The sequence below is a fragment of the Croceicoccus sp. Ery15 genome (assembly GCF_020985305.1).
GTDB lineage: Bacteria > Pseudomonadota > Alphaproteobacteria > Sphingomonadales > Sphingomonadaceae > Croceicoccus.
In genome coordinates, this window is sequence record NZ_CP087588.1 from 1,662,501 (window position 1) to 1,717,382 (window position 54,882).

The window sequence follows — 54,882 nt, forward strand, 5'->3', positions numbered from 1 at the left end:
CGATTTCACCCGGCGCGAGGTGGCGTTCGATCTGGCGGAGTAGCGCTTTAGCTGGCGATTCGCGCGCCGCTCCCTAGATAGGGGCCGATGCCGCCCGATACTGCCCGACCCGACCAGCTGGCCCGCCAGGCCGATTGGCGCACGCTCAAGCGTTTTCTACCCTATCTTTGGCCAAGGGATCACCGCGCCCTTCGCGTGCGGATCGTTGCTGCCATGGCCATGGTGCTGGCGGCCAAGGCGACGACGCTGTTGCTACCCTTTGCCTATAAACGCGCCATCGACCAGATGACGACGCCCGCGAACGAAGCGGCGATGATCGCCCTTGCTTTCGTGCTGGCCTATGCGTTGGGTCGGTTCGCGTCGGTTGCCTTCAACAATATCCGCAATATCGCGTTCGAACGTGTTGGTCAGGACGCAACCCGGACCCTGGCGCAGGACGTGTTCGCGCAGTTGCACCGCCTGTCGCTGCGCTTTCACCTGTCTCGCCGCACGGGCGAGGTTACCAAGACCATCGAACGCGGGACCAAGAGCATCGATACCATGCTCTATTTCCTGCTGTTCAACATTGCCCCCACGGTGATCGAACTGATCGCGGTCGGCGTGATATTCTATGTCAATTTCGGCTGGACGCTGGTGATCGCCACGGGCCTTGCCGTCATTGCCTATATATTGGCGACGCGCTGGATCACCGAATGGCGCACCAAGCTGCGCATGCAGATGAACGCCCTCGACGGGCAAGCGCTCAGCCGCGCTGTCGATTCGCTGCTCAATTATGAAACCGTCAAATATTTCGGCGCCGAACAGCGCGAGGAAGAGCGCTATGGCCGCTCGGCCCGCGCCTATGCCGATGCTGCGGTGAAGAGCGAAAATTCGCTGGGCCTGCTGAATATCGTGCAGGGCTTCATCACCAATGCGCTGATGGCAGGCGCGATGGGCTATACTGTCTGGGGCTGGAGCAAGGGGCAGCTGACCACGGGCGATCTGGTGCTGGTCAACACCTATCTGACCCAGCTTTTCCGGCCGCTCGATATGCTGGGCATGGTCTATCGAACGGTGCGTCAGGGCCTGATCGACATGGCCGAGATGTTCGCGCTGGTCGATACGCCGGTCGAGGTGGCCGATGCTCCGAACGCCCCTGCCCTGATCATGCGCCAGCCGACCGTGCGGTTCGATCAGGTCCGTTTCGGCTATGAGCCCGACCGGGAAATCCTGAAAAGCCTGTCCTTTCGGATAGAAGCCGGTGAGCGGGTCGCCATCGTCGGCCCGTCAGGCGCTGGCAAGTCGACCATCGGGCGATTGCTATTCCGCTTTTACGACCCGACGGGGGGCCGCGTGCTGATATCCGGCAAGGATCTGACCACGGTGACACAGGATTCGCTGCGCGCGCAGATCGGTATCGTTCCGCAGGACAGCGTGCTGTTCAACGACACGATCGGATACAATATCGCCTATGGCAAGGAAGGCGCGACCCGCAGCGAGATCGAGGCCGCCGCGCGCGGGGCCGCCATTGCCGATTTCATCGAAAGCCTGCCCGACGGTTACGAGACCGAAGTGGGAGAGCGCGGACTGAAACTGTCGGGCGGCGAGAAGCAGCGCGTGGCGATCGCGCGCACCTTGCTGAAAAACCCGCCGATCATACTGTTCGACGAAGCGACCAGCGCGCTCGACACGCGGACCGAGCAGGACATCATGCAAACGATCCGCGCCGTTGCCGCCGATCGCACGACGCTGACCATTGCGCATCGCCTGTCGACCGTGGTCGATGCCGATCGCATATTGGTGCTCGATCACGGCAGGCTGGTCGAAAGCGACAGCCATGGCGAATTGCTCGCGCATGGCGGGCTCTATGCCGAAATGTGGCAAAGGCAGGCCAGCGAAACCGGCGATCAGCCCGAAACCGTCTAGTCACCCGCCCGGATAGCGGTCGAAACGCGGCAGTTCATGCGCCGTCACCTCCCATGGCAGTGCTTCGGCCATCTGTATATGCGCCGAGGGCGGGTGATCGCCTGCATCGTCCAGCGTGGCCGACTGGATATCGACCAGACCGGGCAGCACACCCTCGTTATAATAGAACAGACCTGTGCCGCAGTTGGGGCAAAACTGCCTTTCCACCCCTTCGGACGAGGCATAGCTCCTCACCTCTCCTTCAAAGCGCAAGCCGTCTGCGGGGAAGCATATCCACGACACGCCCGCCACGCCCGCGCTGCGCCGGCAATCGCTGCAATGGCAGATCGCGTGATGCGCGACCTCTCCCGAAATCTCATAGCGGACAGCCCCGCAACGACAGCCACCTTTCAGCATCGTCGATTCTCCCCGAAATCTACACTGGAACATATAGCGAACGATATGCGTCGGCAAGCCTTGCCTTGTCATTCTGCCGCCTATCCTGCACATGCGGCGCGAACCGGCGGGACGAAACCCGCCCATCGACAAGCATAGATGTCAGGCAGGATCCGACCATGATCGATACAGCCACGCTGCGGCGCGACTGGCTCTCCAACCCGCGCGGCGATATTCTGGCGGGCATCGTCGTCGCACTCGCGCTGATACCCGAGGCGATCGGCTTTTCGATCATCGCGGGCGTCGATCCGCGCGTCGGCCTCTATGCCTCGGTCGCCATCGCCATCGTGATTTCCTTTATCGGCGGACGCCCCGGCATGATCTCGGCCGCGACAGCCGCCGTTGCGGTGGTCGTGGTCCCTCTGGTGCGCGATCACGGGGTCGAATATCTGTTCGCCGCGACGATCCTGATGGGCATATTTCAGGGGATCGCCGCGCTGCTGCGCCTCGACCTGCTGATGCAGTTCGTCTCGCGCTCGGTCATTACCGGTTTCGTCAATGCGCTGGCGATCCTGATCTTCATGGCGCAGCTGCCCGAACTGACCAATGTGACATGGGTCACCTATGCGATGGTCGCAGGCGGTCTGGCGATCATCTATCTGTTCCCGAAAGTCACCACTGCCGTCCCCTCGCCGCTGGTGGCGATCATCGTGCTGAGTGTCCTGTCGATCGCGCTGCACGCGCCGGTCAACACGGTGGCCGACATGGGCGAACTGCCCGAAGGCCTGCCCTATTTCATGCTGCCCGACGTGCCGCTGACATGGGAAACACTGACGATCATCACGCCCTATGCGCTGACAATGGCAGCGGTCGGCCTGCTGGAATCGATGCTGACGGCGCAGATCGTCGACGATATGACCCACACCGATTCCAACAAGCAGCGCGAATGCGCAGGCCAGGGCAGCGCGAATATCGTGGCGGCCCTGCTGGGCGGCATGGGCGGCTGCGCGATGATCGGGCAGTCGGTGATCAATGTCACTTCGGGCGGGCGCGGCAGGCTGTCGACCTTTACCGCGGGCGCGGTGCTCCTTCTTCTGCTGGCGGTGCTGGGCCCGTGGGTCGGGCAAGTGCCGATGCCCGCGCTGGTGGCCGTGATGATCATGGTGTCGATCGGCACGTTCAGCTGGAATTCGATCCCCAACCTGCGCCGCCATCCGTGGCAGTCCAGCGTCGTGATGCTGGCAACCGTCGTCGTCGTCGTAGCCACGCATAATCTGGCACTGGGCGTGCTGGTCGGCGTGGTGCTGTCGGGCATCTTCTTTGCGCAAAAGGTGATGGGCATGTTCGGCGTGGTCCGTACGCGCGATGCCGATACGGCGACCTATACGGTCACGGGCCAGATCTTTTTTGCCAGCGTCGACCGGTTTCAGGCGGCGCTTGGACCCGAAAGCGAACAGGCCGATCCGGCAGGCCATGTGGTGATCGATGTTTCGGCGGCCCATTTCTGGGACATCTCGGCCGTGGGCGCGCTGGACAAGGTGGTGGAACGCATGCGCCGCAATGGCCGGTCAGTTCAGGTCATCGGCCTCAACACGGCCAGCGCCGATCTGGTCGACAAATATGCGCTGACCGACAAGACGGGCGTAGAGATCGGCCTTGCCCCCCACCCCTGACCTTGCAGCCGGCATAAAAAAGGCGCCGTTCCGAACCGGACGGCGCCTTTTTTGTATCAGTCGGAATAGCCCGGCCAGACCACTGCCTGCGCGACGATCACCTGCTCTCCGTTAAAGGTCAGCGCTGGCGATCCGTGCAGCTTCCACCCTTCGTCCAGGGCCTTGGAAACACGCTCGCAAAACGCATGATCGTCGGGGCCGGTCAGGCAGCGATAGGGAAGTCGGCCATCGGGGGGCGAAGTCTCAGCCATGGATCGGGTCCTTACAGGATATATTTCGAAAGATCGCTGTCACCCGCCAGCTCGCCCAGTCGATCCTTTACATAGGCGCGGTCGACGGTGACGGTGGTGCCGGTGCGTTCCTCGGCGTCGAAGCTGACTTCTTCCAGCAGCTTTTCCATCACGGTCTGCAAACGACGCGCGCCGATATTCTCGACACTCTCGTTCACTTGCGCGGCGGTAGAGGCAATTTCGGCGATTGCGTCGGGCGTGAAGTCCAGCGTCACTTCCTCGGTCGCGATCAGGGCGCGATACTGGTCGACCAGATTGGCGCGCGTCTCGGACAGGATGCGGACGAAATCCTCTTCGGTCAGCGCGCGCAATTCGACGCGGATCGGCAGGCGGCCCTGCAATTCAGGCAGCATGTCGCTGGGTTTGGACACATGGAACGCGCCCGATGCGATGAAGAGGATATGGTCGGTCTTCATCGGGCCGTATTTGGTTGCGACGGTCGTCCCTTCGATCAGCGGCAGCAGGTCGCGCTGAACGCCCTCGCGGCTGACGGTGCCCCCGCGCTGGTCGGACACGGCGATCTTGTCGATCTCGTCCAGAAACACGATGCCGTTCGCCTCTGCATTGGCCAGCGCGACGCGGGCGACATCGTCCTGGTCCATGCGCTTTTCCGATTCCTCGTCGACCAGCTTGTCCCATGCCTGCGCCACGGTCAGCTTGCGGCGCTTCATGCGGTTCTGGCCCAGCGCCTTGCCCATCATGTCCGACAGGTTGATCATGCCGATATTGCCGCCCATGCCGGGCAGCTCCATGTTCATGTTCGGCTGGTCCTCGACCTCGATCTCGACTTCCTTGTCGTTCATCGTATCGTCAACGACGCGCAGTCGGAAACTTTCGCGCGTGGCCTCGCTGGCGTTTTCGCCCACCAGCGCATCCAGCAAGCGCTTCATCGCCGCCTCGCTCGCCGCTTCGCGCACGGCTTCGCGGCGGCGGTCCTTTTCAAGGCGGATCGCTTCTTCGGCCAGATCGCGGGCTATCTGTTCGACATCGCGCCCGACATAGCCGACCTCGGTAAACTTGGTCGCCTCGACCTTGACGAAGGGCGCATCGGCCAGCTTTGCCAGACGTCGGCTGATCTCGGTCTTGCCGCAACCCGTGGGGCCGATCATCAGAATGTTCTTGGGCGTCACCTCGTCGCGCAATTCGGGGGCAAGGCGCTGGCGCCGCCAACGGTTGCGAAGCGCCACGGCCACCGCGCGCTTGGCGTCTTTCTGGCCGACGATATGCTCGTCCAGAGCGGCCACAATGGCCTTGGGGGTCAGGTTTTTCATGCAGGTCTTCTTGAATAGGCTTTTGTGACTTTACGATCGGGCTGGACGGCCCTTCGATCCGGGCTCCCCATTTGGCGGCTCTGCGCGCCCGTTCAAGTCCACACCCCCGTTCAAGTCCACCCCGATGCCAATATGCGGCAAATGCCGGTTCAATGCGCGCGTTACCGGTCTTTCCACAAACCGGTAGAACAGCAGGCTGACTCCATAGGTCAGCACCAAGCAGGACAGGACAAAGCCCCACGATCCCAATGGTGCCGCGACGCGGACATAAATCCATATCCAGACCATAGCGACAGGCAGATGGAGCAGATAAAGGGCATAGCTTGCATCGCCGAGCCGGTCGACCGCGCGAAACCCGGCCAAACGCAGCGGCCCGCCCAGCGCGCCCACCGATAGCAACACCGCAGGAATACCCGCCCACCGCACATAGGCAAGACCCAGCCAGTCACCATTGGGTGGTTGCATTAGCGAGGCGGCGACAAATGCAGAAATCATGGCCGACCAGCGCAGCCATGGTGGCAGCGCCATCCCTCGCGAGCGCCAGATGGCCAGTATGACACCGCAAGGAAACAGCAGCAGCACCGGTCTGGTAAGCGAAAACATCAACGCGCCATGGGGTTCAAACAAAGTTCCGATTATCACCAGAACCGCAATCGCACCGCATACGAAAGCGGGCACTGCGCGCCTGCCCGCCACTAGGCACACGCCGAACAATGCATAGAAAACCATTTCGTAAAACAGCGTCCAGCCCGGCCATAGCATGGGTAAAGGCTGCGCATCGTTGGCGCCGTTCCAATAGGGGATCAGCAGCAAGGATCGCCCAAGGTCGATCCATTCGACATCGCGGCCCAGAAACAGCAACCAGCCGACCAGCAGCATTGTGGCCAGCCAATAAGGGGGCATGATGCGGATGATCCGCCGCGCCCAGAAATAGCGCGCCGCGCCGTGCGATCCGAACAGGCCGGATGACGATACGACCATCACATAGCCTGAAATCACAAAGAACACGGCCACCGCAATCTGACCGGCCTGCCCCGCAAAAGCGCGCGGCAGGCCAAGACCCGATCCGATATGATCGGCAAAACCGAAAGCGATGTGAACCAGTGCCACCGTTCCGGCGGCAACGGCGCGCAGAAGCTGAACCGCCTCTACCCTGTCTTTTCGCCCCGCCATTGATTGCCCGTCCCGAACCCGCCAGTCGTTCGGGTGATTGCCCTAGATGCTTTCGACTGTCACCTGATCGTTGGTGAATACGCAGATATCGGCGGCGACCTTCATCGCCTTGCGCGCGATCTTCTCGGCGTCATCCTCGTAATCGGCCAGCGCCTTGGCGGCGGACAGGGCATAGTTGCCGCCCGAACCGATGGCCGCAATCCCGCCTTCGGGTTCCAGCACATCGCCATTGCCGGTGATGACCAGCAGCACATCCTTGTCCGCCACGATCATCAATGCTTCAAGATTGCGCAGATATTTGTCGGTCCGCCAGTCCTTGGCCAGTTCGACTGCGGCGCGCATCAGCTGTCCGCGATATTGCTCCAGCTTGCGCTCAAGCCGTTCGAACAGGGTAAAGGCATCGGCAGTCGCTCCAGCGAAACCGGCGATAACCTTGCCCTTTTCGGGCCCGCCCTCGCCCAGGCGCCGCACCTTGCGCGCATTGGGCTTCATCACGGTATTGCCCATCGAAACCTGGCCGTCGCCAGCGATCACGGTCCGGTCGCCGCGTTTGACGCCGATGATGGTGGTGCCGTGCCACGGGGTCAGCCCGTGGGCGCTGTTATGATGTGAAAATCCGTCCATGCGGGGCGATATGGGGCCGCGCGAAACGGGTTCAATAGAGACGCGTTCGATAGAAGCGGGCGATCAGCTGCCGTTCGGGCCCGGACCCGAAGGCCCGCTGGCACCCGCGCCGCCAACCGTACCGATATTGCCGAACAGATCCTGCAGGAAGCTGCGGTCGCGGCCCATCGTCTCGGTCTCGTCTCCGTCGGGGCTGATCTTGCGCACGTCTTCCATGCCGGTCTGCGACACGCTGGTCACCGTACCGCTGGCATCGAACGCCACCTTCAGCACCTTGTGCTCTTCGGTTTGCGGAACGCCGAACACGCGCTGTTCGGTGGTGGAGGACACATAGTAATAGACCGGATCGCCATACTGGCTGGCAAAGCTGGGGTGGCCCAGCGTTCCCTCTACCGACTGCTTGTTGTCGATGCCGGGCTGGATCGCACCGGTCAGGGCAGGATCGAACAGATAGCCGCGATGATCGCGGATCGAAGTGCATCCGCCGGTCGCCAGCGCCGCTGCCGATACAGCCGCCAGAACGGCCATTTTGGAAAACTGGAACTGGCGCGTGGACTGCATGATCCGCCTTATCTGTCTTGGTCTTGCACGGCAGGCTTCCGCTTCCCGTGCGTTCTTACTATATGCTGCGTGGCAAGCCTTTAGAGCCTGACCCGCAGCCACACAAGTTCGCGCACAGCTTATCACCGCATAGCGCCGCGCGAACAGGGCTGGCAAAGCCGTTGGGGGCCTGCCTTTTGCCGATTTAATCCCCGATGAACGGCGCGCGCGTATTTGGTATCAGCCGCGCGCCCGTATCAGGAGCCTGTCCTTTGAAATCCCTGCTTTCCCGCCTGTTCAAACCCGTAGAGCCCAGCGGCATCCCCGCCTTGTGGCACCAGATCGTCGCCATCGCGCGGGAGCCGGAATGGTATCGGGATGCAGGCGTCGCCGATACGATCGAAGGCCGTTTCGACATGGTCAGCGCCATGACCGCGCTGGCAATGGCGCGGCTGCAGGATTCGGGCAAACCGCAATATGGCGTGCAACTGACCGAATTGTTCATCACCGATATGGATGGCCAGTTGCGCGAGGAAGGCGTGGGCGATCTGATGGTCGGGAAGCATATCGGAAAGCTCGTCTCGGCGCTTGGCGGCCGCATTTCCGCCTACCGCGAGGGGTTGGACAGCGACGATCCGGCCCTGCTGGAACAGGCGGTGGACCGCAATGTCACCCTGCTGGACGGCGCTTCGCCCGCACCCGTGGCCGAACGTATGCGCGCGCTGTGGACCGACCTTCAGGCAACGCCGATGGACGATCTGATCGAAGGGCGGGTCGCACGATGAGCAGAGCCGCTTCCGAACTGACCCGCTGGATCGCGGTGCGCCAGTGCGAGGGGCGCACGGTCGAAGTCATCGCCAGCGATGCCGAACGCGCCGCATTGGCCGAACGTTTCGCGCTGGTCTCTGTCGACCGGCTCGCCGCCACGCTCACCCTGTCGCGCGACGGCGAAAAGGTAAGCGCCGAGGGCACATTGAAGGCCGCCATCGTGCAAAGCTGCGCCGTTTCGGGTGAGGATCTGCCTGCCGAAATCGACGAAAAGCTTGCCTTTCTGTTCGTCCCCGCGAAAGGCGACTTCAATCCGGACGAGGAAGTCGAGCTGGACGAAAGCGATCTCGACGAGATCCCCTATGAAGGCGATCGTTTCGATCTGGGCGAGGCCGTGGCCCAAAGCCTCGCCCTCGCCATCGATCCATTTGCCACCGGCCCCGATGCAGACCGCGTGCGCAGGGAAGTCGGGCTGGACGAACCCGAAAAGGAGAACCCCTTCGCCAAGCTAAAGGGGCTCGACCTTAACTAGAGCCGTTCGAGCGCGACGGCGGTCGCTTCGCCGCCGCCGATGCAAATCGCCGCGATCCCGCGCTTGAGGTCGCGCGTTTCCAGCGCGCCCAGCAGCGTCGTCATGATACGCGCGCCCGAAGCGCCGATCGGATGGCCCAGCGCACAGGCCCCGCCATTCACGTTCAGCTTTTCGCGGTCGATGCCCAGTTCCTTTTCCGCGATCAACGCGACCACGGCGAAGGCCTCGTTCACTTCGAACAGATCGACATCGTCCATGGTCCAGCCGATGCGATCCATCAGATTGCGCGTGGCATAAACAGGGGCGCTGGTGAACTTGCCGGGTTCGTGTGCGAAAGCGGCATGGCCGACCACTTTGGCGACCGGCTTCATGCCCAGCTTTTCCGCCGTGCTGGCGCGGCACATCACAAGCGCGGCCGCACCGTCCGAAATCGACGAGCTGTTGGCCGCCGTAACCGTGCCGTCGGGCACGAAAGCGGGGCGCAAGGTCGGGATCTTTTCGACATTGGCCTTGCCCGGCTGCTCGTCCTGCGCAACCGTTTCCACACCCTTGCGGGTCTTCACCTCGACCGGGGTAATCTCGCGGTCGAACGCGCCGGTTTCCTGCGCCTTTTTGGCGAGCGTCAGCGAACGAATCGCATATTCGTCCTGGGCCTCGCGCGTGAACTGATATTCCTGCGCCGCGCGGTCGGCGAACACACCCATCAGCGTGCCTTGCTCATAGGCGTCCTCCAGCCCGTCGAGGAACATCGAATCCTTGACGACATCATGACCCAAACGCGCACCGCCACGATGCTTTGGCAGCAGATAGGGCGCGCCCGTCATGCTCTCCATCCCGCCCGCGACGACCACATCGGCGCTGCCCCCCGCAATCGCGTCATAGGCCATCATGGCTGCCTGCATGCCCGAACCGCACATCTTGTTGACCGTGGTAGAGGGCACATGCTGTCCCAGCCCCGCGTGGATCGCCGCCTGACGCGCGGGCGCCTGTCCCAGACCTGCCGGAAGCACGCAGCCCATGATCACCTGATCAACATCGCTGCCCTTGATCCCCGCCCGCTCGATCGCGGCCCTGACTGCCGTCGCGCCAAGGTCGGTGGATTTCACATCGGCAAACGCACCCTGCAAACCGCCCATCGGCGTGCGGGCATAGGATGCAATCACGATCGGATCGGTCATGGCATTTTCCTTTTGATTACTCTTGAGAATATAACTTACGTATTGGTATATCTTGTGACGAAGTGATTTTCAGGAGGACGCTTGGCCCAGAACCCCTCGCCTTTCAGGAATGCCGAACAGCGCAGCCGCGACCGGCAGGCCAAGAAACTGGCGCTGATGGAAGCGGCGGTGCGTATGTTCAACACGCGCGGCTTTCACGCGACCTCGCTTGATGATGTGGCCGGATCGCTGGGCGTGACCAAGCCGACCGTCTATCATTATCTTGGAAACAAGGAGAGCGTGCTGGTCGAATGCCTGCGCTTCGGGCTGAAACAATTGCTGGACGCGGCAACCGCCGCCCGCGCCGAAAAGGGCATTGCGGCGGACCGGCTGCGCAGTTTTCTGATCGTCTATGCGCAAGTGAATATGAGCGATTTCGGACGCTGCGTCATCCGCACGCCGGACGAGGCGTTGAGCGGGGAAAGCCGCGAGGTTCTGCGCGGACTGAAGCGCCAGATCCACAATGAAATGTGCAGCCTGATCGCGGAAGGGACCGCCGATGGCTCGATCGCCTGCGATGATCCCAATTTGCTCGCCTTTACCATTGCCGGAGCGCTGAACTGGCCCGCCCGCTGGTATGAGGAAGGCCATGGCCATTCGCCTGAGGACACCGCGCGCCGACTGGTCGACAATCTCGCCGCGGGCTTCCTGCCTCGCCCCTAAGGGCCCAAATGGCGCGCGGGGTTTCACCTCACAACTTGCTCGTAAGCTCGGGCACGGCCTTGTAGAGATCGGCGACGAGGCCGATGTCTGCGACCTGGAAGATGGGGGCATCCTCGTCCTTGTTGATGGCGATGATGGTCTTGGAGTCCTTCATGCCGGCAAGGTGCTGGATGGCGCCGCTGATGCCGATGGCGATATAGACTTCGGGTGCGACGATCTTGCCCGTCTGGCCGACCTGATAGTCGTTGGGGACATAGCCTGCATCCACGGCGGCACGCGATGCGCCCACGCCTGCGCCGAGCTTGTCGGCAAGCGGCATGATCGTCGCCTCGAAGGTCTCGGCGTCCTTCAGCGCGCGGCCGCCCGATACGATGATCTTCGCGCTGGTCAGTTCGGGGCGTTCGCTCTTGGCGAGTTCGGCACTGACAAAGCTCGACTTGCCGGTGTCGCCAGTGGAGGCAACGGCTTCGATCGCAGCGCTGCCGCCGGTGGCTTCCGCCTTGTCGAAGGCGGTGCCGCGTACGGTGATGACCAGCTTGGGATCGCTCGATTCAACCGTGGCGATGGCATTGCCTGCATAGATCGGGCGGGTGAAGCTCTTGTCGCTCTCGACCGACAGGATATCGCTGATCTGCATCACGTCGAGCAGCGCTGCCACGCGCGGGGCGATATTCTTGCCGGTGGTGGTGGCAGGAAACAGCACCGCGTCATGATCGGACATGAGATTGACGATCAGCGGCGCGACATTCTCGGCCAGCTGGTGTTCGTATGCCGCGTCATCCGCGACATGGACCTTGCCCACGCCCGCGATCTTCGCGGTGGCATCGGCCACAGTGCCGCAGCCCGCACCCGCGATCAGCAGGTGCACCTCGCCCAGCTTCGCAGCAGCGGTTACCGTGGCAAGCGTCGCATCGCCCAGATTTGCATTGTCGTGATCGACATAAACAAGCGTCTTCATCAGGCGACTCCCATGCTCTTGAGTTTGGCGACCAGCTCGTCGACATCGGCGACCTTCACGCCAGCCTGACGCACCGGCGGTTCGGACACGTTCAGCGTCTTCAGGCGCGGCGCGATATCGACGCCGTAATCGGCCGGAGTCTTGGTCTCCAAGGGCTTCTTCTTCGCCTTCATGATGTTGGGCAGGCTCGCATAGCGCGGCTCGTTCAAACGCAAATCGGTCGTGACGATCGCGGGAAGGCCCAGCTTCACCGTCTCCAGCCCGCCATCGACTTCGCGCGTCACGTTCACGCTATCGCCGTCGATCTCGACCTTGCTCGCGAACGTGCCTTGCGGCAGGTCCATCAGCGCGGCCAGCATCTGGCCGGTCTGGTTGCTGTCGTCGTCGATCGCCTGCTTGCCCAGAATGATGATGCCCGGCTCGATCTCGGCGGCCACAGCCTTCAGGATCTTGGCCACCGCCAGCGGTTCGACCTCTTGATCGGTCTCGACCAGCACCGCGCTGTCCGCACCCATCGCCAGCGCCGTGCGCAGCGTCTCCTGTGCCTTGGCAGGGCCGATGCTGACCGCGATGATCTCTTCGACCTTGCCCGCTTCCTTCAGACGGATCGCTTCTTCCACCGCGATCTCGTCAAACGGGTTCATGCTCATCTTCACATTCGCAAGATCAACACCCGAACCGTCCGCCTTCACACGCGGCTTCACATTGTAATCAATCACCCGCTTCACGGGCACAAGGGCTTTCATGGGCATGCCTTTCCTCTCTCAATCAGATACATCATTCACGCCATCAAAGCGCTTCTAAAATCGTGACATTCGCCTTGCCTGCGCTTTCGCACATGATCTGCATGCCGTATTTCCCGCCTCGCGAACGCAGGGCATGGATCAGCGTCGTCAACTCCGCGCCGGTGAACCGGGCTGATCGCAGAAAGGCCGTAACGCTGCTGGAAACCATCGACTCGCGCGTCATGCTTTCCGCGCCCACATCCATTTTGCAGGACGCGATCACTTTGGGGCCATCCGGATCGCGCCGTCGAGGCGGATCGTCTCCCCGTTCAACATGGGATTGGCGATGATCGATTCCACCATTTGCGCATATTCAGCGGGCTTCCCCAGCCGGCTGGGGAAAGGAACCTGAGCGCCCAGCGAATCCTGCGCTTCCTGCGGAAGCGATTCGAGTAGCGGGGTCAGGAACAGACCCGGTGCAATAGTCATTACGCGGATCCCGTAGCGCGAAAATTCACGTGCAACGGGAAGCATCATGCCGACCACGCCCCCCTTGGACGCGCCATAAGCCGCCTGTCCGATCTGGCCTTCATAGGCGGCGACGCTGGCAGTGCTGATGATCACGCCGCGCTCCTCTCCCACCGGTTCGGCATCGTAAATGCGCGCGGCGAACTTCGACAGCACGTTGAAGCTGCCGATCAGGTTGATGTTCACGATTCTGGCGAAGTCGCCAAGTGCGATCGGGTTGCCTTCGCGGTCGAGCACCTTTTGCGGCGGACCGATGCCCGCGCAATTGACGAGGATGCGCGCCTTGCCGTTGACTGCCTCGGCTTCCTCGATCGCATTGGTCACGCCAGACTCGTCGGTCACGTCAACCTTGGCAAAGCGTCCACCGATTTTTGCGGCATGCGCCTCGCCCATTTCGGCGTTGAGGTCGAAAATCGTGACCTTTGCACCCAACTTCGCCAGATGCTCTGCCGTTGCGCCGCCCAACCCCGATGCGCCGCCAGTTACGATGGCGGCCAGCCCTTCCACTTTCATCGTCTCGATCCTTTTCTTAAAATATCGTTGTAATACCGTTTTAAGTGCGCACCTAAAGCGCGCGCGCGATCACCATGCGCTGGATGTCTGACGTGCCTTCGTAAATCTGGCACACGCGCACATCGCGATAGATTTTGGCCACGCCATATTCTTCCAGATAGCCATAGCCGCCCAATGTCTGGATCGCGCCAGACACCACAGCCTCGGCCGCTTCGGATGCCACCAGCTTGGCCATCGACGCTTCTTTCAAACAGGGTTCGCCCGCATCTTTCAGCGATGCGGCATGCAGCACCAGATGGCGCGCCGCTTCCAGCCTTGCCGCCAGATCGGCGAGGCGAAAACCCACCGCCTGATGCTGGATGATGCGTTTGCCAAAGCTGCTGCGATCCTTGGCGTAATCGACCGCGATGTCGAGCGCGGCCTGCGCCATGCCGATGCATTGCGCGGCAATGCCGATGCGCCCGACCTCAAGGTTGGAAAGCGCAAGGCCATAGCCCGCCCCTTCCACGCCCAGCCGCAATTCTTCGGGCACGAACAAATCGTCGAAGCGGATCGCACAAGTATCCGACGCACCCTGCCCCAGCTTGTGCTCTACCTTGTCGACCGAATAGCCCTCGCTGTCCGTCGGCACGAGTAATCCGGTGATGCCTTTCTTGCCCGCGTCGGGATCCGTCACCGCATAAACGATGGCCAGCCCCGCGATCCGGCCCGAACTGATGAACTGCTTCGCGCCGTTCAGCATATAGCCGCCGTCCACCCTGGTCGCGCGCGTCCGCATTGCTGCGGCGTCGGAACCCGCGTCGGTTTCGGTGAGCGCAAAAGCGCCGATCATGCGGCCCGCGATCAGATCGGGCAGGAACCGTTCCTGCTGAGCCGGTGTCGCATCCTTGATCAGGCTGGCAACGATCAGGCTGTTCTGGATCGAGAGGATGGTCGAAAGCGCACCATCGGCCGCCGCGATTTCGATCAGCGAAAGGGCATAGGATATGAAATCCGCTTCGGCCCCGCCGAATTTTTCTGGCGCGGTCATGCCCATCAGGCCCAGCCCGGCCAGTTCCTCGAACAATTCGGATGGATAGCCGCCGTCGCCCTCGAACGCGAAGCTGCGCGGTCGGATCTGCTCTTGCGCAAAACTGCGCACGGCATCGCGGATGGCACTTTGCGTCTCGCTGAGAATCATGCCTCAATCCCGTATTGTTTACTCAATAGTAGATAATAGTCTCGTCAGTAGATTGTCAATCGCACCGGCAGATCGGTTTGGCCTCGCAAAATCTCAGCGCCCCGTAAGGCGAGGTAGACGCTTTGTGCATAGCATATTGGGCACGTTGTTCAGCACATGCAGGGTCAGGCTCATCGCACTCAGCGCATCGGACCGGTTTAACGTCAGCACCAGCAGGCGTAGGTCCCGTTATCCTGAACGGCGATCTGAAGAAGTCCACTGGACTGCCGGGATAGCGATTATCGTCTCGGTGGGACGGCAAACCAGGCGATGATGAAGCCTGCGACCATCTTCCGCGCACACATGAATTGCGGGACCGGCATCAATGCCGCCAAATAGCCGGTGGGCGAATTCCTGCAATCGAAAGAAACCGGTCACGAACAGCTGTGGGTGCGGATCAATCCGGTCGACGATCTGGCCGTCGTGATGCCCGGCAGCTTCATGTTGCCGAAATCGCGCGACCGACACGATATGGAATTGCTCGATCATTAATTGACCGCTGTGGAAGCAGCGAATGGCATCGAACAGGGATCGACCAAGGTGATCGCCCTGGTGACCGAGGCTGCCGAAGCCATCTTCACCATCTTCGAATGTGCGGGCGCGGCGCGGCTGATCGGCATGACATGGTGCGCGGAAGATTTGGCCGATGCGCCGGGCGCCATCAACAACCGTGACGCCAGCGGCGATTACGATTATATCTACAAGCTGGCCCGCAGCCTGCGCCTGATCGGAGCGGCGACGGGCAATGTGCTGCCGATCGAGACGATCCACGGCGATTTCCGCGACCTCGACGGGATTCGCGCCCGTGCCGAAAAAGTGCGCGCCGAAGGCTATCGCGGCATGCTGGCGATCCATCCTGCGCAGGCAAATGTGATTAACGAAGCGTTCACGCCAAGCGAAGACGAAATTGCCGACGCGCAGGAAATCGTCGATATTTTCGCCGCCAATCCGGGTGCGTGTGCAATCGAGTACAAGGGCGGGATGCTCGACCGGCCCTATCTGGCCCTCGCCGAAACCGTGCTGCGACTGGCGGGCAGGCTGTGAGCCAAGGCGAGACTGGCATAATCGATCCCGCCAGCCTCGATGTGGCGCAAAATATCCGCCCCCGCGCCTATATCGTGTGGGACAAACCGGCGGCGAGTTGACCACTCTGGTCAAGGAGCTGCCGGATCGAACAGCCCTACCGCTACGACCGGCTGACCCTGTCGAGTATGGGTGCGATCGGCTGCGATACCGCCATGGCACAGGTCAGACCTGTAAATGTGGGTGGCAACCATAGCTGCGGGCTGATTTCCGATCTTGCCCGCAACGCCACAGACGAGGCCCGCGTCGTCATTGCCGCAGCCAGCGACCGGGCCCCTTTCACGTTGGCGAGAGCATCTCCGTCGCCAAGGTCGATGTGGTCATCGTCCTAACGCGCCTACCATTCCAAGTACCGCGCGCATCGATTTCCGACACCAACCGGCTAATCGCGTGCCATGTCGCCGCTTTCACGGCCCCCTTCGTCCAACTCCTGCAGTAGCGAAATGACGTTGCACTTGGCCGCATCGAACTGACCGCTGATGTCGGCCAGGCCGATCCAATCGGCACCGAAGCATCGACACTCTGAAATACGGATCGCGTGCATGACCAGTCGGAACGGACTGTCCGTTCATCAAAATACTACTAGCTGCTGCAGATCCGTTGGCACCGCGCGACTTAGCGGATGGAAAACCCCTCACTATTCATATATTCGGGCGTGGTCAGGCCGAAATTCGCAAGGATTGCAGGCGCGATTGCAGTGGTATTGACCAGTGGCCGCCCGTCATTGTGAACGCGATCCAAAGTAGGGTCGAAAATAATCAGGCTGCCCTCGGGGATATGGTGCGCCGTGCAGGCAACATTGTCTTCGTGTTCGAACCATCCGATCCCGACATCTTCGAACGATACCGGCGTATCGCCCAGCATTCCATTTGTCGGCCCGTCGTAATGGTCGAAATAAATATAAAGCTGAATACTGGAATCGTCCTTGCGATCGTAACTCAGCGGGGGCGTTTCCGTCACGGTTTCGGCGAGGCGGTTATTGCCGAACACCAGGCTGTTCATCCGGTCGCACATGCCATTGATCTTATCCTTGGAAACCATGACCGACCGGCATGGGACCATGGTAAACCGTTCTTCGAAGTCCTCTTCTTCGACCCCCATGGCCGACATGAATTTCGTCAGATCCGTGATCGTATAAAACCCGTCGGTATGCGAACTCGACACCGCAGCCTGACCGATCGATGACGCGAACACCAGAACATATTCGGGATGCTTTTTGGTAAAATCGACAAGGCGTTCGACGATTGTTTCAAGCACGCTCATCGCGTGGCGGATCTCGTCCCCATAAATCTCCTGCCACTGTTCCTCGACGATTGATCCGTTCGGATCGTCCGGGAAGGCCGCCGCCCAATATCTGTGCATATTCGCCGCAACGTGATTGGTGTAAAAAGTGGCGAAATCCGGGCGATTAGACTCAAGCTGATCGATAAAGACATCCAGCCCGAGCAGCGGCTGGATCGAACGCCGACGAATTTTCCTGAGAGGTTCGACACGCTCTTCGACCAGCTGCTGGGCCAGTTTCATCGCCGTCGATGTCTTGATACCGATTTTCGGAGCCGATTTCAGAAAGCCGATGGTTTCCGACTTGGGAAAGCCGCGATCGACATTCCGCGCTGACCGGCGGGTCATCGCCAGATTGAAATCCTGAAACGGTTCAAGAGCCTTTGGGTGGGCAAAGCTTTCGTGCGCGAAGAAATCCGGTACATAGAACGCAAAATCGTTGATGTTCGCTGGCGCAGTGCTGGAATGGAGCGAACCGAAGACACCGCACTTCACGCCGTTTCGGGAAAGAATATCCCAGATCGCCGGGTAATCGCTATTTGCTTTCTCAAGTGACTGGCCGAGGTGCAGGATATTATGCTTGGAATCGACGACGCCGCGGTGCAGCGTCGGCCAGCTTATCCATGGATCAAGCTCAATCTCGTCCGGACAATGGGTCAGATATTGGGCGGAGTTTTTCAGGAACCTGGCAAGGGGGCCGTTCGTCGATTGCGCATAATAATCGATTACCTTGAACGGAACTTCATTGGCCTCGAGCAAGATAATCTTACGAGCATTCGCGTCCATCGCCGCCCCCTTGTCAATTGGCCTCCCGAATTGTGCAAATGCCCTCCTTGAATACATCCTGGGCGTGATGCGGTACGATCGCTTCGGAAAGCCGATTTGTCCTCCGACAAAGGCTATCCCGTGTATTTGTTTTTAGGTTTCGTGGACAAAGGGTATCCAGAGTTTGACTGAGGCGAGCGCGACGAAGCCGAGATAGGATTCCTTGGTTTTGTCGTAGCGGGTCGCAACGCGTCGCCAGTTCTTGAGTTTATTGAACAGTCGCTCGATCAGGTTGCGCCACTTGTATTTCGCGCGATCATGCGCGGCGGGATTACGCCGGCCCGCCTTGGCCGGGATCACCGCCTCGACGCCCGCCGCCTCAATCTCTTCGCGGATCGCATCGGCATCGTATCCCCGATCAGCCAGGAAGGCCTCGATCCGGTCAGTTATCATGCGGAACAGCGGTGCGAAGCCCTGCACATCGTGCGCTTGCCCCGGTGTCAGCACGAAGCCGAGGGGCAAGCCTCTGGCATCGCACCTTGCGTGGAGCTTGGTGGTGAAGCCGCCGCGCGATCGGCCAAGCGCCTCGGTTTGCTGAGTCCCCTTTTTATGCCGACGGCACAATGATGTGCCCGGACCACGGTGCTATCGATCATGTCGGCGGCTGTGTCGCGCCCCGCCAGTTCCGCCAGCGTCTCCAGCATGGCATCGAACACGCCGGTCGTAACCCATCGTCGATAGCGCCGGAAAACGCTGTTCCACTTGCCATACTCATCCGGCAGGTGACGCCACTGCGCTCCGGTCCGCGCGATCCACATCATGCCTTCGAAATAGGGGCGGTTGTCCTGCGCCGGACGGCAGCCACGACCCCGCTCAGGTGGCAGCAGCGGCCCGATCACTTCCCACTCTTCGTCCGTAACGCCAATCCGCTCGCCCAAGGCTGCCTCCAAAAGCCAGCCTTGAATCAAGGTCCGAGTCCACAGTCAAGCTTTGTCCACGAAACCTAGGCAATTACCGCTATTCCAATGGCCTGCTGCGTTATCCTTTTGCGCAGTCACAAATTGACGAGGTCGTGCCTAAAGGAGGCAGCGGCGGAACAAGTCTGTACCACGACAACTCGACAAAAAAGCCACCCTGCCCCGACCGCTCCGGCGGCCAGCAACAGGGTGGCACTATTTCAAGACAATCATTTTAAATCAGCGAAATGATGGCTGACTCACAAGCCATCCTGACACCTGATCAGAACGGAATATCGTCGTCCAGATCGTCATAGCCGCCACCCGACGAGCCGCCAGAGCTGCCGCCCGAACCGCCGCCCTGATTCCAGCCGCCACCCGAACCGCCCGACGATCCGCCGCCCTGGTTCCATCCGCCGCCGGAACCGCCGCCACCCGACGAGCCGCCCCAATCGCCGCCGCCGCCGCGATTGCCGCCGCCCGAACCGCCGCCCTGCGCGCCGTCGAGCATGGTGAGCGTACCGTTCATCCCGCGCAGTACGACTTCGGTGCTATAACGGTCGTTACCCTGCTGGTCCTGCCATTTGCGGGTCTGCAACTGACCCTCGATATACACCTTGCTGCCCTTGCGCAGAAAGCGTTCGACCACGCCGACCAGACCTTCGGAAAAGATCGCCACGGTGTGCCATTCGGTCCGTTCCTGACGCTCGCCGCTATTGCGGTCCTTCCACGTCTCGCTGGTGGCGATGCGCAGGTTCGCGACCTTGCCGCCGTTCTGGAATGACCGGATCTCCGGATCGGCGCCCAGATTGCCGATCAGCATGACCTTGTTGAGTGAACCCGCCATTGTTTCGTCCTTGGAGAATCGCTTTGGAAATACGTCCCCACTGACCTAGGGAGCCGCGCGCCCCATCGCCAGACTGTCGCGGGTCGATTTCCCCACATTCGGGTCCAGCGGTTTGCAGGCGTGCCCCTAAAGCCCCGCGCCCACCGCTATCCAATAGGTTGCGAAGGCCGCCAGATAGGCAAGCGCGAACAGATAGGCGAGCATGAAGGCCGGCCATTTCCAGCCATTCGTCTCGCGCCGCGCGACGGCGATGGTGGACAGGCACTGCGGCGCGAACACGAACCATGCCAGAAAGGACAGCGCCATCGGCAGGGTCCAGTCGTTCGCCAGCCGGTCGCCCAATGCCTGCGCGGTTTCGTCCTCGTCCTCGCTAGACACCGCATAGGTCGTGGCGAGCGAGGACACCGCCACCTCGCGCGCGGCCATGGCGGGAATCAGCGCCAGCGCCATATCGCGGTTGAAGCCGATGGGTTCGACCACCACGGCCAGCCCGTTGGCGATCTTCCCTGCGATCGAGACATCCACCTGATCCTCGCCCGGTCCCGCCTGCGGGAACGACAACAGCAGCCACAGCACCACCGTGACCGAGAAGATGATCGTGCCCGCGCGGCGCAGGAATATCCACGCGCGCTGCCAAAGGCCCAGCAACAGGTCGCCGATGCGCGGCCACTGGTAACGCGGCAGTTCCATGATGAAGCCCGAAGCCCCGCCCTGCGCCACCGAACGGCGCAGCACCCACGCCACCAGCATCGCGCCGACGATTCCCGCGACATAGAGCGCGAACAGGACCAGCCCCTGCAGCCCGATCCCCCAACCCACATTGCGTGCCGGAATGAACGCCGCGATGATCACCGCATAGACAGGAAGCCGTGCCGAACAGGTCATCAGCGGTGCGATCAGGATCGTCGTCAGCCGGTCTTTCGGATCGCTGATCGACCGCGTCGCCATAATGCCCGGAATGGCGCAGGCAAAGCTGGACAGTAGCGGAATGAAGCTGCGTCCCGAAAGGCCGACAAAGGCCATCATCCGGTCCATCAGGAAAGCGGCGCGGGCCATATAGCCCGTCGCCTCCATCAGCAGGATAAAGAAGAACAACACCACGATCTGCGGCAGGAACACGACGACCGAACCGACGCCTGCCAGCAGCCCCTCTGTCACCGCGTCGCGCAGCAGGTTTTCAGGGAAAGTGGCCACCACCCAGTCCGAAATCGCAACAACGGCACCGTCCAGCGCATCGGCAAACGGGGTCGCCCAGGCAAACACCGCCTGAAAGATCACGAACAGCAGGCCCAGCAGGATCACCGGCCCCGCCCACGGGTTCAGCAACACGCGGTCCAGCCCGCGATGCAGGCGGCGCTGGCGCGTTTCGGACAGGATCGCGCCCCTGGCCATCGCGCGCGCCGAAATGCGGCGTTCGGCCATGTCGAGATCGTCGGAAATAATCGCCTCAATCCGGTGGCCGTCCGCAGCTTTGGCCAAAGCCTCGCCCAGTTCGCCAAGGCCTCGGCGGCGCACGGCGACGGTTTCCACCACCGGCACGCCCAGCGCGTTTTCCAGCGCCCTGGGATCGAGCACCAGCCCGTCGCGCTTGGCCAGATCGACCATGTTGAGCGCCACCACCACGGGCATGCCCAAAGCGATGACTTCCTGCGCGAACACAAGATGCTGTTCAAGATTATTGGCATCGAGCACGAGGATCAGCGCATCGGGCTGCCGCTGCCCGTCCTGTGCGCCGGTGATGACCTTGCGCGTGACTTCTTCATCGGGGCTCGACGGGTCGAGCGAATAGGAACCGGGAAGGTCGATCAACTCGGCCGGTTCGCCATTGGGCAGTGTCATGCGGCCCGCCTTGCGTTCCACCGTAACACCGGGATAATTTGCGATTTTCTGGCGCGCGCCGGTCAGCGCATTGAACAATGCGCTCTTGCCCGAATTGGGGTTGCCGACAAGCGCAACGGTCTGGATCGGACGGCTCATGCCGAAGCCCCCGCCTGTGTGCCATCGACGGGATCGGCGGCAGGATGCGGCGCTTCTTGCGGAGCGGGTTCGACCATGACCGCCAGAGCGTGGCTGCGGCGCAGGGCAATGGTCATGCGCCCGATTTCCAGCGCGATCGGATCACGGCCCACGAAAATGCCCCGATGCGCCAGTTTCAGCACGGCACCCGCATCAAGACCCAGTGCGCGCAAACGGCGCCCCTCTGCCGGATCGAGACTGTCCCAATCCACCGCGACGACGCGAACGGTGGTACCAAGGCCGCAATCGGCCAGTGAATCGCCATGCTGAATCATATCGGCTGCGGCGCTCGCACAGTCGGACGAGAATTGCAACTCGTTCGCAATATTGCCTGTCAGCAGTCCGGGTTAGCGGGCGGGGTAACGCAAACGGCCCAGCAAGCGCATGGGCGAAAAACGCTCGGCATCGTCGCGTTTGAAACGCGCGGTGAATTTTCCGAACCCGGCCACGTCCTTCAGCCGCCTGTCGAGGAAGGCGTATGTGTCGGCAAAACCCTCGCTCTCATCCTGCGAGAACACGGCCAGCGTGCTGGCATAGACCGAGGACAGGATGGCGCGCTTGGAATAATGATTGAAATCCGCCGCAGTGTCGCCCGCCATGTGCCACATCAGATCAGCGCTGCGCCAGCCCGTTTTCGCGCTGCGCTTTACATTCTGCGGCATGGCCATGATCGCCATCGCGCGGCGAAACGCCTCGTGCCTTGGGGCCAAAGCCTCCAGCCGGAACACCAGCATCGCGCGGATCCGCTGGCCGACACCCATATTCTCCAGCGCGGTGGCAGGCAGGGCCTGCGCCATGGCGGCATCGATCGATGCGATCCACGCCGCGATCATATCCATCGCCCCGCCCGGAAAGGCCAGCATCGCGACATCGGGATCGACACCCTCCATCTCAGCCGCGGCGCGCACGGCCAGCGGGGTCCAGCCGTCGAACACCGCCGCATCGGCAATCGCGGGGGCCAGCGCGACGGCCAGCTGGTCGAGCGTGAGATCGTCGGCTGCAATACCCATCAGTGCATCACCGGCCCGTATTGGTCCGCCGCATCGGCATCGGCGCTTTCGATCAGGTCGAGCACCGGATTGCGCTCCCCCTGTCTGGCATAGTCGCGCGCCGAACGGCCCGAACGGTCGGCACGGTCGGGATCGGCACCCTTGTCCAGCAGGATGCGCGCCAGCGACACGTTCTGCATCAGGGTCGCGGTGATCAGCGGCGTTTCGCCCGTGGCATTGGTCGCATTGGGATTAGCCCCCCCGTCGAGCAGCGCCTGAACCCCGTCCTGAAAATTGAGCGAAACCGCGATCTGCAGCGGCATCACGCCTTTCTTGTCTGCGATATTCGGATTGGCGCCCTTATTCAAAAGGAACCGCGTCCATGTCGCGTCGCGGCGCGACACGGTAATGTGCAGCGCGGTTTCGCCGCTGGTCAGGTCGCGCGTGTTGACGATGGTGCTGGACGGATCGGACAGCATGTCGATCACATCGTTGCCTTCGGACTTTTTCACCGCTTCCAGAAATTTATAGCCGGTCGAAAACTGCGCCTGCGCGGGCAGCGCCGACAGGGCGCAGGCCATCGCGGCAACCGCCGCCAGAATGCGAATAACAGGGCGCTTGGCCCGCTGCGATGTAAAGTCAGACACGCGAATTCTTTCCGTTCCTATCGACCCGTTCCAACCCCGCCCCGTCGCATATGGGGACGGTCCGGCGCATTTCACGCACGCCGCAGGGTCGTTTCGTCCTTGCCAGCAGGGCCTTAGCACGACATGAACCCGCCTGCCATGACGCGTAAAAAATCCCTTTCCCTTCGCCAAGCCCTGATCGCTCCGCTGCTGGCGGCCACGCTGGCCGTGACCGGCTGCAACAGCGCCCCGTCTGCCCCGTCGGAAGCCGACTGGCCGCTGGCGGGCGCGACCATCGGCGGCGATTTCACGCTGGTGGATAAAGACGGCAAGACAGTCACCTGGCAGGATTTCGCGGGCCAGTGGCGTATCGTCTATTTCGGCTTCACCTTTTGCCCCGATGTCTGCCCGGTCGATGCGGCTGCCATCGGCGGCGGATTGAACCGTTTCGAGGAGATGGACGCGGCGCGCGCTGCCAAGGTTACGCCGATCTTCATCTCGGTCGATCCGAAGCGCGATACGCCCGAAGTGGTCGGTGAATTCGCCGCCGCGTTCCACCCGCGCATGGTCGGGCTGACCGGCACGCAGGAACAGGTCGCCGCCGCCGCAAAGGCGTTCGTCGCGACCTATAGCTATGGCGAGCCGGACGAGACGGGCTATTACCGCGTGGACCACACGGCGATGACGCTGCTGTTCGATCCCGATGGCAAGCCGGTCGCCATTCTGGAAACGCATCAGGGGCCGCAAGTGCTTGCGGACGAGCTGGCCAAATGGGTGCAATAGCGGACGACACCGCCGGCGAGACGCCGTTCTGGGAACGCCCGCTCGACCGGATCAGCGATGCCGAATGGGAAGCCTTGTGCGACGGCTGCGGTCAGTGCTGCATCCACAAGCTGGAAGATGCCGATACGGGGGAAATCTATCCCACCAATGTCGCCTGTCGCCTGCTGGATACGGCCACGGCGCGCTGCATGGATTACCCGAACCGCAAGCGCCACGTGCCCGATTGCCTGCAACTGACGCGCGCAACGGCGGGCACGCTGCCATGGCTGCCCGAAACCTGCGCCTATCGCCTGCGGGCCAGCGACCGGCCCTTGCCCGACTGGCATTATCTGATCAGCGGCGACCGCGATGCCGTCAGGCGCGCAGGCGTATCGGTCGCGGGGTGCGTCATTTCCGAGGACGAGGCAGGCCCGATCGAGGAACATGCGTTGATCGAGGGGTTCACCCTGGTCGAGGCACCTGAAGAGTTCGAAGCACCCGACGGGGATGAGACCGAATGAAGGACCGCGCGCGCCGGGGCCTTGAAAATTTCCTGTCGCGCCGCGCCCGCCCTCCGCGCGAACTGCGCGAAGAACTGCCGCTGGCGGATGGCCCGCTGCCATTGCTGGTGCGCCCCCATGCCACCGCCCGCCGCATGACCCTGCGCCTGTCGCCCGACGGGAACGAGGCGCGCGTGACCGTGCCCCTGGGCGTGCCCTTGCGCGAAGGGGCGAATTTCGCCCTGTCGCGGCTGAGCTGGCTGGCAGCGCAACGCGCCGCCGCGCCCGAACGCAAACCGGTAGGTCATGGCGACACGGTGCCGTTTCGCGGCGATGAGTTGCGGATCGAATGGCATGCGGCGGCCAAGCGGATGCCCGTCGCCAGCGATGGGACCCTGCGGCTGGGCGGACCGCGGGACAATCTGGACCGCCGCATCCAGCGCTGGCTGGAAGCCGAGGCGCTGGCGCTGTGCCGCGCCGATCTGGCCGAATATTGCCGCGCAGCGGGCGTTGCCATGCCCGATCTGCGGCTTAGCCGCGCGACCCGCCGCTGGGGCAGCTGTTCGACCAGCGGGACGGTGCGGATCAACTGGCGGCTGGTGATGGCCCCCGATGCGGTGCGCCGGTCCGTCGTCGCGCATGAAGTCGCCCATCTGGTGCATTTCGACCATTCGCCACAATTCCACGCCTTGCTGGGCCGCCTGTTCGGCGCGGGCCTTCCCGCTGCCGACCGCTGGCTCAAGCGCGAAGGGCGCACGCTTTACCGGTATTTCGGTTAGGGCCGGTATTTCGGTTAGGGCCGGAATCTCCGCTAAGGCTGGCGAAAGGCGTGCCGCGCTATTATCTGGGCCACCATGTTCTCATTCTCCCGCTTTTTCCGCCTGTTCAATCCGGTCGCGGCCGTGCGCGATTTCCGCGATGTCTGGGTGCAGGAAAACCCCGTCCGGCTGCGCGTTCTGCTGCTGTCGGGCGCGGCGACCTTTGCGATTTTCGGCACGATGTTCGGCGAATCGCACATGATCCAGCCCCGCCCGCCCGAAGTTACTTATATCACCAGCTATCAGGGCGACCGAACCGATGCCGAGATCATCGCCGAAAACATCGCCAACCAGCAGGAAAAGAACGAACGGTTTGCCGAGGCGGATGCCCGCCGCGCCGCCGCTCGCCAAGCGTATGAGACGGTGGGCAATGCCACCGGCGTGGATACGTCCGAAGCCCGTGCCGAGGGCGAGGCCGAGCGGCGCCAGTACGAACGCGATCTGGCAGAGGCGCGGGCCAAGGCCCTCGCCCGTTGGGGCACCATCGATCCCGCGACCGGCCAGATCGTAAGCCCGAAGGAACAGCAGGCCCCCGTTGACACAGCCGAATAAGTCGCAGGCGCAGAAGCCGGATGCGCAGGACCGCCGCTGGCTGGCGGCGGCGGCAGCGCTGGCCATGCGCGGGCGCCCCCTGTCGCGGCCCAATCCCGCCGTTGGTGCCATCGTGGTCAGGGACGGCAAGGTCATCGGTCGCGGCTGGACGGCCGAAGGCGGACGCCCCCATGCCGAGGCTGTGGCCATCGCAGAGGCAGGCGATGCGGTGCGTGGCAGCACGATCTTTGTCACGCTGGAACCCTGCGCACATGAAAGCCGCCGCGGCCCCGCCTGCGCCAGCCTGTTGACCGAGGCACGCCCCGCCCGCGTCGTGATCGGCTGCGGCGATCCCGATCCGCGCACCAACGGGCGCGGCATCGCGCTCTTGCAGGACGCGGGGATCGAAGCGGTACTGGCCGACTGCAAGGCCAGCCGCCATTCGCTGGCGGGTTTCCTGATGCGCGAGACACGGGGCCGACCGCATGTCACGCTGAAGCTTGCCCTGTCGCTTGACGGGTGCATCGCCATGGCCAGCGGCGAAAGCCAATGGATCACCGGCCCCCAAGCGCGCGCACATACCCATATGCTGCGCGCGATGAGCGATGCGATACTGGTCGGCGGCGGCACTCTGCGGGCCGATGCGCCGCGTCTGGACGTGCGGCTGAACGGCCTTGACCATTGCGGCCCCGCGCGCTGGGCCCTGACACAGGGCGATGTGCCCGATGGCTGGCAGGCATTGCGCAATGCGGCGGATCTGTCCCCGATGATGCCCGCGCAATATCTGCTGGTCGAAGGCGGAGCCAAGGCGGCGGCAGCCTTTCTGGCGGCCGATATGGTCGACCGGCTGGCGATCTATCGCGCGCCCGTCATCATCGGCGGCGGCATGGGCGGGATCGGCGATATCGGCCTTGCCTCGCTCGATCGGGCGCACGGGCGATGGCGGATGGCCGACAGCCGGATGCTTGGCAAGGACGAGTTCTGCCTTTACGAGCGCACGCCATGTTCACCGGAATAATCACTGCCATCGGCACCGTCAGCACGGTCGCACAGCAGGGCGACACGCGCCTGCGCATCGCCTGCCCCTATGACACGGCCGCCATCGATATCGGCGCTTCCATCGCCTGTTCGGGCGTGTGCCTGACCGTGGTGGAGCGGGGCGAAGGCTGGTTTGCCGTCGATGTCAGCGGGGAAACCCGCAGCCGCACCGCGCCGGGCCAATGGACCGAAGGGCGCCGCCTGAACCTGGAACAGGCGATGAAGCTGGGTGACGAGTTGGGCGGCCATATCGTGACCGGCCATGTCGATGCGGTCGGCACCGTCGCCATTCGCGAGGAACGCGGCGGATCGATCCATTTCGAAATCGACGCCCCTGCCGATATGGCGCCGTTCATCGCGGGCAAGGGCAGCATCACCGTCGACGGCGTATCGCTGACGGTGAATGCGGTTCAGGACCTGTCCGACGGCACGGCCCGCTTTGCGCTGAATATCATTCCCCACACTGCCGAAGTGACGACGCTGGGTGCGCTGGCCGTGGGCGATATCGTCAATCTGGAGATCGACGTTCTGGCCCGCTATTTAAAGCGGATGCAATCGCTTCAGACCTAGGCCTGTGCGGCAGGTTTGATCTGCACCGTTAAAGAGCGGGCGGGCGTGTAAAGAGCGGACAGGCGTGGCTTCATGCCTGCCCGCTCAGTTCCGATCAGGTGTTGGCGTCAGGCGCTAACCGTGGCCACCGCCTTGATGAACTTGTCGATATTGCCCATCGTCAGCCCCGCGATATTGATGCGGCCCGATCCCGCCATATAGATCGCGTGATCGCTGCGCAGCGCGGCGATCTGTTCTTTCGACAGCGGCAGGATCGCGAACAATCCGCGCTGTCCGGCCAGCGGGCGCAGATCGACGCTGCCGGCGACGCCTGCTTCGGCCAGCCTTGCGCGAACCTGATTGATGCGGGTGCGCATCGATTCCAGCTCGTCCTTCCACTCTGCGGTCAGTGCCGCATCTTCCAGAATGGTGCGCACCGCAGCCGCGCCGTGATCGGGCGGCATCGACCAGTTGGCACGCGCCAGCGCGGCACCGTTCGACGCGATGCAGGGCAGGCAATCCACCCCCTCGCCCATCATATAGATCGCGCCCACGCGGTCGCGGTAAAGGCCGAAATTCTTGTCGCAGCTATAGGCGATCAGCGCTTCGGGCACGGCTTCCAGCACAAGACGGACACCGGCCGCGTCTTCTTCCAGCCCGTCGCCCAGACCCTGATAGGCAAGGTCGAGGATTGGCAGCATGCCCTTTCCTGCAAGCAGGCGGGCGATTTCTTCCCAATCGGACAGCGTGTAATCGATGCCGGTGGGGTTGTGGCAGCAACCGTGCAGCAGGATGGCATCGGTGGGCGCCGCCGCCGCGATCGCGTCGCGCAGGCCCGCCATATCGGCCGTGCCATCGGCGGACGCATGGTTGAACGTGCCGACTTCTACGCCAAGGTCTTTCATGATCTGCGCATGGTTGGGCCAGCTGGGCGTGCCCATCCAGATTTTCGTAACGCCCGCCGCCTTGGCCAGTGCCGCCGCCAGACGCACACCGCCGGTGCCGCCCGGCGTCTGCATGCCGTCGATCTGGTCAAGCTTGGAAAAACCGGCACCGAAGATGATCGGCTTCAGCGCCTCGACAAAGCCCATGTCGCCTTCGGGACCGAGATAGGCCTTGGAATCCTGATGATCGACAAGGATCTGTTCGGCCTTTTTGATCGAGGTAAAGACCGGTGTGTGGCCCTGCCCCGTGCGATAGACGCCGACGCCAAGGTCGATCTTGTCCGCACGCTCGTCAGCCGAATAGAGCTTGATCAGCGCAAGCAGCGCGTCAGGGGGCTGTTGGGTGAGCTGGGCAAGCATGGTCATGGCAATCCTGTTCGCTTGGGAATCGATTCGTGACCCGACCGCGTCGGGGCGGGCGCTCCATGCCGGTGCTTTGCCCGTCGGGCAAGCCCCGAACGCCCCGCAGCGGTGCGACTTATCTTGAAATCGGAAAGGCCCCTTCCCACATCAACCTTGCGGGCCGGGCCCCTCTGGCGTGTATTCGTTACAGAATGCGCGTGATGTCGGACCGCATCGGATCATCCGATGCGCGATCGACGGGCCGAACTTCCTGCTTCCCCACATCGCATCGGTGACCGATCGAACAGCCTCGATCAAGGAGCGATAGATGAAGGGCCGTATTTTCAGACTGACCGAACTTTTGCAAAAGGTGGATCGCCATCTGCGCATGGAAAAGCAGCGGCGTGATCCCGATGCGTGGAACATGCTGCGGCTTCGCCTATTGCGTCATCGCATACGGGCCGCCTTGCACCGCTCCGCCGCCAACCGGTTCAAGCCGCAGCGCGCCATAGACACCCAAGCGGCGTGGCCGGTGCTGCCTGCGTGACACGCCATGCACAATCGGACGCATTTTTGAGAGCACTATTGTCGTGATACTGACCTTGCTGACGCTCGCCATCGGTCTCGCCGGACTGTTGGCGGGCGGCGAATTGCTGGTGCGCGGCGCAGTGCGCCTTGCCGAAAGCGCGGGCGTGTCGCCCCTGATCGTGGGGCTGGTGATTGTCGGCTTTGCGACCTCTGCGCCCGAACTGGTCGCCAGCCTACAGGCCGCGCTGGCCGGTTCACCCGCCATCGCATGGGGCAATATCGCCGGATCGAACATCGCCAATACCTTGCTGATAATGGGTTCGGCGGCACTGATGACCCCGATCGTCATCCGCGCCGACATCGCCAGCCGCGACACGGGCGTCGCGCTGGCCGGTTCGGCAGCGCTGGTTTTGCTGGCGTGGTCGGGCTGGGGCGCGACATGGATCGGCCTCGCCATGCTGGCCGCGCTGATCGCCTATATCGCGCGCTGCTATCAGGAAGAATTGCGCGACCGTTCGGTTTCCGTCCCCAATGCCCCCTATGAACGGGCCGAAGCGGCAGAGATGAAGGAACCGCCCCTGCACGCCAGCGGCAAGGGCTGGACCATTCCCGTGCTGCTGACACTGGGCGGGCTGGCCCTGCTGGTCGTCGGGGGACGGTTTATGGTCGATGCCGCCATCGAACTCGCGCGTATCGCGGGATTGAGCGAAACCGCCATCGGCTTGAGCGTGATCGCCATCGGCACATCGATGCCCGAACTGGTCACATCGGTCATGGCCGCACGCAAGGGCGAGACCGAGGTGGCGTTCGGCAATGTGGTCGGATCGAATATCTATAATCTTCTGGGCATCGGGGGCGTCACCATGGCGATCGCCCCCGCCCCGCTGCCCGCCGGCCTGCTGCCGTGGGATCTTGGCCTGCTCACGCTCAGCGCTGCGGGCCTGCTGTTTGTCGCGCTGCGCTGGCGCAGGGTCGGGCGCAGTCTGGGCGGCGCGCTGGTGCTGGCCTATACCGTCTATCTCACCTGGCTGCTTGTGACCGCATGAGGGTCAGGCCCCCCGGTCAGAACGGCAGCCAGTCCTGTTTCTTGCTGAATTTCATATAGCCCGCGTTGATGCCCAGCCGCGCACCGGCGCCAAGCCGGATCGGGATCAGCACCACATCGCCCTTGCGCATATAGCTGGCATTCAGCCCGCCCACGACATAGGCCGCGCCCTCGCCCGCCGGATAGCGGGTGAACAACTCCTCGCTGTCCCACAGATTATAGACGAGCACGAAGGTCGATGCCGCGTTCGCGCCAAAGTCGAAGCCGACCGACGGACCGGTCCAATAGACTGGCCGCTTGCCTTCGACCTTGTGATACATGGTGCCCGATCCATAGCGGACACCCGCGATGAACGCACCGCCAGCCTCGCGCCCGACGATATAGGCATTGGGTTCGCCCTGATCTTTCAGGATTTTCTCGATCAGGCCCGCAAGCCCTTCGGCACCTTCGCCGAACACGCCCTCGGCCGCCCCCATCAGATCGTCTTCCTGATAGGTCGAGGATGTCGATGCCTGACGGGCGGCCTGTTCGGCGGGCACCACATCGGTGGGCGCCCCCTCTGCAACGGGCGCGGCATAGGGATCGTATGGCGCGCCCTGTTCCGAAGCAGGCGGTGCATAGGGATCCTGTGCCGGCGAAGGGGCTGGATCCGGTGACGGTGACGGTGCCGGTGCCGGCGCGGGCTGTACCGCATAGGGATCGCCCGCCATCGCATCGCCCGACACAGGCGGCAATTCACCGTTCAGATCACCATCGATCGCCCCGCCGGACGATTGATAGGCGCCGGAATTATAGGTCGTGTTCGGATCGATCGTCTGGATCTGCGCCAGTGCGGGCTGTGCCGCCAATCCGAAACCGGCCAATCCGAAAGCCATCGGCAAAAGCGCCGATGCCCGCCTGGCAAAGTTGGAGCGCATGTTCATCGGTAATACCCCGTCGTGTTCGTGTCCGCATCCTGCCGGACCGGCGCCGTGGCGACCTGTCCGCATTGCGATGCCACGCATGTCGTTCGTGGCTGCCTGAATCCATGCAGCCATTCCGGCAATGAATGGGCGGTGAATCGAATCCATTTCGCGCCGGATCGAGTCCCCCGCCCCACTTATCCGCCGCTTTCTGCAAGCTTTGCCCGCAATGGCAAAAGCAGCCTTGATGGCCGCGATAACGCTCGCTATAGGCCCCCTTCTTCCGGAGACGTGGGTGAGTGGCTGAAACCAGTTCCCTGCTAAGGAACCAGACGGGGTAACCTGTCTCGAGGGTTCGAATCCCTCCGTCTCCGCCATTGCGCTTTGATTTTATTGATATTTTTACAAGATCGGCGCTCTATCCCCCTAAACGTCCCCCAAAAGTGGTTATGCTGCGCCATGTGCATGGCCAGTCCGTTGCACCCGATGAGTTGCAAACGGCTCGCGAATGGCTGCTAGCTTTAGCCCATCCAAGCCGCTCAATTCCCCTAGCGCACAATCTGCAAAAACGTCTTATTAAATGTCGCACCCTATAGTTGCTGCGAAAACAGCTTAACGGAAACTAAGTGCGCCAATGTTCGACAGATGCTTTACATCGGTAGCGGCACTCGCGAGTGTCTCAATCCTCACAGTAGGATTTTCTGCACCAGCAATGGCAGCAGAGATTGAAGCTGTTTCATTGGATTCCGATCTTACGGCTATTTTAGTCACAGGAGACATAGAAGCCGGTGACGCACTGAGCTTTCGGAATGAAGCTGCAAAAGTCGATCAAGCAATTGTTATGCTGGAAAGCGACGGAGGAAGCACCCTTGAGGCAATCGAAATTGGGGAAGCAATTCGACTAAAAGGTTTCTCCACCCTCGTTATAAACGGTTCGGATTGTTTTTCAGCATGCGCTCTAATCTGGCTGGCTGGCGCTCCCCGATCATTATCCAAATCTGCACGGGTAGGTTTTCATGCCAGTTATACGGACTCAAATGGGCAGCGCATGGAATCGGGAGTGGGGAACGCTCTTGTGGGTCGATACCTTACCCTTCTCAATCTCCCCGCCAAGGCCGTTGTATATACGACCTCTGCGCCTCCAAACGGGCTGAATTGGGTCAACCAAAGCAATTACAGCACGGTTGGAATCGACATCAAATTCATTGATGACTGGACCGATGACAGCGGGGACGACAAGAACAGCAGACAAGAAAATCCCGAAAGTCCGCAAAATTACTCTCAGTATCAACAGACGAGTCAAACGACAGTTTTGAAAAATATCGGCGCATGGACAATTGGCATTGACCACACGCTCAATGAATCATGCTTCGCTGTAGTACCTTACAAAGAGGGAACCGTATTCCGCATAGGATTTAACTATTCAACAAATTCTAATTACGTGATGATTGGTAACAACGCTTGGCAATCATTGAGGGATGGCGACAAGCACAATCTTGTATATCAATTTGATGACTTAGAGCCTTGGGATGCACCAGCAAGTGTAGTCACAATGGGAAATTCCAGCTTCCTATGGACTAACTTCAGCAACAATGAATTTTGGGATGAATTTGTCAGCGCAAGTTGGCTCAACATTTCGCGCGGAGATCGTTCAATCGGTAGTCTATCGCTTTACCAGTCAGCCGAGGCTATGAGCGCCCTTGCTGATTGCCAAAAGACTGCCAACCGCTCCCGGCAGGCATCCGACCCATTTGCGGATTAGCCTAGCAAAGTCTCCAATCGCCGCAATTCCTTAACTAGCCGCTCAGTGGCGACAGATCGCGCCCCATGTTTCCAAGCATTGCGATTACCCACGGGAGCGCCGGGATTAGTCCCGCCGTGCATCCGGCACCGCTTCCGCCCCTTCACCGCTGGCGATTGGCACTCCGTCCCCTTGCGGGTTTTTGCCAAGCATCGGGGCGCTCGCGCCAGCCGCTCCGGTTGCATGGGATTGTTCGCTTGTTTTGACATTTTTGCTGCCCCCCGTGTGATGGTGGAATTGATCGGCAACGATAGCCTGCCCGCCCTCATTGACATGAACGTGCCGCACCGTTTGCTCGCGCGGCTGGTGTAACTTGGCCAGAGCCTCCAAAGTGGCGCGGGACTGCGCTTGCGCCTTAAAAGCCAGCCGCATGTAATTTGCCGCCGCGTCGGGATAGTGCCCCATGTTTAACGCTCCGCGACGGGCCAGTTCGGTAAACATGCAATCCAAGGTAAGCGCCTGCGTCACGAGGGTTTGGCTTGCCGTTTCTAGATCGCCGCCCGCCGCCGCTTTGCCGCGCGCTTGCAAGTCGCTGAGGTAGTCTCCCAAATCGGGCTGGTCGCCTTCCGGCAGGCCTTTCAGGATCGGCCCCTGAAACTCCATCACCGCCACCCCGTGACGGACAAAAGGGCCGTTGAGCTTATGCGCGACTGCTACTCCTGCCTTTTCGCCCTCATGTTGCTCGACTTGCAGTGCGCCCGGCTTGCTTTTGCCAGTGCCGACGGTTTGCGGCTGGTCGCCCTTTTTCTTTCTCGCCATAATCTAAACCTCTTTACCTTTCGCGCGCGTCCGCGCGGAATGCGCCAAGTCTGAATGAGCTTTGCGCGCCGATGGCCCGATGTTCTGCGAAGCGCTGCACCGCTTGCCTATGACAAGCCCGCCCGGTTCCAATCGCTCCAGGCCAAATTTAGCCACCGCGTCCGGTGCCGCCCCTTTCAGGACATAGCCAAACACGGTCGCCAGATTGGCCGCGTGAAGTTCGGGGTTGCTCCATTCCAAGCCCAGCCGCCCGCCTATGGGATCGCTATGGATGACTTTGGCGCGATAGGCCTTGCCGGTAATCCTGCGCAGCCAGCCCTTTTGCTTTTTCATCATAGCTGAGACTCGTTCAGCGGGGATATGGGCCAGCAAATGGCAGTGACCTCCCTTACCAGCGCCGCCTTCATGCACCCAAACCCAAGCTGTTTGCTGGCCTTTCCGCGCCAGCAGTTTCGTCATCAGGTCGATGAACCGGCCCGTCGCTTTCGCCATCCCGTCCAAGGGAATGCCTGCCGCCTCCCAATGGATCGTTATCATGCGGTTGAACGGTAGCCCGATCATTCGGGCATGATCGGTCGCAGCGATCAGACTGCCAACTTGCGCCTCGCTCAGTGCATGGCTTTCGCGGTATGCGCAATTACGCGCCCCGCCCCTGCCAGTGCTGCAAGACAAATTGGCTGCCACACCTATAAGTGAGTTACTTACTGCACGGATCGTGCCAGCATCCGGCAGCGGCGGTTTTCTGCGAGTTTTCGGGCGGCGGCGTGCCTTTGAAACTTCACCGAATTTGCAGGCCGGTGAAGTTTCAAAAGTGCCGCCATGCCGATTGCAGGCATCCTGCTTAGGCATGGCGGCGACTCTCATGCTGCTACCCAGACAATGGCCATTTTGCCGGTCGCATTGCGCCTGCGTTCGCCGCTGTCACAGATAAGGCCCTTGCGCCGCAACTCGCTGGTGCGCGGCTGGATCGAATAGCGATCCATCCCCAGCCGCTCGGCCAGTTCATCGGCGGTTCGGCCCCGCGCGCCTGCTTCGCGGATAGCCTCATGCGCCATCTGTTGAAGCCGCCCCAGCTTGGGAGCGAGCGCGTTAGCCGCTGCTACGGACGTTTCAACATTCCGGTGCCCCGGTGCATTGGGATAGGCGCTCATTGCGTTTCTCCCGCTGCCAGAGGCGGCAAGCCAGCCCTGTCCAAGAGCTTCGCCAGCCAATCGGCCTGAGCCTCGCTCATGGGCGAATCATCGACCGCAAGCTGCCCCAAGAATTGGCCCGCCTTGCGGCTAAGCCGATATGCGCCGTTCAGCAGAGTCAACGCGGCTTCACGATGGCTTGTGAAAGGGTGATCAGTCATTTGTTGCCTCCCCAAGCCAGAGAGAGCAGATCGTTTGTGCCATCGACTGCGAGAGACAAAAGCGGTCCGCAATAAGTTGCGAACGCCAATGCGAGCGGGTATAGGTCGAGTGCGTTTGGCTTCCAATCAATTCGCACCCGACCCGGCCCCCCAAAGGCCGGGTTCGGTCTTTCTGGATCATGGCTCATGCTCCCGCCTGATAGGTGGGAAGGCTGGCCAGATAGGCTTCCAAATCTTGGAAACCGATCAGGGTTCGACGGCCTGCTTTGCGGGCAGTCAAATCACCCCGTTTCAGCGCCTCATAGATTGAGGTGCGAGACATGCCCGACACCTTGACGGCATCGGGGATTGTAATGGCGATTGGTGTTTGCATGTTCTTGTGTCCCGCAAGGCCCCAGCGGAATTGCGGGAACGTTGCTGGACACTTTGAGCCGCCACTTCATTCCGAGGAACAGAGGGGGTTATTCGGAAACTTTCGCGGGTGGATTAACCCACTCATGCGCCAGCAGAATTTTAGCCCATTCCAGTGGACGGGACCGAGCCAATTCACTCGCCATGGATATATCAACTTCCATGCGGTCAGGACTCTTGCCGTCTTTACGCTGGTGGATTCTCTCACGAAGCTCTTTCAGTTCCGCTGCCGTAACTCGAACACCCCAGCATGATTCATTGATCAGTTTCGCAGCGAGTTGCGTGCCCGGTTTAACGAAGGGGCGCATGCCTTCATGCCGACAATGCCGAACGCAACATTCCGTCACGATTGCCAGCTTACCCTCAAACTCCAATTGCATAACCGACTTCGGCGGCGTTCCACCCGAGCTTGTTCGAGCTGGTCTGAATATCGCACTGTCTCTGCCATTATCAGCATCAACGATGGCCTCCATTACCGCCTCAATTGGTCGCACGGTTGCATGTGGCATGCCCCTGCTCGTCAGGTAGTCGATAAGATCCGTCATGGCACGATAGACTCCGTATCGCCCGCCATCGCCATGATGCTGAAAAAATTCGGTCGATACAGCCAAGCGTTCTTGGAGAAGATCGAATGCCACGCCCCGGCCCTCTGTTACCGGTAGTCGCTCCAATAACTTGTCTCGTGGTCGAACCCGCACATCGCCTGATTCAGGATCAACCTCATAATTCAGAGCTGAGCGAGGCAGCAAAGTGCGCTTAGTGCCCGAACCGTAATCCATTATGCCGCTCCCCGTATCGGCGTGACCTTTTCCCCAGCCGCCCCACCGCTTGCGCAATAGGTCGCCCAATCGCTCATAAGCCGCCGCCGCTTGTCGAACAGATCGCCGCGCCGATATGCCCGCTCAACCCTGTTTTCGATGGTATGGGCCAGTGCCATTTCGGCAACCTCATGGGCATAGCCGGTGCATTCCGCTGCCCAATCGCGGAAGCCGGAACGGAAGCCATGCACGGTAACGTCAATCTTCATCCGGCGTAGCAGCATCGTCATTGCCATGCCGGACAGCTTGCCGCCCTGCGCGCCGGGAAAGAGCCATTCGCTGCCCAACGGCTTCAAGCCTTCCAGAATTTCGACCGCTCGCGGCGATAGTGGGACGCGATGCTCTTTCGCTGCCTTCATGCGCTCGGCAGGGATCGTCCAGATTGCCTTTACAGTATCGACCTCGGCCCAAGTCGCGCCAATCACCTCGCCAGATCGCGCAGCGGTCAGGATCGTAAATTCAAGCGCCAGCGCCGCCATTGCTTCCCGCTTGCGCAATGCGCCCATGAATGCCGGTATCTCGGCATAGGGCATGGCCTTGTGGTGGCCGCGCGATAGCTTTGTTCGGGCGGGCAGGATTTGTGCCAGATGGCCCCGCCAGCGGGCGGGGTTTTCCCCCTTGCGATAACCCCGCGCCTTCGCCGCATCGAGCACGGTTTCAATCCGGCCACGTATGCGGCTGGCAGTCTCGGCCTTACCTTTCCAGATCGGTTCCAAGATTTGCAGGACATGCGGGGTATCGACCTCACCAACCGGCAGATTGCCAATCACCGGATAGACATAGCTGGAAAGCGTATTTTTCCATTGTTGGCGATGCTTGGCATTGCGCCAACTATCCTCGTTCGCCTCAATGTAAGCCTCAGCCACGGCCTTGAATGTGACACCGGCCACCTTGGCAGCCTGTTGCGCCGCAAGCGCCTCAGCGGCTTCCCTGTCGCGTTCTGCGAGCGGATCAATGCCCGCCCTCACCTTCAAGCGCAGTTCGTCCCGCGCGGCCCGCGCATCGGCCAGCGATATACCGCCCTTGCCAGCCGCGCCTAATCCTACGTCCCGCGATTTGCCGTCCAGCATGAAGCGGTAAATCCAAGACTTGGCCCCGCTCTCTTTCACGATCAGGCGCAGCCCGCCCCCGTCGCTATGGCTGCCGGGTTTCGCGTTCTTTACCGCCAGCGGCGTGAGCGCATTGCTGAGTTTCTTTGGCATTGCGGTTCCCATCGGGGGACTGACTGCCAGAGCCTTGCCGGTTTGGCGGAAATGGCGGCGCTCCCCTAAACGTCCCCCGAAAATAGCCTGTTTTTAGGGGGACGCAAGCGAACAGTGTCGGACGGTCAAAATGCGGGATGCTTTCTAAACCCACGTATTTTAGCCGCTTTATGGGATAATTTCGGATCGTTCCGGACGGTGGTTTGGGGGACTCCGTCTCCGCCATTTCCCGACCATTGCAGGCATGCTCCGCTTCCTCATGCGAAGACGCGGGTGGCGATCAGTGCAAGGCTGGTCACGATTCCCATGGCCGGTACGATCGCGGGAAAGCATCGCACGCCCTGGGGCGCGGGTTCGCCGCGGGCCTTGATCGCCAGCAGCGCGGCGCAGGCGGCGGTAAAGATCAGCAACATCAACAGGCTGGTGCCCGCCGCAAGCTGTTCGGTGGGAAAGGCCAGTGCCAGCAGGGCGACGACGGCCCCGCTAAGGATTGTGGCCAGAACCGGCGTGGCCGTGCGCGGATGTATGCGCGCAAGCCACGACGGAGCCGCCCCGCGGCGCACGCCAAGGTCGTAGATGACGCGCGATGCCATCACGATCTGCGCCAGCGCGCCGTTCAGGATCGTCACCAGCCCGATCAGTGCCAGCAGATCGGCCGGACCGTTGTGCGCCGCCAGAATGTCGCTGAGCGGTGCGCCGCTGTCGCGCAGGGTTTCGGGCGGCACGGCCGATACCGCGATGGCCGAGACCAGCAGATACAGCACCAGTGCCCCTGCCAACGAAACGACGATGGCAAAGGGGATCGCACGCTTCGGGTCGCGCGCTTCCTCTGCCAAAGTCGCCAGATCCTCGAACCCGATAAAGGCATAGAACGACAGCACCGCGCCTGCCATCACGCTGCCTGCCAGCGGCAAAACCGGCCCCGCATCCAGCGCCGCGCCGAAAGCGGCCGGGAAATGCGCAAGTTCGCCGCCCAGAAACCCGATCACCAGCAGCAGGCCGCCGATTTCCAGCGCCGTGGTCAACGCCATGAACCATGCCGCCTGCTTCACCCCCATCGCGGCCACCGCGGTCAGCACGCCCGCGACCAGCGGCACCAGCAGCGCGTCGGGCAAGGCCACGAAGACGGACAGATATCCGGCAAAGCCCGTGGTAATCGTCGCGGCCGATACCAACCCCGTCAGGATCAGCGCCCAGCCGGTGATGCCGGTCAGCCAGCGCCGGTTGAAACCGCGCGCGATATAGGCCGCAGAACCGCCGCTTTCGGGGATGCGCGCGCTCAGCTCGGCATAGGACAGGCCGGTGAAACCCGCCGCGACAGCCGCCGCCAGAAAGGCCAGCGGCGCCAGTGCCCCCGCCTCGCCCGCGACCTTGCCGACCACTACGTAAATGCCCGCGCCAAGGATCGTGCCGATGCCGTAAACGGCCAGCATCCCGCGCGACAGCGCCGGTTTCAGTGCAGTTTCGCGATTGGCCATACCGTCCGCATTCCCCTTGTTGCCGGTGCGCATGCGTCACCCGCCCACCAATACGACCTTTCGCCGATGGACCGGAAGGGCCGACAGGCATAGCGTGCCCGATTGCCATGACACAGACGCGACCCCACGCACCGGTCGAACCCGAAGAATTGCGCGGTTTTCTTGCCAGCCATCCGCCTTTCGCGCGGCTTGGCGGCGATGCGCTGACCGCGCTGATGCAAGGGTGCGAAATCAGCTATCACCGGCGCGGCAGCACGGTGACGCGGGCGGGCGACGACAACCGGTTCCTGTCGGTGGTGCGGTCGGGCGCGGTCGAATTGCGGCTGGGCGGCACCGACCTTCACGCGCGTCTGGGGGAAGGCGAATGCTTCGGCTATCCCTCTCTGATCCGCGGCGGCCCTGCGCAGAACGAGGTTCTGGCGATCGAGGATACGCTGCTTTACCGCATCGCCCGCCCCGCCTTTCTGGCGCTGCGCGAGGCCAATGCCGATTTCCGCGCCTTTTTTGATACGGACGAATCGGGCCGGCTGCGACGCGCGCTGGAAGCGATGCGCCGCCAGGTGCAATCGGGCGATCCCGCGGCAGAGGTACTGGGCGTGCATGGCCCCGTATCCTCGCTGCATCGCAGGCGAGAGGTCGTGACCGCCACGCCCGACATGTCGATTGCCGATGCCGCGCGGCTGATGGCCAATCGCGACGTATCCACCCTGCCCGTCACCGGTGGCGGGCAGTTGCAGGGCATCGTCACCGACAAGGATTTGCGCCGCCGCGTGCTGGCCCCCGCGCTCGATCCCGCGCGCCCGCTGGCCGATATCATGACCCGCGATCCCGTCACCGCGGTCGAGGATACGCCCGTGCTGACCGCGCTGGTGATGATGGCCGAACGCCAGATCCATCACCTGCCCGTGACGGACGCCACCGGCACGCTGGTGGCGGTGATTTCGTCGAACGACATTCTTGCGCGACTGGGATCGAACAGCCTGCTGATCGCCAAGGAGATCGCCGCCGCCGCCGATGCGAGGGAAGTGGCGCGCGCCGCGGCGCAATTGCCCGATGCGCTGGGCGGGCTGGTGGCGGCGGGCGTCGATGCCGATCACTTGTCGCGCTATGTCTCTACCATCGGCGAGAGCGCGCACCGGCGCATTCTGGCACTGGCCGAGGAAGAGCTTGGCCCGCCGCCTGCCCCCTATGCGCTGGTCTGTTTCGGATCGCTGGCACGCGCGGAACAGGCATTGGGATCGGATCAGGACAACGGGTTCGTGTTCGGCGACGGTGACGGATCGGCGGGCAGCGATCCCTATTTCATCGACCTCGCCCGCCGCCTTGCCGACGGGCTGGACGGGGCGGGATACCGGTATTGCCCCGGCGACATCATGGCGACCAATCCGGCCTGGCGCCGCAGCGTTACCGAATGGCAGGCGCATTTCGATGGCTGGATGAATGCGCCCGACCCCGATGCCATCCTGCAAAGCACGATCTTTTTCGACATGCGCTGCCTTGCGGGCGATGCCGCGCTGGTCGAACGGCTGCGCGCGCATGTGTTCGCCGCCGCCAGCGCCAATCGCATATTCCTGTCCTTTATCGCCCGCGCCGCCGCCAGCACGCGCGTGCCGTTGGGATTCTTCCGCAACTTCCTGCTGCAGGACGACGCGAACGAGGGGCAGGTGCTGGATCTGAAGACACAGGCCATCGCCCCCATCGTCGATATCGCGCGGGTCCATGCGCTGGCCAATGACATCACGGCGACCAACACGCTGGAACGGCTGCGCGCGGCGGTGGATGCAGGCAGCATGGACGCCGATCCCTCCCGCGATCTGGCCGCTGCGTTTGAATTCGTGCGCGATGTGCGCCTGCGCCATCAGGCCGAACAGGTGGCGCGGGGCGAAGCGCCGTCGAACAAGCTGCCGCCTGCGCAATTGTCGCGTTTCGACCGCGAACATCTGCGCGATGCGTTCAAGCTGATCCGCGACCAGCTGGACCGGACGCGCAGCCGGTTTGCGGGGGGCATCACGTGATCCTGCCCTTCTGGCCGGGCCGCGAGGGGCGTTTCCGCCGCCGGTTCGATCAGGCCGCCGCGATGGCGCCCGCCGGTCCGCTGCGCGCGTTCTATGCCGCCCCGTTGCCTGCATTCGACACGGATGCGCATGCGCTGGACATGATTGCCATCGACCTCGAAACCGACGGGCTGGATTTCGCGTCCAGCGCGATACTGGAAGCAGGCATCGTTCCCGCCCGCATCGGATCGATCGCGGCATCGGGTTCGCGTCGCATCCGGTTCCGCCCTGCACAGGCATTGCAGGCCAGCAGCGTCGTCGTTCACCGCATCACCGACGACGCGCTGGCCGATGCCCTGCCCGAAGAGGATGCGCTGGCCCTTCTGTTGTCCGCGCTGGCGGGAAAGGTGCTGGTCGCCCATTTCGCCGAGATCGAGGCGGGATTTCTGAATGCCGTGTGTCAGCGCGTCTATGGCGCGCCCTTTGTCGCGCCCTTCATCTGCACCATGCAACTGGAAAACCGCTGGTTTCCGCGCACCCGCGCTGCCGACGGGCTGCGCCTCGGCAAGCTGCGGGCGGGCTATCGGCTGCCTGCCTATCGCGCGCATGACGGGCTGACCGATGCGCTGGCCTGCGCCGAATTGCTGATGGCGCAAATCGCACACCACGGTGCCGAAAACCTGACATTGGCGGATCTGCTGCGGCGGTAGGAACAGGCGCCTGTCCCTGCTGTCGCCGCCGCCGCTCCGGGCATTAGACCAAAGTCGCTCTGTAAAAGAGGTCCCCGTTCCTTAACCCTTCCTGTCAGATCGCGCCTGAAACCGGTGTGGTTCCCACAACGAAAGATAAGAGGGGGAGGACGATATGTCCGACGAAAGTCCCGACGACGCCGTAGCCGGTAACGGCCACGAAGGCGCCTATTGGAAAGAGAATATACGTCTGCTGCTGACCCTGATGGCGATCTGGTTCGTCGTCTCGTTCGGGTTCGGCATATTGCTTCGCGATTTTCTGGACCAGTTCATGCTGGGCGGGTTTCCGCTGGGCTTCTGGTTCGCGCAGCAAGGTTCGATCTATGTCTTCATCGTGTTGGTGTTTTACTACGCCTGGAAGATGAAGAAGATCGAGCAGCACTACGACCTTCACGATTGAGCGGGAGGCGGACATGTCCACACAGACACTGATCTATATCTTCGTCGCCGTCAGCTTCGCGCTGTATATCGGCATCGCCATCTGGTCGCGCGCCGGTTCGACCAAGGAATTCTATGTCGCGGGCGGCGGGGTTCACCCCGTGGTCAACGGCATGGCCACCGCTGCCGACTGGATGAGTGCGGCAAGCTTTATCTCGATGGCAGGTCTTATCGCCTTCATGGGCTATGACGGTTCGGTCTATCTGATGGGCTGGACCGGCGGATATGTGGTTCTGGCCTTGTTGCTGGCGCCCTATCTGCGCAAGTTCGGCCAGTTCACCGTGCCCGATTTCATCGGCACGCGTTACTATTCCAAGGTTGCGCGCACGGTGGCGGTAATCTGCCTGATCTTTATCTCCTTCACCTATATCGCCGGGCAGATGCGCGGCGTGGGCATCGTGTTCAGCCGGTTCCTCGACGTGTCGGTCGAACTGGGCGTGATCATCGGCATGTGCATCGTGTTCTTCTATGCGGTGCTGGGCGGCATGAAGGGCATTACCTATACGCAGGTGGCGCAATATTGCGTGCTGATCTTCGCCTATATGGTGCCTGCCTTCTTCATCTCGATGCTGATCACGGGCAATCCGATTCCGCAGATCGGTCTGGGCTCTACCGTCAATGACGGTTCGGGGATGTATGTCCTCGAAAAGCTCGACAGTTCGCTTCAGGCCATGGGTTTCGGTCCCTATACCGATGGCAGCAAGTCGATGATCGACGTGTTCTGCATCACCGCCGCGCTGATGATCGGCACGGCCGGCCTGCCCCACGTGATCGTCCGCTTCTTCACCGTCCCCAAGGCGTCCGACGCGCGCAAGTCGGCCGGTTGGGCGCTGGTTTTCATTGCGCTGCTATACACCACGGCCCCTGCGGTCGCGGCCTTTGCGCGCCTGAACTTCAACGACACGGTAAACAACACCGCCTATGCCGAAGCGCCGGGCTGGTTCACCAACTGGGAAGCCAATAATCTGATCGCTTTCGACGACAAGAACGGCGACGGCGTGATGACGGTGGCCGCGGGCGATGCGTTCAAGGGCGCGCCCGAATATACCGCAGAGCGTGGTCCTGCGGGCAACCGCATGGTCGCGAACGAAAGCAACCCCGACAGCGTGAACGAAGTCTATCTGGACCGCGACATCATCGTGCTGGCCAATCCGGAAATCGCCAATCTTCCTGGCTGGGTGATCGCCCTTGTGGCGGCGGGCGGACTGGCTGCGGCGTTGTCGACGGCGGCGGGCCTGCTGCTGGTAATCTCCACCGCGGTCAGCCACGATCTGCTGAAATCCACCTTCAAGCCGGAAATCTCGGAAAAGGGTGAGCTTTTGGCGGCACGTCTGGCGGCAACAGCGGCGATCGTGGTGGCCGGCGTGCTGGGCATCTATCCTCCGGGCTGGGTGGCACAGGTCGTTGCCTTTGCGTTCGGCCTTGCAGCGGCATCGCTGTTCCCCGCGATTTTCATGGGCATCTTTACCAAGGCCATGAACAAGGAAGGCGCGATTGCAGGTATGGTGAGCGGCCTTGCCTTCACCTTCATCTACATCGCTTATTTCAAGCTGTGGAATCCGGATGCCAATGTGGCCGAAAACTGGCTATTCGGCATCTCGCCCGAAGGCGTCGGCGTGATCGGCATGCTGATCAACTTTGCCGTCGCCGTCGCGGTGATGAAGATGACCGCCAAGCCGCCGGTTGAAATCGCCCGACTGGTCGATTCCATCCGCGTGCCGCGCGGCGCCGCCGGGGCCCATGCACACTAGGCCCCAACGCGCAAACCCGGACATTACGCACCGGAACTGAATGACCGGAAGGGGGCGGCAGGAAATTGTCGCCCCCTTTCGTTTTTGCGCTATCACGGCAAACCGCAAAGCCGAAAGGATGCCGCCGCCCCGATGTCGATCTGGATCATTCCCCTGGTCGCGATCGCCTATGCAGCACTGCTGTTCTGGGTGGCCGACGCGGGCGACCGTCCGCAGATCGCCCGCTTCGCCGAACGGCACAAGCGGATCATCTTCGGGCTTGCCCTTTGCGTCTATTGCACCAGCTGGACCTTTTACGGCGCGGTCGGAACCGCGACCGACAGGGGGTGGCAATTCCTGCCGATCTATCTTGGCCCGATCATCATGTTCACCGTGCTGGGCCGTTTCGTCGAACGCATCCTGCACACGGGCAAGGCACAGCATTCGACCTCCATCGCCGACTTCCTCTCCGCCCGCTATGGGAAGAACGCGTGGGTTGCCGCCATCGTCACCCTGCTCGCCCTGTTCGGCGCGTTGCCCTATATGGCGCTGCAGCTGAAATCGGTCAGCCAGACGCTGGGCGCGCTTTCGCCCGAACTGGCGGCAGTGCTGGGCCCCGATCAGGTGGTGCTGGCCGTCGCCGCCGTGCTGGCGCTGTTCGCGGTGCTGTTCGGCACCGGCAGGCCCGAGCTGACCGGCCATAATCGCGGGCTGGTGCTGGCCATCGCGCTGGAAGCTGTGGTGAAATTCGCCGCGCTGATCGCGGTCGCCATATTCGCCGCCTTTCTGCTGCGCGATATTCCGGTGGATGCCATCGCCGCCCATGCCGCGCAAAGCTATTCCCCCGCGCAATTCGACCTGCATTTCGCGGTCATGACGTTCGTGTCGGCCATGGCGGTGCTGTGCCTGCCGCGCCAGTTTCACATGCTGGTCGTCGAAGCGCGCGAGGATCGCATGCGCGGCGCCGCGCGGTGGCTGTTCCCGGCCTATCTGGCGCTGGTGTGCGCTGCCATCGTGCCGGTGATGCTGGCAGGCGGACTGGTCGGTCCTGCAGGGGTCGCGCCCGACATGCTGCTGATCGCCCTGCCGCTGGCCTTCGATGCAAACTGGCTGGCGATCTTTGCCTTTATCGGCGGGCTGTCGGCGGCGACCGGCATGGTGATCGTGACGGGAATCGCGCTGTCGAACATGATCACCAACGATCTGGTCGTCCCGCTGATGTTCCGCGACCAGATGCGCCAAAGGGGCGCGGCAGAGGCACTGGGTCTGGCGCTGGTCAACGCCCGCCGCGCCACCATCGCCTGCCTGTTCGTGTTCGCCCTTCTCTACCTGTCGGCCATCGACCGCGAGGCGACGCTGGCCGGTCTGGGCGAGATTGCCTTTGCGGGCGCGGCGCAATTGTCGCCGGGCCTGCTGTTCGGCCTGTTCTGGCGCAAGGCCAATCGCGCGGGGATGATCGCGGGTCTGTGCGGGGGATTTGCGCTGTGGCTGCTCTATCTGGCGCTGCCGGTATCGGGCATCGCGCTGGTCCCGCCGCTGCCCGGCGACGATCCGCTGGTGGCGGGCATCCTGCTCAGCCTTGCGGTCAATGTCGCCCTGTTCGTGCTGTTCTCGCTGGGCTGGGAACCGGCACTGATCGACCGCGTGCAGGCCGTCGCCTTTATCGATCGCGGCCAGCCCGACCTTGGCTATCCCCGCCTGTCGACGCGCACGCGCGTCGCGGATTTCCGCCTGTTGCTGGAACAGTTCGTCGGGGCCGAACGCGCGCGCCAGACGATCAATGCCCTGCGCCTGACCACGGGCCATGCCTATGGCGATGCCGACGCGCCCGACGATGCGCTCGTCGACACCAGCGAGCGCATGATCAGCGCGATTATCGGCAGTTCGTCGGCACGCGCGCTGGTACAGTCCACGCTGGAAGGCGATCCGGTTTCGATCGAGCAGGTCGTCGCCATGTTCGACGAAACCTCTCAACGTTTGCAATTCGGCGCGGACCTGCTGCAGATCGCGATCGAGAACATCGATCAGGGCATCTCGGTTGTCGACAAGGAGCAAAGGCTGGTCGCGTGGAACCGCCGCTATGTCGACATGTTCGGCTATCCGTCCGAACTGGTCGAGGTAGGCCGCCCGATTGCCGATCTGTTGCGGTTCAACATGCGCAATCTGGGCGTGGCGGAAGATGCGATCGAACCGGCCATCGAACGACGTCTGCATCATCTGGGCAGCGGCAACCGGCACAATACCGAACGCGAGCTTGGCGATGGCCGCATCCTGCGCATTCTGGGCAATCCAGCGCCCGATGGCGGCTATGTAACGAGCTATACCGACATTACCGCCGACCGCATGGCCGAACAGGCGCTGGAGGCGAAGATCCGCGAACGCACGCTTCAATTGACCGAAGCGAACGAAGCGCTGGCCAGTGCCACGCGGTCGAAAACGCGCTTTCTGGCCGCGGCCAGCCACGATCTGGTCCAACCGATGAATGCCGCACGTCTGTTCGCCAGCGCGCTTGCCGACGATATCGCGCCCGACCGCCGCAACGAACGCGCACTGCTGGGCCAGATCGACCGGTCGATCGAAACGGCGGACCGCCTGCTGCGCGCATTGCTCGACATCTCGCGGCTCGATGGCGGCAAGGCGGCGGTCGATCCCGAACGCTTCGCGCTCGACCTTGCCTTTGCCGATATCGCCAACGAGTTCGAGATTCAGGCAGAGAACAAGGGTCTGGCGCTGGTCACCGTGCGCAGCGGCCTGTGGCTCGAAACCGATCGCGGCTTGTTTATCTCGATCCTCCAGAACCTTGTGACCAATGCGGTGCGCTATTCGACCAGCGGGCGCATATTGATCGGCGCAAAAAGGCGCGGGCCGATGGCGGAAATCATGGTGATCGATCAAGGCATGGGCATCGCCCCCGAAGACCAGAGCGCCATTTTCGAGGAATTCACGCGGCTTAATCGCATGGGCAGAAGCGCTGGTGACGGCGGCGATGATGGCGGTCTGGGCCTTGGCCTCGCCATTGTGCAGCGTATCTCGCTGATGCTGGGGACCGAAATTCGCCTGCAATCCGCGCCGGGGCGGGGAAGCTGCTTTTCGTTCCTGCTGCCCGTGGTGCCCGCCGGCCCCGCCAGACCGGCACCGGTTCCCGTGCGCGAAGCGCCGCGCACCGAAAGCGGCGGCCATGTGCTGTGCGTCGACAATGATCCGGCGTCCCTTACCGCACTGGAAAGCCTGCTGATGCGCTGGGGCTATGCCGTATCGACGGCATCGCATCCCTCGCAAGTGGCGCAGAGCGCGCCGCCCGATCTGTTGGTGATGGATTACCATCTCGATGACGGGCTGACCGGCGACGATGCCGCGCGGCTGCTTTATGCGCGTTGGGGCGGTCCGGTGCCGACCGTGCTGCTGACCGCAGAGGATAGCGCGGCGACCAAGGCGGCGGCGGGATCGATCGGGGCCGAACGTATGATCAAGCCCCCCTCTCCGCCTGCATTGCGGGCGCTGATGGGAAGGCTGCTACCGCATTGAGCCCACGCGGTTCAGGCGTCGGCTCCGTTTAGCGGAGGGAGGCCCGGATCATCCAGCTTCCCCGCCATCAGCACCGCCTGTGTCCGGTTGATCACGCCCAGCCGCCGGAAAATGCCTGTCAGATGCGCTTTGACCGTGGCCTCGGAAATCTGCATTTCATGCGCGATCTGCTTGTTCAGCCTGCCTTCCGCGACAAGCGCCAGAATGCGCCGCTGCGCAGGGGTCAGGCGCGACAGGCGGGCAAGCGCATCGTCGTCCTCTCCGCTCACCTCGTCCATATGTTCGGGAAACCACAAATCGCCGCTGGCCACCGCCGACAGCGCCTCGCGCATCAGGTCCATCGGTGCGCTTTTCGGGATAAAGGCCGCCGCGCCCAGCGATTTGGCGCCTTGCCAGATGCGTGCCTCCTCGCTCGCGGATATGATCGCGACGGGCATGGCGGGGAAATCCTTGCGCAAGTCCATCAGTGTCGTCAGGCCAGCGCTGTCCGCCATATGCAGGTCCAGCGTCATCAGCGCGACCTCGCCCTTTTCGGCTTCGGCACGGGCGGCGGCGGCATCGGGCACCTCGACAATGGTGTGCCCCGGCCATGATTTCTCGACCGACGCGCGGATGGCCGCGCGCATCAGCGGATGATCATCGGCAATTACGATCGTCGGGCCCGTCACACCGGCCTCCCCTTCTCCCCGCCGGCAAACCGGCCCATGGATGTTAGCGGCAGCGAACCGCCGCAATCAAGTCACGGCTGCGCACCCTTTTGTCGCATCGCCGCACAGTCCGAACGCACGGCTTGCCAAGTCCCCGCATCGGGCGCAGAGCTTGCCGACATTACCGGAACGGGTCGCGACAACGGGAATGGAGGATATCTTCATGTCCAAGGCACCCTCTTTTGCACTCGCCGCGATCGTGTTCGCCGGACCGGCGCTTTTCATGACACATACCGCTCTTGCGCAGGATGCGGCCGAAACCGCAGTAATAGTATCGGGCAGCGCGCAAACCGGCGCGGCGCAGAAATCCTTGGGTCGCTCGATCGGATCGGGCATCGGCAATGCCGCCAATGCGGTGGGCAGTACGAATGCGGCAAGAACGACGCGCCGGGCTGCTCCCTCCACCTATCGCGCCGCGCCGCGCGGCAGCGGGAGCAGCGTTCCGGCCGGTGTCGATCCGCTCGCCAACAGCGATGCGGCGACCTATGCGCTCGACAACGGGGCGACGATCAAGGTCAGCGGCGGGTTCAGACCAGCGACCGGCACGCATTGCCAGCGCAACTGCCCCACCCCTGTAAAAGCCGCGCCTGCACAGGCCGAGCCCGTAAAGCCAGCGCCGGTTACGCCCGTCACTCCCGAGGCGACAGGTCCCGCTCCGCAGCACTGACCCGGTCAGCGGTTAAGCCGCCCTTCGATCAGCCCGTCCACCAGCGACGGATCGGCCAGCGTCGACGTATCGCCCAGCGATCCGAAATCGTTCTCGGCGATCTTGCGCAGGATGCGGCGCATGATCTTGCCCGAACGCGTCTTGGGCAGCCCCGGCGTGAAATGCAGATGGTCGGGCGTGGCGATGGGGCCGATCTCGGTCCGCACCCACTGGCGCAATTCCTTCGTCAGATCGTCATCCGCGTCGATCCCGGCGTTCAGCGTGACATAGCAGTAAATGCCCTGCCCCTTGATGTCGTGGGGAAAGCCGACGACCGCCGCCTCTGCCACCATTTCATGCAGCACCAGCGCGCTTTCAACCTCGGCCGTGCCCATGCGGTGGCCCGATACATTGATCACATCGTCGACGCGGCCTGTGATCCAGTAATAGCCGTCATCGTCGCGGCGGCAGCCGTCGCCGGTGAAATATTTGCCGCGATAATTGCTGAAATAGGTCTGGATGAAGCGTTCATGGTCGCCATAGACGGTCCGCGCCTGCCCCGGCCAGCTGCGCGTGATGCACAGATTGCCCTCTGCCGCGCCGCCTGTCGTTTCGTCGGCCAGCACCGCACCGTCATTGTCGACCAGCTGGGGCGCAATGCCAAAGAACGGACGCCCCGCACTGCCCGGCTTCATGCCATGGGCACCGGGCAGCGTGGTGATCATGATGCCGCCGGTTTCGGTCTGCCACCACGTATCGACTATGGGCGCGTTGCCGTGGCCGACATGCTGGTGATACCAGCGCCATGCCTCGGGGTTGATCGGTTCGCCCACGCTGCCAAGCACGCGCAGCGAGGACAGGTCGTGCTTGTCGACATGCTCGTTCCCCTCACGCATCAACGCGCGGATCGCGGTGGGCGCGGTATAGAAGATGTTGACCTTGTGCTTGTCGACCACCTGCCAGAACCGGCTGTGATCGGGATAGTTGGGCACGCCTTCGAACATCAGTGCGGTCGCGCCGTTCTGCAGCGGGCCATAGACGATATAGCTGTGCCCCGTGACCCAGCCGATGTCCGCCGTGCACCAGTAAACCTCGCCCTCGCGGTAATCGAAGACATAGCGGAACGTCGTCTCGGTCCAGACGGCATAGCCGCCGGTGGTGTGCACGACGCCCTTGGGGCTGCCGGTCGACCCCGAGGTATAGAGGATGAACAGCGGGTCTTCCGCCTTCATCGCCTCGCACGGGCAATCTCCGGCCACGCCCTCGCTCATCTCGTGATACCAGTGGTCGCGCCCTTCGGTCATGTCCACCGCGCCGCCGGTGTGACGGATGACCAGCACCGATTTGACCGGCACCTTCTTCAGGGCGGCATCGACATTGGCTTTCAGCGGGATCGATTTCGACCCGCGCAGCCCTTCATCGGCGCAAATGACATAATCGGACCGGCAATCCTCGATCCGGCCGGCGATCGCGTCGGGCGAAAAACCGCCGAACACCACCGAATGCACCGCGCCGATCCGTGCGCAGGCCAGCATGGCGAATGCGCCTTCGGGGATCATCGGCATGTAAATCGTGACGCGGTCGCCCTTGGCCACGCCCATTTTCTTCAGCGTATTGGCCATGCGGATCACTTCGCCCTGCACTTGCGCATAGGTAAAGCGACGCACCGGCGTTTCGGGGCTGTCGGGTTCGAAGATCAGGGCGGTGCGGTCGCCATTGCCTGCCTGTACATGCCGGTCGACGGCATTGTGGCAGATGTTGATCTCGCCATCCTGGAACCATTCGATCTCGACCGGATCAAAGCTCCAGCCCGATATTTTCGAGGGCTTGGTGAACCATTCCAGCCGTTCGGCCTGCTCCATCCAGAACGCATCGGGATCGTCCATGCTTTGCGCATACATGGCGCGATACTGGTCAAGCGTGCAGTGCGTGCCGTCCAGCGCCGCTGCGGGGACCGGGATCATATCGGTCGCGGGTTCCATCGTGTCCTGCATGCTATCTCCCGTATGCTCTTTTCATGTGGCCGCCCGATGCGCGCAATTGCCGCGGCGCTTTGGTCGATCCTATGTCCGGCAGCCTATATCCTAAAGCCCCGCGCGGTCATTGCGACCAAAGTCTTATAGACCATCCGCTAGCTGGGAACGCCCGTCCCGCCCTGCAAGACCCGATGCACCAAAGCATCAATGAAATGCCCGCGCAGACGGGTCGAACGCATGGCATTGCGGGGAGAGGCTAAGATGGCAAAACAGGCAAAAGCCGTTTGGAAGACCGCTTTCGCGGCAGGATTGATGAGCGCAAGCGCGCTGGTGCCCGCGGGCGCCATGGCGCAGGACGCAGCCGGTTCGTCGAAAGGGTCGATCGAAGACCGGCTGGACCGGCTGGAAGCGATGATCGGCAGGCTGGAGGCGCGCATGGATGCTGCCGAAACGCCGGACGCCGAAAACCAGGCCATGGCACAGGAAATGCGCGCCGCGGTCGAGGAAACGCGCGTCGCCGCCGCCCAGCAGCAAGAACTTGAAGCCCGCCTCGCCGCGGTAGAGGCCAAGGACACGCAGGGTTTCCGCGTGGGCGAAACGCAGTTCACCATCGGCGGCTATCTCAAGCTGGACGCGATCACCCAGCGCACCAGCGCAGGGCAGATACCCGGCGATTCGATCAACCGCGACTTCCTGATCCCCAGCCTGATCCCCGTCGGCGGCGATCCATCGGGTTGGGACACCCATTTCCAGGCCCGCCAAAGCCGCATCATCATCAAGGGCGAGACACCCGTGGGCGACCAGAAGCTGGGCGGCCATCTGGAATTGGACTTCCTTGTCACCGATGGCGGCGACCAGCGCGTGTCGAACAGCTATGTGCCGCGCATGCGTCAGGCCTTCATTACCTATGGCGGTTGGACCTTTGGGCAGGCGTGGTCGACGTTCCAGAATGTCGGGGCCCTGCCCGACAGCGTGGATTTCGTCGGCACCATGCCGGGCACCGTTTTCAATCGCCAGCCGATGATCCGCTACAAGACCAAAAGCGGTATTTCGATTGCGGTCGAACAGCCCGAAACGACGATCACCAATGCAACGGGCGGGCGCATCCTGCCTTCGGACGACCAGATTCCCGACGTTGTCCTGCGCTACGACCGTGGCGGCTTTGCCGTGGCGGGCATCCTGCGCCAGCTGCATGCTTCCGACCGGGTGCTGGCCGATGGCGGCGACAGCGCGTTCGGCTATGGCGTCTCCGTCTCGGGCAAGATCCCGCTGGGCGAGCGCGACGATCTGCGCTTCATGGCCACGGCGGGCGAAGGTCTGGGCCGGTATATGGGCGCCAATATCGTCAATGACGCGGCCATCGACACCAGCGGCAATCTGGACCCGATCGCGACCTATTCGGGCTTTGCCGCGTTCCGCCATGTGTGGAGCGACAATCTGCGTTCGACCATCGCGGGCAGCTATTTCAAGGCCGATAATCCGGTCGATCTGACGGGCGGCGCGCCGACCGACAATGTCTGGAACGCGCTGGCCAATATCATCTACTCGCCCGTCCCCAAACTCGATCTCGGCCTGGAATACATGTATGCCGAGCGCGAGAACGAGGCAGGCGACAGCGGCAATCTGCAGAAGATACAGGCTTCGGCCAAATACAGCTTCTGACCGGCAGCGGAGCATTCGATACCATGGATTACAGGGCAGTCCTGAACGCGGCGGAAAACGATCCCGAAGCCTTCTGGCTGGATGCGGCCAAGGCGCTGGACTGGGACGGTTTTCCCGCCACCGCGCATGACGGCGACGGCGACCTCTGGTTTCCCGACGGCACGATCAACCTGTGCCACAATGCCGTCGACCGCCATGTCGCGGCAGGGCGCGGGGATCAGACCGCGCTCGTCTATGAAAGCCCGATCACCGGCAAGTCGGCCAGTTTCAGCTTTCGCGAATTGCTTGGCCGCGTGTCGCGCACGGCAGGCATGCTGGTCGATGCCGGAGTCGGGCGGGGCGACCGCGTCGTCATCTATATGCCCATGGTGCCCGAAGCCGTGTTCGCCATGCTGGCCTGTGCCCGCATCGGCGCAGTGCATTCGGTGGTCTTCGGCGGTTTCGCCGCCCCCGAACTGGCCAAGCGGATCGACGATTGCCAGCCGGTCTGCGTGTTATCGGCCAGTTGCGGGCTGGAACCGGGGCGGACCATTGCCTACAAGCCGCTGCTCGACCATGCGATCGAGCTGTGCACCCACAAGCCCGATAGTGTCATCGTGCTTCAGCGCGACGAATTGCGCGCCGAACTGACCCCCAATCGCGATATCGACTGGCATGCCGCCTTTTTCGCGGCCCGCCCCGTCGATTGCGTGCCGGTCCGGTCGACCGATCCGCTGTATATCCTCTATACCTCGGGCACGACGGGCACGCCCAAGGGCGTAGTGCGCGACACCGGCGGCTATGGCACCGCGCTCGCCTGGTCGATGGAGCATATCTATGGCGTCGGCGCGGGCGATGTGTACTGGGCCGCATCCGATATCGGCTGGGTCGTGGGCCATTCCTATATCGTCTATGGCCCGCTGCTGGCAGGCTGCACCAGCGTGCTGTTCGAAGGAAAGCCCGTGGGCACACCCGATGCGGGCATTTTCTGGCGCCTGATCGACAAGTTGCGGGTGAAGGTGCTGTTCACCGCGCCCACCGCGATCCGCGCCATCCGCCGTGCCGATCCCGACGGGGCCTTTATCGCGCAGTCCGACCTGTCATCGCTGCAGGCGCTGTTCCTTGCCGGAGAGCGGGCCGATCCCGATACGCTGAACTGGATCGCGGACCTGCTGCACAAGCCCGTGATCGACCATTGGTGGCAGACCGAAATCGGCTGGCCCGCCATTGCCACCTGCCACGGCCTTGGCGAGAGCGAGATCCGGCCCGGCAGCGCAGGCCGTGCAGTGCCCGGTTTCCGCTTCAAGGTGCAGGATGACAACCACCGCGAAGTCGACGCGGGCAAGGTCGGCAATCTGCTGATCGAACAGCCCTTGCCGCCCGGCGCATTCCGCGCGCTGTGGAACAATCCGGAAAAATTCGCGGCCGGTTTCGCCGATTTTCCGGGCCATTATACATCGGGCGATGCGGGCATGATCGATGCCGACGGGTTCATCCATATCATGGGGCGGACCGACGATATCATCAATGTGGCGGGCCACCGCCTGTCGACCGGCCAGATGGAGGAAGTCGTCGCCGCCCATCCGCAAGCGGTGGAATGCGCGGTCGTCGGCGCGGCGGACCAGCTGAAGGGCGAAATGGCAGTCGCCTTTGTCGTCACGCGTCCCGACAGCGGCGACCGCAATGCGATCCGCAAGGAACTGGTCGCCTCTATCCGCGAGAATATCGGGCCCATCGCCAGTCCGCGCAGCGTCTGGTTCGTGGACGGGCTGCCCAAGACGCGTTCGGGCAAGATCCTCCGCAACCTGCTGCGTGCCATCGTCAATGACGAGGAGATCGTGGTACCGCAAACCATCGAGGATCCCGCCGTGATCGACGCGCTGATCGCGCAGCTGGCGGGGGCCGAGGCGGCATCGGGGTAATCATCAGGCAGGCGGAGGATCGAAAACCGCCGGTTACGCCTGTTTGCGCGGCCATTTCAAAAGGCCCAGACCGACCAATATGCCAAGGCACACGCCCAGCCCCATATTGTCGATCAGCGATCCGAAGATGATGCCGCACACGATGGCCATCGGAAAGCCGATGCCTTTCCGGCTGCCGCTTCCCTTACCCGTGCCTTCCGTTTCTTCCGGCAATCTGCCCCCCCCTATCGCCTGACCC

58 protein-coding genes, 1 tRNA gene and 2 pseudogenes (2 of these 61 running past the window's edge) are annotated in these 54,882 nt (G+C 62.5%); 26 read left to right on the plus strand and 35 right to left on the minus strand.

The window, feature by feature from the left end; all coding sequences use genetic code 11:
• Both LOZ77_RS08150 and LOZ77_RS08155 read left to right on the plus strand, forming a co-directional pair.
• Positions 1 to 43: the end of a retroviral-like aspartic protease family protein gene (locus LOZ77_RS08150; protein WP_230281630.1), read on the plus strand. Its footprint begins 914 nt before the window's first position; the window shows 43 of its 957 coding nt (coding positions 915–957); its start codon lies off the left edge, out of view; its stop codon occupies positions 41 to 43.
• A 44-nt stretch (positions 44 to 87) separates the two neighbouring features.
• A complete protein-coding gene (locus LOZ77_RS08155; RefSeq protein WP_230281631.1) occupies positions 88 to 1,905 on the plus strand; it encodes an ABC transporter ATP-binding protein/permease in 1,818 nt (605 codons plus the stop codon).
• On the opposite strand, the gene LOZ77_RS08160 is transcribed toward LOZ77_RS08155, so the two are convergent.
• Positions 1,906 to 2,301: a GFA family protein gene (locus tag LOZ77_RS08160; RefSeq protein ID WP_230281632.1), complete on the minus strand. Its 396-nt coding sequence runs from the start codon at positions 2,299 to 2,301 to the stop codon at positions 1,906 to 1,908. It abuts the gene before it with no gap.
• Positions 2,302 to 2,459: 158 nt separating this feature from the next.
• Here LOZ77_RS08160 and LOZ77_RS08165 point away from each other — a divergent pair, with 158 nt between their 5' ends.
• Positions 2,460 to 3,953: a SulP family inorganic anion transporter gene (locus LOZ77_RS08165; protein ID WP_230281633.1), complete on the plus strand. Its 1,494-nt coding sequence runs from the start codon at positions 2,460 to 2,462 to the stop codon at positions 3,951 to 3,953.
• A gap of 56 nt (positions 3,954 to 4,009) precedes the next feature.
• Here LOZ77_RS08165 and LOZ77_RS08170 read toward each other — a convergent pair whose 3' ends face one another.
• From LOZ77_RS08170 to LOZ77_RS08190, 5 genes are all read right to left on the minus strand, one after another.
• Positions 4,010 to 4,204, minus strand: a complete 195-nt coding sequence (locus tag LOZ77_RS08170; protein ID WP_230281634.1) for a DUF1737 domain-containing protein — start codon at positions 4,202 to 4,204, stop codon at positions 4,010 to 4,012.
• Positions 4,205 to 4,215: 11 nt separating this feature from the next.
• Positions 4,216 to 5,514: an ATP-dependent protease ATPase subunit HslU gene (gene hslU, locus LOZ77_RS08175; protein ID WP_230281635.1), complete on the minus strand. Its 1,299-nt coding sequence runs from the start codon at positions 5,512 to 5,514 to the stop codon at positions 4,216 to 4,218.
• Between the two features lie 30 nt (positions 5,515 to 5,544).
• Positions 5,545 to 6,687 (minus strand): acyltransferase, encoded by a 1,143-nt coding sequence (locus LOZ77_RS08180; protein ID WP_230281636.1) that lies wholly within the window; start codon positions 6,685 to 6,687, stop codon positions 5,545 to 5,547.
• A 42-nt stretch (positions 6,688 to 6,729) separates the two neighbouring features.
• Positions 6,730 to 7,311, minus strand: coding sequence for an ATP-dependent protease subunit HslV (gene hslV, locus LOZ77_RS08185; RefSeq protein WP_304506019.1), 582 nt, complete (start codon positions 7,309 to 7,311; stop codon positions 6,730 to 6,732).
• Positions 7,312 to 7,374: 63 nt separating this feature from the next.
• Entirely contained in the window at positions 7,375 to 7,872 is a 498-nt protein-coding gene (locus LOZ77_RS08190; RefSeq protein ID WP_230281637.1) for an outer membrane protein assembly factor BamE, read from the minus strand.
• Between the two features lie 251 nt (positions 7,873 to 8,123).
• Here LOZ77_RS08190 and LOZ77_RS08195 point away from each other — a divergent pair, with 251 nt between their 5' ends.
• Positions 8,124 to 8,636, plus strand: coding sequence for a ubiquinol-cytochrome C chaperone family protein (locus LOZ77_RS08195; protein ID WP_230281638.1), 513 nt, complete (start codon positions 8,124 to 8,126; stop codon positions 8,634 to 8,636).
• Positions 8,633 to 9,151, plus strand: a complete 519-nt coding sequence (locus tag LOZ77_RS08200; protein ID WP_230281639.1) for a DUF177 domain-containing protein — start codon at positions 8,633 to 8,635, stop codon at positions 9,149 to 9,151. The genes LOZ77_RS08195 and LOZ77_RS08200 overlap by 4 nt, the downstream gene beginning before the upstream one ends.
• Here the strand turns inward: LOZ77_RS08200 and LOZ77_RS08205 are convergent.
• Complete coding sequence (locus LOZ77_RS08205) at positions 9,148 to 10,329, minus strand: acetyl-CoA C-acyltransferase (protein ID WP_230281640.1); 1,182 nt, start codon at positions 10,327 to 10,329, stop codon at positions 9,148 to 9,150. The genes LOZ77_RS08200 and LOZ77_RS08205 overlap by 4 nt on opposite strands.
• 81 nt (positions 10,330 to 10,410) lie before the next feature.
• On the opposite strand from LOZ77_RS08205, the gene LOZ77_RS08210 reads away from it, so the two are divergent.
• Positions 10,411 to 11,031 carry a TetR/AcrR family transcriptional regulator gene (locus tag LOZ77_RS08210; protein WP_230281641.1) on the plus strand — a complete coding sequence of 207 codons (621 nt, stop codon included), beginning with the start codon at positions 10,411 to 10,413 and terminating at the stop codon, positions 11,029 to 11,031.
• A gap of 28 nt (positions 11,032 to 11,059) precedes the next feature.
• On the opposite strand, the gene LOZ77_RS08215 is transcribed toward LOZ77_RS08210, so the two are convergent.
• The 5 genes and pseudogenes from LOZ77_RS08215 to LOZ77_RS08235 all read right to left on the minus strand — a co-directional run bounded on the left by LOZ77_RS08215 (position 11,060) and on the right by LOZ77_RS08235 (position 14,935).
• Complete coding sequence (locus LOZ77_RS08215) at positions 11,060 to 11,989, minus strand: electron transfer flavoprotein subunit alpha/FixB family protein (RefSeq protein ID WP_230281642.1); 930 nt, start codon at positions 11,987 to 11,989, stop codon at positions 11,060 to 11,062.
• Positions 11,989 to 12,735: an electron transfer flavoprotein subunit beta/FixA family protein gene (locus LOZ77_RS08220; RefSeq protein ID WP_230281806.1), complete on the minus strand. Its 747-nt coding sequence runs from the start codon at positions 12,733 to 12,735 to the stop codon at positions 11,989 to 11,991. Before LOZ77_RS08220 ends, LOZ77_RS08215 begins: the two co-directional genes overlap by 1 nt.
• Positions 12,736 to 12,778: 43 nt before the next feature.
• A pseudogene (locus LOZ77_RS17940) lies at positions 12,779 to 12,886 on the minus strand (beta-ketothiolase); the annotation flags it as partial.
• Between the two features lie 107 nt (positions 12,887 to 12,993).
• Complete coding sequence (locus tag LOZ77_RS08230; RefSeq protein ID WP_230281643.1) at positions 12,994 to 13,755, minus strand: SDR family NAD(P)-dependent oxidoreductase; 762 nt, start codon at positions 13,753 to 13,755, stop codon at positions 12,994 to 12,996.
• A gap of 52 nt (positions 13,756 to 13,807) precedes the next feature.
• Positions 13,808 to 14,935: an acyl-CoA dehydrogenase family protein gene (locus LOZ77_RS08235; protein ID WP_230281644.1), complete on the minus strand. Its 1,128-nt coding sequence runs from the start codon at positions 14,933 to 14,935 to the stop codon at positions 13,808 to 13,810.
• Positions 14,936 to 15,316: 381 nt separating this feature from the next.
• Here LOZ77_RS08235 and LOZ77_RS17945 point away from each other — a divergent pair, with 381 nt between their 5' ends.
• Both LOZ77_RS17945 and LOZ77_RS08240 read left to right on the plus strand, forming a co-directional pair.
• Positions 15,317 to 15,466, plus strand: a complete 150-nt coding sequence (locus LOZ77_RS17945; RefSeq protein ID WP_370638058.1) for a hypothetical protein — start codon at positions 15,317 to 15,319, stop codon at positions 15,464 to 15,466.
• Positions 15,467 to 16,018: a hypothetical protein gene (locus LOZ77_RS08240; RefSeq protein WP_370638059.1), complete on the plus strand. Its 552-nt coding sequence runs from the start codon at positions 15,467 to 15,469 to the stop codon at positions 16,016 to 16,018.
• Between the two features lie 421 nt (positions 16,019 to 16,439).
• Here the strand turns inward: LOZ77_RS08240 and LOZ77_RS08245 are convergent, their stop codons facing one another.
• The 8 genes and pseudogenes from LOZ77_RS08245 to LOZ77_RS08280 form a co-directional block, all read right to left on the minus strand.
• Positions 16,440 to 16,601, minus strand: a complete 162-nt coding sequence (locus tag LOZ77_RS08245) for a hypothetical protein (protein ID WP_230281645.1) — start codon at positions 16,599 to 16,601, stop codon at positions 16,440 to 16,442.
• A gap of 71 nt (positions 16,602 to 16,672) precedes the next feature.
• Positions 16,673 to 18,124, minus strand: a complete 1,452-nt coding sequence (locus LOZ77_RS08250) for a hypothetical protein (RefSeq protein WP_230281646.1) — start codon at positions 18,122 to 18,124, stop codon at positions 16,673 to 16,675.
• A 132-nt stretch (positions 18,125 to 18,256) separates the two neighbouring features.
• Positions 18,257 to 19,002, minus strand: a pseudogene (locus LOZ77_RS08255) (IS5 family transposase).
• A 340-nt stretch (positions 19,003 to 19,342) separates the two neighbouring features.
• A complete protein-coding gene (ssb, locus tag LOZ77_RS08260; protein WP_230281647.1) occupies positions 19,343 to 19,906 on the minus strand; it encodes a single-stranded DNA-binding protein in 564 nt (187 codons plus the stop codon).
• Positions 19,907 to 20,032: 126 nt separating this feature from the next.
• Positions 20,033 to 21,883: a ferrous iron transporter B gene (locus LOZ77_RS08265; protein WP_230281648.1), complete on the minus strand. Its 1,851-nt coding sequence runs from the start codon at positions 21,881 to 21,883 to the stop codon at positions 20,033 to 20,035.
• Positions 21,880 to 22,197, minus strand: coding sequence for a FeoA family protein (locus LOZ77_RS08270; RefSeq protein WP_230281649.1), 318 nt, complete (start codon positions 22,195 to 22,197; stop codon positions 21,880 to 21,882). The genes LOZ77_RS08265 and LOZ77_RS08270 overlap by 4 nt, the downstream gene beginning before the upstream one ends.
• A gap of 72 nt (positions 22,198 to 22,269) precedes the next feature.
• A complete protein-coding gene (locus LOZ77_RS08275; protein ID WP_230281650.1) occupies positions 22,270 to 22,932 on the minus strand; it encodes a COQ9 family protein in 663 nt (220 codons plus the stop codon).
• Positions 22,932 to 23,558 carry an ankyrin repeat domain-containing protein gene (locus LOZ77_RS08280; RefSeq protein WP_230281651.1) on the minus strand — a complete coding sequence of 209 codons (627 nt, stop codon included), beginning with the start codon at positions 23,556 to 23,558 and terminating at the stop codon, positions 22,932 to 22,934. The genes LOZ77_RS08275 and LOZ77_RS08280 overlap by 1 nt, the downstream gene beginning before the upstream one ends.
• Positions 23,559 to 23,696: 138 nt before the next feature.
• Here LOZ77_RS08280 and LOZ77_RS08285 point away from each other — a divergent pair, with 138 nt between their 5' ends.
• The 6 genes from LOZ77_RS08285 (at position 23,697) to LOZ77_RS08310 (ending at position 27,756) form a co-directional block, all read left to right on the plus strand.
• On the plus strand, positions 23,697 to 24,320 hold the full coding sequence (locus LOZ77_RS08285) for an SCO family protein (RefSeq protein WP_230281652.1): 624 nt from the start codon (positions 23,697 to 23,699) through the stop codon (positions 24,318 to 24,320).
• Positions 24,308 to 24,820 (plus strand): YcgN family cysteine cluster protein, encoded by a 513-nt coding sequence (locus LOZ77_RS08290; RefSeq protein ID WP_230281653.1) that lies wholly within the window; start codon positions 24,308 to 24,310, stop codon positions 24,818 to 24,820. The genes LOZ77_RS08285 and LOZ77_RS08290 overlap by 13 nt, the downstream gene beginning before the upstream one ends.
• Positions 24,817 to 25,578, plus strand: a complete 762-nt coding sequence (locus tag LOZ77_RS08295) for a M48 family metallopeptidase (RefSeq protein ID WP_230281654.1) — start codon at positions 24,817 to 24,819, stop codon at positions 25,576 to 25,578. The genes LOZ77_RS08290 and LOZ77_RS08295 overlap by 4 nt, the downstream gene beginning before the upstream one ends.
• Before the next feature lie 75 nt (positions 25,579 to 25,653).
• Complete coding sequence (locus tag LOZ77_RS08300) at positions 25,654 to 26,169, plus strand: hypothetical protein (protein ID WP_230281655.1); 516 nt, start codon at positions 25,654 to 25,656, stop codon at positions 26,167 to 26,169.
• On the plus strand, positions 26,153 to 27,166 hold the full coding sequence (ribD, locus tag LOZ77_RS08305; RefSeq protein WP_255671239.1) for a bifunctional diaminohydroxyphosphoribosylaminopyrimidine deaminase/5-amino-6-(5-phosphoribosylamino)uracil reductase RibD: 1,014 nt from the start codon (positions 26,153 to 26,155) through the stop codon (positions 27,164 to 27,166). Before LOZ77_RS08300 ends, ribD begins: the two co-directional genes overlap by 17 nt.
• Complete coding sequence (locus LOZ77_RS08310; RefSeq protein ID WP_230281656.1) at positions 27,151 to 27,756, plus strand: riboflavin synthase; 606 nt, start codon at positions 27,151 to 27,153, stop codon at positions 27,754 to 27,756. Before ribD ends, LOZ77_RS08310 begins: the two co-directional genes overlap by 16 nt.
• 107 nt (positions 27,757 to 27,863) lie before the next feature.
• Here LOZ77_RS08310 and LOZ77_RS08315 read toward each other — a convergent pair whose 3' ends face one another.
• The gene (locus LOZ77_RS08315; protein WP_230281808.1) at positions 27,864 to 29,039 is read right to left on the minus strand and encodes an aromatic amino acid transaminase; all 1,176 of its coding nucleotides are present in this window, start codon (positions 29,037 to 29,039) and stop codon (positions 27,864 to 27,866) included.
• Between the two features lie 310 nt (positions 29,040 to 29,349).
• On the opposite strand from LOZ77_RS08315, the gene LOZ77_RS08320 reads away from it, so the two are divergent.
• The gene (locus LOZ77_RS08320; RefSeq protein WP_230281657.1) at positions 29,350 to 29,568 is read left to right on the plus strand and encodes a hypothetical protein; all 219 of its coding nucleotides are present in this window, start codon (positions 29,350 to 29,352) and stop codon (positions 29,566 to 29,568) included.
• A gap of 43 nt (positions 29,569 to 29,611) precedes the next feature.
• The gene (locus tag LOZ77_RS08325) at positions 29,612 to 30,595 is read left to right on the plus strand and encodes a calcium/sodium antiporter (RefSeq protein ID WP_230281658.1); all 984 of its coding nucleotides are present in this window, start codon (positions 29,612 to 29,614) and stop codon (positions 30,593 to 30,595) included.
• Positions 30,596 to 30,611: 16 nt separating this feature from the next.
• On the opposite strand, the gene LOZ77_RS08330 is transcribed toward LOZ77_RS08325, so the two are convergent.
• Positions 30,612 to 31,469: a DUF1134 domain-containing protein gene (locus LOZ77_RS08330; RefSeq protein WP_230281659.1), complete on the minus strand. Its 858-nt coding sequence runs from the start codon at positions 31,467 to 31,469 to the stop codon at positions 30,612 to 30,614.
• Positions 31,470 to 31,781: 312 nt separating this feature from the next.
• On the opposite strand from LOZ77_RS08330, the gene LOZ77_RS08335 reads away from it, so the two are divergent.
• Both LOZ77_RS08335 and LOZ77_RS08340 read left to right on the plus strand, forming a co-directional pair.
• Positions 31,782 to 31,873 (plus strand) — tRNA-Ser (locus LOZ77_RS08335).
• Between the two features lie 335 nt (positions 31,874 to 32,208).
• Positions 32,209 to 33,258 (plus strand): hypothetical protein, encoded by a 1,050-nt coding sequence (locus LOZ77_RS08340; protein WP_230281660.1) that lies wholly within the window; start codon positions 32,209 to 32,211, stop codon positions 33,256 to 33,258.
• Here LOZ77_RS08340 and LOZ77_RS17950 read toward each other — a convergent pair.
• From LOZ77_RS17950 to LOZ77_RS08380, 9 genes are all read right to left on the minus strand, one after another.
• Complete coding sequence (locus LOZ77_RS17950) at positions 33,255 to 33,404, minus strand: hypothetical protein (RefSeq protein WP_370638060.1); 150 nt, start codon at positions 33,402 to 33,404, stop codon at positions 33,255 to 33,257. The genes LOZ77_RS08340 and LOZ77_RS17950 overlap by 4 nt on opposite strands.
• On the minus strand, positions 33,364 to 34,056 hold the full coding sequence (locus LOZ77_RS08345; protein ID WP_230281661.1) for a hypothetical protein: 693 nt from the start codon (positions 34,054 to 34,056) through the stop codon (positions 33,364 to 33,366). The genes LOZ77_RS17950 and LOZ77_RS08345 overlap by 41 nt, the downstream gene beginning before the upstream one ends.
• A 3-nt stretch (positions 34,057 to 34,059) precedes the next feature.
• Positions 34,060 to 34,920: a hypothetical protein gene (locus LOZ77_RS08350; RefSeq protein WP_230281662.1), complete on the minus strand. Its 861-nt coding sequence runs from the start codon at positions 34,918 to 34,920 to the stop codon at positions 34,060 to 34,062.
• Positions 34,917 to 35,207, minus strand: a complete 291-nt coding sequence (locus tag LOZ77_RS08355; protein WP_230281663.1) for a helix-turn-helix domain-containing protein — start codon at positions 35,205 to 35,207, stop codon at positions 34,917 to 34,919. Before LOZ77_RS08355 ends, LOZ77_RS08350 begins: the two co-directional genes overlap by 4 nt.
• Positions 35,204 to 35,407: a hypothetical protein gene (locus tag LOZ77_RS08360; protein WP_230281664.1), complete on the minus strand. Its 204-nt coding sequence runs from the start codon at positions 35,405 to 35,407 to the stop codon at positions 35,204 to 35,206. The genes LOZ77_RS08355 and LOZ77_RS08360 overlap by 4 nt, the downstream gene beginning before the upstream one ends.
• Positions 35,408 to 35,591: 184 nt before the next feature.
• On the minus strand, positions 35,592 to 35,780 hold the full coding sequence (locus tag LOZ77_RS08365; RefSeq protein WP_230281665.1) for a helix-turn-helix domain-containing protein: 189 nt from the start codon (positions 35,778 to 35,780) through the stop codon (positions 35,592 to 35,594).
• A gap of 88 nt (positions 35,781 to 35,868) precedes the next feature.
• Positions 35,869 to 36,597 carry a hypothetical protein gene (locus LOZ77_RS08370; RefSeq protein ID WP_230281666.1) on the minus strand — a complete coding sequence of 243 codons (729 nt, stop codon included), beginning with the start codon at positions 36,595 to 36,597 and terminating at the stop codon, positions 35,869 to 35,871.
• Positions 36,597 to 37,838, minus strand: a complete 1,242-nt coding sequence (locus LOZ77_RS08375) for a site-specific integrase (RefSeq protein WP_230281667.1) — start codon at positions 37,836 to 37,838, stop codon at positions 36,597 to 36,599. Before LOZ77_RS08375 ends, LOZ77_RS08370 begins: the two co-directional genes overlap by 1 nt.
• A 257-nt stretch (positions 37,839 to 38,095) precedes the next feature.
• Positions 38,096 to 39,349 carry an APC family permease gene (locus tag LOZ77_RS08380; protein ID WP_230281668.1) on the minus strand — a complete coding sequence of 418 codons (1,254 nt, stop codon included), beginning with the start codon at positions 39,347 to 39,349 and terminating at the stop codon, positions 38,096 to 38,098.
• A 74-nt stretch (positions 39,350 to 39,423) separates the two neighbouring features.
• On the opposite strand from LOZ77_RS08380, the gene LOZ77_RS08385 reads away from it, so the two are divergent.
• The 5 genes from LOZ77_RS08385 to LOZ77_RS08405 all read left to right on the plus strand — a co-directional run bounded on the left by LOZ77_RS08385 (position 39,424) and on the right by LOZ77_RS08405 (position 47,752).
• A complete protein-coding gene (locus LOZ77_RS08385) occupies positions 39,424 to 41,331 on the plus strand; it encodes a putative nucleotidyltransferase substrate binding domain-containing protein (protein ID WP_230281669.1) in 1,908 nt (635 codons plus the stop codon).
• Positions 41,328 to 42,020 (plus strand): exonuclease domain-containing protein, encoded by a 693-nt coding sequence (locus LOZ77_RS08390; RefSeq protein ID WP_230281670.1) that lies wholly within the window; start codon positions 41,328 to 41,330, stop codon positions 42,018 to 42,020. The genes LOZ77_RS08385 and LOZ77_RS08390 overlap by 4 nt, the downstream gene beginning before the upstream one ends.
• 154 nt (positions 42,021 to 42,174) lie before the next feature.
• A complete protein-coding gene (locus tag LOZ77_RS08395; RefSeq protein ID WP_230281671.1) occupies positions 42,175 to 42,459 on the plus strand; it encodes a DUF4212 domain-containing protein in 285 nt (94 codons plus the stop codon).
• Between the two features lie 13 nt (positions 42,460 to 42,472).
• Positions 42,473 to 44,248, plus strand: coding sequence for a sodium:solute symporter family protein (locus LOZ77_RS08400; protein ID WP_230281672.1), 1,776 nt, complete (start codon positions 42,473 to 42,475; stop codon positions 44,246 to 44,248).
• Positions 44,249 to 44,380: 132 nt separating this feature from the next.
• The gene (locus LOZ77_RS08405) at positions 44,381 to 47,752 is read left to right on the plus strand and encodes a PAS domain-containing hybrid sensor histidine kinase/response regulator (RefSeq protein ID WP_230281673.1); all 3,372 of its coding nucleotides are present in this window, start codon (positions 44,381 to 44,383) and stop codon (positions 47,750 to 47,752) included.
• Positions 47,753 to 47,763: 11 nt separating this feature from the next.
• Here the strand turns inward: LOZ77_RS08405 and LOZ77_RS08410 are convergent, their stop codons facing one another.
• Entirely contained in the window at positions 47,764 to 48,420 is a 657-nt protein-coding gene (locus LOZ77_RS08410; RefSeq protein ID WP_230281674.1) for a response regulator transcription factor, read from the minus strand.
• Between the two features lie 187 nt (positions 48,421 to 48,607).
• Here LOZ77_RS08410 and LOZ77_RS08415 point away from each other — a divergent pair, with 187 nt between their 5' ends.
• Positions 48,608 to 49,126, plus strand: coding sequence for a hypothetical protein (locus tag LOZ77_RS08415; RefSeq protein ID WP_230281675.1), 519 nt, complete (start codon positions 48,608 to 48,610; stop codon positions 49,124 to 49,126).
• Between the two features lie 5 nt (positions 49,127 to 49,131).
• Here LOZ77_RS08415 and acs read toward each other — a convergent pair whose 3' ends face one another.
• Complete coding sequence (acs, locus tag LOZ77_RS08420; RefSeq protein ID WP_370638061.1) at positions 49,132 to 51,099, minus strand: acetate--CoA ligase; 1,968 nt, start codon at positions 51,097 to 51,099, stop codon at positions 49,132 to 49,134.
• 243 nt (positions 51,100 to 51,342) lie between these two features.
• Here acs and LOZ77_RS08425 point away from each other — a divergent pair, with 243 nt between their 5' ends.
• Entirely contained in the window at positions 51,343 to 52,743 is a 1,401-nt protein-coding gene (locus LOZ77_RS08425) for a DcaP family trimeric outer membrane transporter (protein ID WP_230281676.1), read from the plus strand.
• 23 nt (positions 52,744 to 52,766) lie between these two features.
• Positions 52,767 to 54,644: an AMP-binding protein gene (locus LOZ77_RS08430; RefSeq protein ID WP_230281677.1), complete on the plus strand. Its 1,878-nt coding sequence runs from the start codon at positions 52,767 to 52,769 to the stop codon at positions 54,642 to 54,644.
• A 33-nt stretch (positions 54,645 to 54,677) separates the two neighbouring features.
• On the opposite strand, the gene LOZ77_RS08435 is transcribed toward LOZ77_RS08430, so the two are convergent.
• Both LOZ77_RS08435 and LOZ77_RS08440 read right to left on the minus strand, forming a co-directional pair.
• Positions 54,678 to 54,857 (minus strand): hypothetical protein, encoded by a 180-nt coding sequence (locus LOZ77_RS08435; protein WP_230281678.1) that lies wholly within the window; start codon positions 54,855 to 54,857, stop codon positions 54,678 to 54,680.
• 11 nt (positions 54,858 to 54,868) lie between these two features.
• Positions 54,869 to 54,882, minus strand: partial view of an SOS response-associated peptidase gene (locus tag LOZ77_RS08440; RefSeq protein ID WP_230281679.1) — the 3' portion only. Its footprint extends 586 nt past the window's final position; only the last 14 of its 600 coding nucleotides appear in the window; its start codon lies beyond the right edge, outside the window; the stop codon is at positions 54,869 to 54,871.

What these genes read in the sequence shown, in the direction of transcription:
- LOZ77_RS08155 (WP_230281631.1), top strand. Translation starts at nt 88, where the DNA reads ATGCCGCCCGATACTGCCCGACCCGACCAGCTGGCCCGCCAGGCCGAT.
- LOZ77_RS08160 (WP_230281632.1), bottom strand. Translation starts at nt 2,301, where the DNA reads ATGCTGAAAGGTGGCTGTCGTTGCGGGGCTGTCCGCTATGAGATTTCG.
- LOZ77_RS08165 (WP_230281633.1), top strand. Translation starts at nt 2,460, where the DNA reads ATGATCGATACAGCCACGCTGCGGCGCGACTGGCTCTCCAACCCGCGC.
- LOZ77_RS08170 (WP_230281634.1), bottom strand. Translation starts at nt 4,204, where the DNA reads ATGGCTGAGACTTCGCCCCCCGATGGCCGACTTCCCTATCGCTGCCTG.
- hslU (WP_230281635.1), bottom strand. Translation starts at nt 5,514, where the DNA reads ATGAAAAACCTGACCCCCAAGGCCATTGTGGCCGCTCTGGACGAGCAT.
- LOZ77_RS08180 (WP_230281636.1), bottom strand. Translation starts at nt 6,687, where the DNA reads ATGGCGGGGCGAAAAGACAGGGTAGAGGCGGTTCAGCTTCTGCGCGCC.
- hslV (WP_304506019.1), bottom strand. Translation starts at nt 7,311, where the DNA reads ATGGACGGATTTTCACATCATAACAGCGCCCACGGGCTGACCCCGTGG.
- LOZ77_RS08190 (WP_230281637.1), bottom strand. Translation starts at nt 7,872, where the DNA reads ATGCAGTCCACGCGCCAGTTCCAGTTTTCCAAAATGGCCGTTCTGGCG.
- LOZ77_RS08200 (WP_230281639.1), top strand. Translation starts at nt 8,633, where the DNA reads ATGAGCAGAGCCGCTTCCGAACTGACCCGCTGGATCGCGGTGCGCCAG.
- LOZ77_RS08205 (WP_230281640.1), bottom strand. Translation starts at nt 10,329, where the DNA reads ATGACCGATCCGATCGTGATTGCATCCTATGCCCGCACGCCGATGGGC.
- LOZ77_RS08215 (WP_230281642.1), bottom strand. Translation starts at nt 11,989, where the DNA reads ATGAAGACGCTTGTTTATGTCGATCACGACAATGCAAATCTGGGCGAT.
- LOZ77_RS08220 (WP_230281806.1), bottom strand. Translation starts at nt 12,735, where the DNA reads ATGAAAGCCCTTGTGCCCGTGAAGCGGGTGATTGATTACAATGTGAAG.
- LOZ77_RS08230 (WP_230281643.1), bottom strand. Translation starts at nt 13,755, where the DNA reads ATGAAAGTGGAAGGGCTGGCCGCCATCGTAACTGGCGGCGCATCGGGG.
- LOZ77_RS08235 (WP_230281644.1), bottom strand. Translation starts at nt 14,935, where the DNA reads ATGATTCTCAGCGAGACGCAAAGTGCCATCCGCGATGCCGTGCGCAGT.
- LOZ77_RS08245 (WP_230281645.1), bottom strand. Translation starts at nt 16,601, where the DNA reads ATGCACGCGATCCGTATTTCAGAGTGTCGATGCTTCGGTGCCGATTGG.
- LOZ77_RS08250 (WP_230281646.1), bottom strand. Translation starts at nt 18,124, where the DNA reads ATGGACGCGAATGCTCGTAAGATTATCTTGCTCGAGGCCAATGAAGTT.
- ssb (WP_230281647.1), bottom strand. Translation starts at nt 19,906, where the DNA reads ATGGCGGGTTCACTCAACAAGGTCATGCTGATCGGCAATCTGGGCGCC.
- LOZ77_RS08265 (WP_230281648.1), bottom strand. Translation starts at nt 21,883, where the DNA reads ATGAGCCGTCCGATCCAGACCGTTGCGCTTGTCGGCAACCCCAATTCG.
- LOZ77_RS08270 (WP_230281649.1), bottom strand. Translation starts at nt 22,197, where the DNA reads ATGATTCAGCATGGCGATTCACTGGCCGATTGCGGCCTTGGTACCACC.
- LOZ77_RS08275 (WP_230281650.1), bottom strand. Translation starts at nt 22,932, where the DNA reads ATGGGTATTGCAGCCGACGATCTCACGCTCGACCAGCTGGCCGTCGCG.
- LOZ77_RS08285 (WP_230281652.1), top strand. Translation starts at nt 23,697, where the DNA reads ATGACGCGTAAAAAATCCCTTTCCCTTCGCCAAGCCCTGATCGCTCCG.
- LOZ77_RS08290 (WP_230281653.1), top strand. Translation starts at nt 24,308, where the DNA reads ATGGGTGCAATAGCGGACGACACCGCCGGCGAGACGCCGTTCTGGGAA.
- LOZ77_RS08295 (WP_230281654.1), top strand. Translation starts at nt 24,817, where the DNA reads ATGAAGGACCGCGCGCGCCGGGGCCTTGAAAATTTCCTGTCGCGCCGC.
- LOZ77_RS08300 (WP_230281655.1), top strand. Translation starts at nt 25,654, where the DNA reads ATGTTCTCATTCTCCCGCTTTTTCCGCCTGTTCAATCCGGTCGCGGCC.
- LOZ77_RS08310 (WP_230281656.1), top strand. Translation starts at nt 27,151, where the DNA reads ATGTTCACCGGAATAATCACTGCCATCGGCACCGTCAGCACGGTCGCA.
- LOZ77_RS08315 (WP_230281808.1), bottom strand. Translation starts at nt 29,039, where the DNA reads ATGCTTGCCCAGCTCACCCAACAGCCCCCTGACGCGCTGCTTGCGCTG.
- LOZ77_RS08320 (WP_230281657.1), top strand. Translation starts at nt 29,350, where the DNA reads ATGAAGGGCCGTATTTTCAGACTGACCGAACTTTTGCAAAAGGTGGAT.
- LOZ77_RS08330 (WP_230281659.1), bottom strand. Translation starts at nt 31,469, where the DNA reads ATGGCTTTCGGATTGGCCGGTTTCGGATTGGCGGCACAGCCCGCACTG.
- LOZ77_RS08340 (WP_230281660.1), top strand. Translation starts at nt 32,209, where the DNA reads ATGGCAGCAGAGATTGAAGCTGTTTCATTGGATTCCGATCTTACGGCT.
- LOZ77_RS08345 (WP_230281661.1), bottom strand. Translation starts at nt 34,056, where the DNA reads ATGGCGAGAAAGAAAAAGGGCGACCAGCCGCAAACCGTCGGCACTGGC.
- LOZ77_RS08350 (WP_230281662.1), bottom strand. Translation starts at nt 34,920, where the DNA reads ATGAGAGTCGCCGCCATGCCTAAGCAGGATGCCTGCAATCGGCATGGC.
- LOZ77_RS08355 (WP_230281663.1), bottom strand. Translation starts at nt 35,207, where the DNA reads ATGAGCGCCTATCCCAATGCACCGGGGCACCGGAATGTTGAAACGTCC.
- LOZ77_RS08360 (WP_230281664.1), bottom strand. Translation starts at nt 35,407, where the DNA reads ATGACTGATCACCCTTTCACAAGCCATCGTGAAGCCGCGTTGACTCTG.
- LOZ77_RS08365 (WP_230281665.1), bottom strand. Translation starts at nt 35,780, where the DNA reads ATGCAAACACCAATCGCCATTACAATCCCCGATGCCGTCAAGGTGTCG.
- LOZ77_RS08370 (WP_230281666.1), bottom strand. Translation starts at nt 36,597, where the DNA reads ATGGATTACGGTTCGGGCACTAAGCGCACTTTGCTGCCTCGCTCAGCT.
- LOZ77_RS08375 (WP_230281667.1), bottom strand. Translation starts at nt 37,838, where the DNA reads ATGCCAAAGAAACTCAGCAATGCGCTCACGCCGCTGGCGGTAAAGAAC.
- LOZ77_RS08380 (WP_230281668.1), bottom strand. Translation starts at nt 39,349, where the DNA reads ATGCGCACCGGCAACAAGGGGAATGCGGACGGTATGGCCAATCGCGAA.
- LOZ77_RS08385 (WP_230281669.1), top strand. Translation starts at nt 39,424, where the DNA reads ATGACACAGACGCGACCCCACGCACCGGTCGAACCCGAAGAATTGCGC.
- LOZ77_RS08395 (WP_230281671.1), top strand. Translation starts at nt 42,175, where the DNA reads ATGTCCGACGAAAGTCCCGACGACGCCGTAGCCGGTAACGGCCACGAA.
- LOZ77_RS08400 (WP_230281672.1), top strand. Translation starts at nt 42,473, where the DNA reads ATGTCCACACAGACACTGATCTATATCTTCGTCGCCGTCAGCTTCGCG.
- LOZ77_RS08405 (WP_230281673.1), top strand. Translation starts at nt 44,381, where the DNA reads ATGTCGATCTGGATCATTCCCCTGGTCGCGATCGCCTATGCAGCACTG.
- LOZ77_RS08415 (WP_230281675.1), top strand. Translation starts at nt 48,608, where the DNA reads ATGGAGGATATCTTCATGTCCAAGGCACCCTCTTTTGCACTCGCCGCG.
- acs (WP_370638061.1), bottom strand. Translation starts at nt 51,099, where the DNA reads ATGCAGGACACGATGGAACCCGCGACCGATATGATCCCGGTCCCCGCA.
- LOZ77_RS08425 (WP_230281676.1), top strand. Translation starts at nt 51,343, where the DNA reads ATGGCAAAACAGGCAAAAGCCGTTTGGAAGACCGCTTTCGCGGCAGGA.
- LOZ77_RS08430 (WP_230281677.1), top strand. Translation starts at nt 52,767, where the DNA reads ATGGATTACAGGGCAGTCCTGAACGCGGCGGAAAACGATCCCGAAGCC.